The 57,671-nt window shown below is 61.6% G+C and carries 42 protein-coding genes and 1 pseudogene (2 of these 43 only partly in view); 19 read left to right on the top strand and 24 right to left on the bottom strand.

The window, feature by feature from the left end; translation table 11 throughout:
- Together ACQR1W_RS13005 and araD are read right to left on the bottom strand one after the other, a co-directional pair.
- Positions 1-525, bottom strand: partial view of a ribonuclease activity regulator RraA gene (locus ACQR1W_RS13005; protein WP_434851123.1) — the 5' portion only. It extends 195 nt beyond the left edge of the window; only the first 525 of its 720 coding nucleotides appear in the window; it begins with the start codon at positions 523-525; the stop codon falls past the left edge of the window.
- A gap of 199 nt (positions 526-724) precedes the next feature.
- A complete protein-coding gene (araD, locus tag ACQR1W_RS13000) occupies positions 725-2,464 on the bottom strand; it encodes an L-arabinonate dehydratase (protein WP_434851122.1) in 1,740 nt (579 codons plus the stop codon).
- 121 nt (positions 2,465-2,585) lie between these two features.
- Here araD and ACQR1W_RS12995 point away from each other — a divergent pair, with 121 nt between their 5' ends.
- The 3 genes from ACQR1W_RS12995 to ACQR1W_RS12985 all read left to right on the top strand — a co-directional run bounded on the left by ACQR1W_RS12995 (position 2,586) and on the right by ACQR1W_RS12985 (position 7,642).
- The gene (locus ACQR1W_RS12995) at positions 2,586-3,302 is read left to right on the top strand and encodes a GntR family transcriptional regulator (RefSeq protein WP_434851121.1); all 717 of its coding nucleotides are present in this window, start codon (positions 2,586-2,588) and stop codon (positions 3,300-3,302) included.
- 310 nt (positions 3,303-3,612) lie between these two features.
- Complete coding sequence (locus tag ACQR1W_RS12990; protein WP_434851161.1) at positions 3,613-4,047, top strand: response regulator; 435 nt, start codon at positions 3,613-3,615, stop codon at positions 4,045-4,047.
- 76 nt (positions 4,048-4,123) lie between these two features.
- Positions 4,124-7,642, top strand: coding sequence for a PAS domain S-box protein (locus tag ACQR1W_RS12985; RefSeq protein ID WP_434851120.1), 3,519 nt, complete (start codon positions 4,124-4,126; stop codon positions 7,640-7,642).
- Between the two features lie 46 nt (positions 7,643-7,688).
- Here ACQR1W_RS12985 and ACQR1W_RS12980 read toward each other — a convergent pair whose 3' ends face one another.
- Positions 7,689-8,324 (bottom strand): response regulator transcription factor, encoded by a 636-nt coding sequence (locus tag ACQR1W_RS12980; RefSeq protein WP_434851119.1) that lies wholly within the window; start codon positions 8,322-8,324, stop codon positions 7,689-7,691.
- A 189-nt stretch (positions 8,325-8,513) separates the two neighbouring features.
- On the opposite strand from ACQR1W_RS12980, the gene ACQR1W_RS12975 reads away from it, so the two are divergent.
- Positions 8,514-8,675: a hypothetical protein gene (locus tag ACQR1W_RS12975; RefSeq protein ID WP_434851118.1), complete on the top strand. Its 162-nt coding sequence runs from the start codon at positions 8,514-8,516 to the stop codon at positions 8,673-8,675.
- A 238-nt stretch (positions 8,676-8,913) separates the two neighbouring features.
- Here the strand turns inward: ACQR1W_RS12975 and ACQR1W_RS12970 are convergent, their stop codons facing one another.
- The gene (locus ACQR1W_RS12970; RefSeq protein WP_434851117.1) at positions 8,914-9,984 is read right to left on the bottom strand and encodes an FAD-binding oxidoreductase; all 1,071 of its coding nucleotides are present in this window, start codon (positions 9,982-9,984) and stop codon (positions 8,914-8,916) included.
- A 203-nt stretch (positions 9,985-10,187) separates the two neighbouring features.
- Positions 10,188-12,503 (bottom strand): Tex family protein, encoded by a 2,316-nt coding sequence (locus tag ACQR1W_RS12965; protein WP_434851116.1) that lies wholly within the window; start codon positions 12,501-12,503, stop codon positions 10,188-10,190.
- A 194-nt stretch (positions 12,504-12,697) separates the two neighbouring features.
- On the opposite strand from ACQR1W_RS12965, the gene ACQR1W_RS12960 reads away from it, so the two are divergent.
- A complete protein-coding gene (locus ACQR1W_RS12960; RefSeq protein ID WP_434851115.1) occupies positions 12,698-14,758 on the top strand; it encodes an ATP-dependent helicase in 2,061 nt (686 codons plus the stop codon).
- 215 nt (positions 14,759-14,973) lie between these two features.
- Positions 14,974-16,008, top strand: coding sequence for an LLM class flavin-dependent oxidoreductase (locus ACQR1W_RS12955; RefSeq protein ID WP_434851114.1), 1,035 nt, complete (start codon positions 14,974-14,976; stop codon positions 16,006-16,008).
- Here ACQR1W_RS12955 and ACQR1W_RS12950 read toward each other — a convergent pair.
- Positions 16,005-18,116, bottom strand: coding sequence for a tetratricopeptide repeat protein (locus ACQR1W_RS12950; RefSeq protein WP_434851113.1), 2,112 nt, complete (start codon positions 18,114-18,116; stop codon positions 16,005-16,007). The genes ACQR1W_RS12955 and ACQR1W_RS12950 overlap by 4 nt on opposite strands.
- 190 nt (positions 18,117-18,306) lie before the next feature.
- Here ACQR1W_RS12950 and ACQR1W_RS12945 point away from each other — a divergent pair, with 190 nt between their 5' ends.
- Positions 18,307-18,912: a TetR/AcrR family transcriptional regulator gene (locus tag ACQR1W_RS12945; RefSeq protein ID WP_434851112.1), complete on the top strand. Its 606-nt coding sequence runs from the start codon at positions 18,307-18,309 to the stop codon at positions 18,910-18,912.
- Positions 18,913-18,917: 5 nt separating this feature from the next.
- Here ACQR1W_RS12945 and ACQR1W_RS12940 read toward each other — a convergent pair whose 3' ends face one another.
- Both ACQR1W_RS12940 and ACQR1W_RS12935 read right to left on the bottom strand, forming a co-directional pair.
- Positions 18,918-19,865, bottom strand: coding sequence for a fatty acid desaturase (locus ACQR1W_RS12940; RefSeq protein ID WP_434851111.1), 948 nt, complete (start codon positions 19,863-19,865; stop codon positions 18,918-18,920).
- Between the two features lie 15 nt (positions 19,866-19,880).
- Complete coding sequence (locus tag ACQR1W_RS12935; protein ID WP_434851110.1) at positions 19,881-20,912, bottom strand: alpha/beta fold hydrolase; 1,032 nt, start codon at positions 20,910-20,912, stop codon at positions 19,881-19,883.
- 370 nt (positions 20,913-21,282) lie between these two features.
- Between ACQR1W_RS12935 and ACQR1W_RS12930 the strand changes: the two genes are divergently transcribed.
- A complete protein-coding gene (locus ACQR1W_RS12930; protein ID WP_434851109.1) occupies positions 21,283-22,998 on the top strand; it encodes a jacalin-like lectin in 1,716 nt (571 codons plus the stop codon).
- 518 nt (positions 22,999-23,516) lie between these two features.
- Here the strand turns inward: ACQR1W_RS12930 and ACQR1W_RS12925 are convergent.
- From ACQR1W_RS12925 to ACQR1W_RS12895, 7 genes are all read right to left on the bottom strand, one after another.
- A complete protein-coding gene (locus tag ACQR1W_RS12925) occupies positions 23,517-24,161 on the bottom strand; it encodes a glutathione S-transferase family protein (protein WP_434851108.1) in 645 nt (214 codons plus the stop codon).
- Positions 24,158-25,591 carry a di-heme oxidoredictase family protein gene (locus ACQR1W_RS12920; protein ID WP_434851107.1) on the bottom strand — a complete coding sequence of 478 codons (1,434 nt, stop codon included), beginning with the start codon at positions 25,589-25,591 and terminating at the stop codon, positions 24,158-24,160. The genes ACQR1W_RS12925 and ACQR1W_RS12920 overlap by 4 nt, the downstream gene beginning before the upstream one ends.
- Positions 25,588-27,399: a di-heme oxidoredictase family protein gene (locus ACQR1W_RS12915; protein WP_434851106.1), complete on the bottom strand. Its 1,812-nt coding sequence runs from the start codon at positions 27,397-27,399 to the stop codon at positions 25,588-25,590. Before ACQR1W_RS12915 ends, ACQR1W_RS12920 begins: the two co-directional genes overlap by 4 nt.
- On the bottom strand, positions 27,384-28,295 hold the full coding sequence (locus ACQR1W_RS12910; RefSeq protein ID WP_434851105.1) for an outer membrane lipoprotein-sorting protein: 912 nt from the start codon (positions 28,293-28,295) through the stop codon (positions 27,384-27,386). Before ACQR1W_RS12910 ends, ACQR1W_RS12915 begins: the two co-directional genes overlap by 16 nt.
- Entirely contained in the window at positions 28,292-30,412 is a 2,121-nt protein-coding gene (locus ACQR1W_RS12905; RefSeq protein ID WP_434851104.1) for an MMPL family transporter, read from the bottom strand. Before ACQR1W_RS12905 ends, ACQR1W_RS12910 begins: the two co-directional genes overlap by 4 nt.
- A gap of 231 nt (positions 30,413-30,643) precedes the next feature.
- Entirely contained in the window at positions 30,644-31,546 is a 903-nt protein-coding gene (locus ACQR1W_RS12900; RefSeq protein ID WP_434851103.1) for a DUF6073 family protein, read from the bottom strand.
- 128 nt (positions 31,547-31,674) lie between these two features.
- Positions 31,675-32,334, bottom strand: coding sequence for a YybH family protein (locus ACQR1W_RS12895; protein WP_434851102.1), 660 nt, complete (start codon positions 32,332-32,334; stop codon positions 31,675-31,677).
- 292 nt (positions 32,335-32,626) lie between these two features.
- On the opposite strand from ACQR1W_RS12895, the gene ACQR1W_RS12890 reads away from it, so the two are divergent.
- From ACQR1W_RS12890 to ACQR1W_RS12850, 9 genes are all read left to right on the top strand, one after another.
- On the top strand, positions 32,627-34,462 hold the full coding sequence (locus ACQR1W_RS12890) for a DUF885 domain-containing protein (protein ID WP_434851101.1): 1,836 nt from the start codon (positions 32,627-32,629) through the stop codon (positions 34,460-34,462).
- 847 nt (positions 34,463-35,309) lie between these two features.
- The gene (locus ACQR1W_RS12885) at positions 35,310-36,128 is read left to right on the top strand and encodes an AfsR/SARP family transcriptional regulator (protein WP_434851100.1); all 819 of its coding nucleotides are present in this window, start codon (positions 35,310-35,312) and stop codon (positions 36,126-36,128) included.
- Between the two features lie 428 nt (positions 36,129-36,556).
- Entirely contained in the window at positions 36,557-37,546 is a 990-nt protein-coding gene (locus ACQR1W_RS12880; protein ID WP_434851099.1) for a DUF1702 family protein, read from the top strand.
- The gene (locus ACQR1W_RS12875) at positions 37,543-39,531 is read left to right on the top strand and encodes a CRTAC1 family protein (protein WP_434851098.1); all 1,989 of its coding nucleotides are present in this window, start codon (positions 37,543-37,545) and stop codon (positions 39,529-39,531) included. Before ACQR1W_RS12880 ends, ACQR1W_RS12875 begins: the two co-directional genes overlap by 4 nt.
- A complete protein-coding gene (locus ACQR1W_RS12870) occupies positions 39,509-40,513 on the top strand; it encodes a hypothetical protein (protein WP_434851097.1) in 1,005 nt (334 codons plus the stop codon). Before ACQR1W_RS12875 ends, ACQR1W_RS12870 begins: the two co-directional genes overlap by 23 nt.
- Positions 40,514-40,522: 9 nt before the next feature.
- The gene (locus ACQR1W_RS12865) at positions 40,523-46,213 is read left to right on the top strand and encodes an SDR family NAD(P)-dependent oxidoreductase (protein ID WP_434851096.1); all 5,691 of its coding nucleotides are present in this window, start codon (positions 40,523-40,525) and stop codon (positions 46,211-46,213) included.
- Positions 46,210-46,719, top strand: a complete 510-nt coding sequence (locus tag ACQR1W_RS12860; protein ID WP_434851095.1) for an acyl-CoA thioesterase — start codon at positions 46,210-46,212, stop codon at positions 46,717-46,719. Before ACQR1W_RS12865 ends, ACQR1W_RS12860 begins: the two co-directional genes overlap by 4 nt.
- A 178-nt stretch (positions 46,720-46,897) precedes the next feature.
- Entirely contained in the window at positions 46,898-47,701 is an 804-nt protein-coding gene (locus ACQR1W_RS12855) for a hypothetical protein (protein WP_434851094.1), read from the top strand.
- A 13-nt stretch (positions 47,702-47,714) separates the two neighbouring features.
- Positions 47,715-49,052, top strand: coding sequence for an ABC1 kinase family protein (locus ACQR1W_RS12850; protein ID WP_434851093.1), 1,338 nt, complete (start codon positions 47,715-47,717; stop codon positions 49,050-49,052).
- Between the two features lie 75 nt (positions 49,053-49,127).
- On the opposite strand, the gene ACQR1W_RS12845 is transcribed toward ACQR1W_RS12850, so the two are convergent.
- The 3 genes from ACQR1W_RS12845 to ACQR1W_RS12835 form a co-directional block, all read right to left on the bottom strand.
- On the bottom strand, positions 49,128-49,793 hold the full coding sequence (locus tag ACQR1W_RS12845) for a DUF6073 family protein (protein ID WP_434851092.1): 666 nt from the start codon (positions 49,791-49,793) through the stop codon (positions 49,128-49,130).
- A gap of 169 nt (positions 49,794-49,962) precedes the next feature.
- Positions 49,963-50,871, bottom strand: coding sequence for a helix-turn-helix transcriptional regulator (locus tag ACQR1W_RS12840; RefSeq protein WP_434851091.1), 909 nt, complete (start codon positions 50,869-50,871; stop codon positions 49,963-49,965).
- A 258-nt stretch (positions 50,872-51,129) separates the two neighbouring features.
- Positions 51,130-51,774, bottom strand: a complete 645-nt coding sequence (locus ACQR1W_RS12835; protein ID WP_434851090.1) for a DUF6008 family protein — start codon at positions 51,772-51,774, stop codon at positions 51,130-51,132.
- 260 nt (positions 51,775-52,034) lie between these two features.
- Here ACQR1W_RS12835 and ACQR1W_RS12830 point away from each other — a divergent pair.
- A pseudogene (locus ACQR1W_RS12830) lies at positions 52,035-52,176 on the top strand (thioredoxin-disulfide reductase); the annotation flags it as partial.
- A gap of 137 nt (positions 52,177-52,313) precedes the next feature.
- On the opposite strand, the gene ACQR1W_RS12825 reads toward ACQR1W_RS12830, so the two are convergent.
- The 5 genes from ACQR1W_RS12825 to ACQR1W_RS12805 all read right to left on the bottom strand — a co-directional run bounded on the left by ACQR1W_RS12825 (position 52,314) and on the right by ACQR1W_RS12805 (position 56,714).
- Positions 52,314-54,317, bottom strand: a complete 2,004-nt coding sequence (locus ACQR1W_RS12825; RefSeq protein WP_434851089.1) for an AAA family ATPase — start codon at positions 54,315-54,317, stop codon at positions 52,314-52,316.
- A gap of 22 nt (positions 54,318-54,339) precedes the next feature.
- Positions 54,340-55,197 carry a metallophosphoesterase gene (locus ACQR1W_RS12820; RefSeq protein ID WP_434851088.1) on the bottom strand — a complete coding sequence of 286 codons (858 nt, stop codon included), beginning with the start codon at positions 55,195-55,197 and terminating at the stop codon, positions 54,340-54,342.
- On the bottom strand, positions 55,197-55,667 hold the full coding sequence (locus tag ACQR1W_RS12815; protein ID WP_434851087.1) for a hypothetical protein: 471 nt from the start codon (positions 55,665-55,667) through the stop codon (positions 55,197-55,199). The genes ACQR1W_RS12820 and ACQR1W_RS12815 overlap by 1 nt, the downstream gene beginning before the upstream one ends.
- Positions 55,668-55,812: 145 nt before the next feature.
- On the bottom strand, positions 55,813-56,325 hold the full coding sequence (locus ACQR1W_RS12810) for a hypothetical protein (protein WP_434851086.1): 513 nt from the start codon (positions 56,323-56,325) through the stop codon (positions 55,813-55,815).
- Between the two features lie 62 nt (positions 56,326-56,387).
- Entirely contained in the window at positions 56,388-56,714 is a 327-nt protein-coding gene (locus ACQR1W_RS12805; RefSeq protein ID WP_434851085.1) for an HNH endonuclease, read from the bottom strand.
- A 339-nt stretch (positions 56,715-57,053) separates the two neighbouring features.
- Here ACQR1W_RS12805 and ACQR1W_RS12800 point away from each other — a divergent pair, with 339 nt between their 5' ends.
- On the top strand, positions 57,054-57,455 hold the full coding sequence (locus ACQR1W_RS12800) for a hypothetical protein (RefSeq protein ID WP_434851084.1): 402 nt from the start codon (positions 57,054-57,056) through the stop codon (positions 57,453-57,455).
- Positions 57,456-57,601: 146 nt separating this feature from the next.
- On the opposite strand, the gene ACQR1W_RS12795 is transcribed toward ACQR1W_RS12800, so the two are convergent.
- Positions 57,602-57,671, bottom strand: partial view of a hypothetical protein gene (locus tag ACQR1W_RS12795; RefSeq protein ID WP_434851083.1) — the end only. The gene runs 1,019 nt beyond the window's last position; the window shows 70 of its 1,089 coding nt (coding positions 1,020-1,089); its start codon lies off the right edge, out of view — the gene reads right to left on this strand; the stop codon is at positions 57,602-57,604.

Raw genomic sequence — 57,671 nt, 5'->3', positions numbered from 1 at the left:
GCCGAGAATGACGTCGCCGGGAAACACCGGCGCGTCGCCACAGGCGATCGGGCCGTTGATCTCGATCGCATGGTGCAGCGTGAGGTTGGTCGGTGCGCTCGGCCGCTGATGGAAGGCGGGAATGCCGAGCCTGGCGATCTCGGCGGAGTCGCGGAAACCGCCGTCGGTGACGACACCGGCGACGCCGCGCTGCTGCAGGCGACTCACCAGGATAGCCCCTGCTGACGCTGCCCGCGCGTCCTTGCGACTGTCCATCACCAGCACCGCACCCGGCGGACAATCCTCGACGGCCTTGCGCTGCGGATGGCTGCGATCGCGAAACACGTCGATGGTGTTGAGATCCTCACGCGCCGGGATGTAGCGCAGCGTGAAGGCTTCGCCGACCATGGTCGACTGGTCGGGATTCAAGGGATGGACGTTCTGAATGCACTGGATGCGCAGGCCGCGCTTGAACAGCGCGGTCGCGACGGTCGCGGTGGAGACGGTCTTCAGTTTGTTGCGGGTGACGTCGCTGAGTTTGGTCATGCGGTGCTCGCAGTTCTCCCCTCCCCCTTGCGGGGAGGGGCAGGGGGTGGGGGTCCACATCAATGGTGTCGCTCGGGGTTACCCCCTCCCCGACCCACCCCCGCAAGGGGGAGGGAGCGCACCTTTGTTTCAGTGATCGATTGATTGCCAAATCTCGAGGTTCCGGGTTCAGGCTTCGCCTGCCCCGGAACGACCATCATTAGTAGATCGCCGGCTCGCCGATCGGGGCGCCGAAGCCGGATTCCAGAAAGTCGAAGTCGCAGCCGTCATTGGCCTGCTTGATATGGCGGGCGAACATCCAGCCATAGCCGCGCTCGAAACGCGGCGCCGGCGGCGTCCATGCAGCCCGCCGGCGTGCCAGCTCTTCCGCGGGCACATCCAGATTGATGCTGCGCGCGGCAACGTCGAGCGTGATGAGATCGCCATTCTTCACCAGCGCCAGCGGACCACCGATATGGGATTCCGGCGCCACATGCAGGATGCAGGCGCCGTAACTGGTGCCGCTCATGCGAGCGTCCGACAGCCGCACCATGTCGCGCACGCCCTGCTTCACGAGCTTGGTCGGGATCGGCAGCATGCCCCATTCCGGCATGCCCGGACCGCCTTGGGGCCCGGCATTGCGCAGGATCAGCACGTGATCCGCGGTCACGTCGAGATCGGGATCGTCGACCGCCGTCTTCATCGACGGATAGTCGTCGAACACCAGCGCCGGCCCGGTATGCTTGAGAAAGCGCGGATCGCAGGCGGACGGCTTGATGACGCAGCCGTCGGGCGCAAGATTGCCCTTCAGCACCGCAAGCGCGCCTTCCCGGTAGATCGGGTTCGACGCCGGACGGATGACGTCGTCATTGTAGACCTCGGCATCGGCAATATTCTCACCGACAGTGCGGCCGTTCACGGTGAGACAATCGAGATGGAGATGCTCAGCGATGCGGTTCATCAGGCCGCGCAGGCCGCCCGCGTAGTAGAAATCCTCCATCAGGTAGGTGTCGCCGCTCGGCCGCACATTGGCCAGCACCGGCACCTTGCGGCTGGCCGCTTCGAAATCGTCCAACCCGATATCGGCGCCGGCACGGCGGGCCTGGGCGATGACGTGAATGATGGCATTGGTGGAGCAGCCCATCGCCATCGCCACCGCAATCGCATTCTCGAATGCCGCCCGCGTCTGGATTTTCGCCGGCGTCAGATCGTCCCAGACCATCTCGACGATGCGGCGACCGCACGCCGAGCTCATGCGGATGTGCTCGGCGTCCGCGGCGGGGATCGAGGATGCGCCGGGCAGGGTCATGCCGATCGCCTCAGCAATCGCCGTCATCGTGGACGCCGTGCCCATGGTCATGCAGGTGCCGTGGCTGCGCGCGATGCCGGCCTCCATCGCGTTCCAGTCCGCCTCCGACAACCTGCCGGCGCGCCGCTCATCCCAATATTTCCAGGCGTCCGAGCCGGAGCCCAGCGTCTTGCCCTTCCAATTGCCGCGCAGCATCGGCCCGGCCGGCAGATAGATCGCCGGCAGGTTCATGCTGGTGGCGCCGAGCAGCAGCGCCGGCGTGGTCTTGTCGCAGCCGCCCATCAGCACGACGCCGTCGACCGGATGGCTGCGCAACAGCTCCTCGACATCCATCGCCAGCATGTTGCGATAGAGCATCGTGGTCGGCTTCAGCAGCGATTCCGACAGCGATAATGCCGGCAGCTCGATCGGCAGACCACCGGCCATCGCGACGCCGCGCTTGACGTCGTCGACCCGCGACTTGAAATGCATGTGACATGGCTGCGCGTCGGACCAGGTATTGACGATCGCGATGACAGGCCGGCCCTTCCACTCCTCCTGGGCGTAGCCCATCTGCATCACGCGCGAGCGATGGCCGAAGGAGCGGAGATCGTCGGGCGCGAACCAGCGCGCACTGCGCAGCTCCTCGGGGCGCTTTCGTTGACTGCTCATGCGTTGGACGTCCTTCCCTGCGCGCCGGGGGTTGCTTGACGCTCCCCTTGCAAATGCACTAATGCATTAGTGCGTTTCTGGCAAGCCTGCCTCCCCGGTGCTCTGCGACGGTAGCGAAACCATGGCCCCTCCGATCGCCGTATCACGTCCTGCCGCAGCGCCGAGCGAACGACTCGATCCGAGCCGTCGCGCAGCCCCGCAGGTGTTCGAACGGCTGCGCGGCCTGATCACGACCTTATCGCTGCCGCCGGGCACGCCCCTGTCGCGGGTCGCGCTGGCTGCGGAGTTCGGGCTGAGTTCGACACCGATCCGCGATGCCCTGATGCGGTTGGCCGAGGAAGGCCTGGTCGACGTATTCCCGCAGCACGCGACCCTGGTGAGCCGGATCGACCTCAGCTCGGCCCAGCAGGCGCATTTCCTGAGACAGGCGCTGGAGCTCGAGATCGTGCGGCTGCTCGCACAGTCGCCGAGCGCTGCACTCGCTGAGGCGCTGGACGCGCTGATCGGACGTCAGCGACAATTCGCCAAGGACGGCGACCTCGAAGCCTTCATGGCGTCCGACAACGACTTTCATGCGCGGCTCTACGCGGCCGCGGACAAGCAGGATCTCTGGCTGCTGGTGCGCAGCCGCAGCGGCCACATCGATCGCCTGCGCCGCCTGCACTTGCCTTCGGCAGGCAAGGTGCAGGACATCCTGCGCCACCATCGCCTGATCACCAGATCGATCGCCGACGGCAAGCCGGACGAAGCCCAGGCGCATTTGCGCAGCCATCTTTCGGGGACGCTCGGCGACCTCGGCGCGATCCGCAGGACCTATCCGACCTATCTGGCCGAATGACGGCCGGAGCGAGCGAAGCCATCGGCACACGCAAACGGGTTTCGTGGTGACTTTTCGCTTAATGGGCTTAGGCGAACATGACGCGTTCCGATCGGACAATTGGGCGTGTCCGGATCGGAACCGCTCGCTGCCCTCCGAGCGCGCGCGCCGGAACTCCGTCCGGCGTGAAACCGATGGTTTGCCGGTTTGGCCCCATTAGCCGGGGATCGCTTTGCGCGGCTCGGCTAAATGCTTGCAGCCGGCCGTGAATTGGGCAAAGCTTTGCAACTGCTCGTTGGTGTTGATGCCAGCCGAATCGGGGTTTGAGGCCATGGCAAAGATACTGGTCGTGGACGACGATCCGGTCATTCAACTGACGATCCGTCGCGTCCTGGAGCAGGCCGGACACGCGGTCGTGGTCGCGCAGGACGGCCAAAAAGCATTCTCGAAATTTCGTGCTGAGGATTTCGATCTCCTGGTGCTCGACATTTTCATGCCCGGCATGGACGGGCTGGAAACCATGCGGCTGATCCTGAAGCAGCGTCCGGATGTTCCGATCATCATGACCTCAGGCAGGCCGCAGACGCCAGGCTCGATTCCCGAACCCGATTATCTTACCATGGCCATGAAGCTCGGTGCGGTCTCGGCCCTGCCAAAGCCGTTTAAGCCGGCGACGCTGCTGGCCCTGGTTGCCGACGGTCTTGCCTCCGCCAGCCGTGCCGCTGGCCACTCAAAGCCGGGTCCCGATGCTATTTCGAACTCCTGAGGCCAGAATCAGCTCGCCGACTCTGTCAGCGCCTGAAGCGCCCTACCGCTTCGGCCTCCTTGCAGCTTGGCAGCGAATGACCCTGACCACCCGGCTTGCGGTCGCGATGATCCTGCTGGTGGCCATCGCCGTGTTTGCGGTCGGCTGGTTGGGTTATCGCAGTCTCGAGCAGGCATTGCTGCCGCGCGCGCTGGATCGGGTCGAGGCGCATGCCCGGCTGATGGCCACCGAACTGGAATCCTATGTGGGTGGCGCGCGCAACGATCTGGCGAGCTACCGCGCCGATCCCAGCATCGCGACGCTGATCCGCACCATGATGATTGGCGGGCTCGATCCGCGCGAGGGGCTCTCGGCCCAGTCCTGGCGCGAACGGGTGGCAATGCGCTTCTTTTCCGAGCTGGAAGCCGAGCCGAACTACGCCATGTTCCGCCTGATCGGCCTGGACAACAACCGGCGCGAACTGGTCCGCGTCGACCGGCTCGGGCCGAACAACAGCGTCCGCATCGTGCCCGAGAGCGAGCTGATCGAGCGCGGCGACCGCCCTTATATCGCCGAGACATTGCGCCTCGCGCCCGGGCAGATCCGCATCTCGCCGGTCATTCTGGACGGAAACACGACGGACCCGAAAACCGGCGTTCCCATGCTTTGCGTCGGAACGCCGGTGTTCGCACCGGACGGCAAGCCCTTCGCCATCCTCATGATCGACGTCGACATGCGTCCGATCTTTGCGCAGCTGCGGGCAGCTGCCCGCCCGGGAGCGCAGCTCTATGTGGTCAATGCGCGCGGCGACTATCTCTTCCATCCGGAATCGGAGCGCGAATTTGCCTCCAAACGTGGCGGGTCGACCAAATGGCAGGACGACTTTCCCGCGCTGGCCGCGGCCGTCGGCACGAACCAGGTTTCTGCGCAGATCGTCCGTGACGCTCAGGGCCGGCCGGGAGGCATCGCCTTCGCGCCGGCGATGTTGGCCGGCCAGGAATGGGTGGGCGTCATCGAAACCATCCCCAACACCACCTTCATGAGCCCAGCCGTCACGATCCGCAGGACGGCTCTCGAGGTCGGCCTGATCGCGATGCTGTGCGCGGCCGTGCTGGCCTTCCTGGTGGCGCGCTCCCTGACCCGGCCGATCCACCAGCTGACCGCGGCCGTCGAGGGCGTCGGCCGCGGCGAGCCTGTGAGCATTCCCGTCGCTGCCGGCGGAGAGACCGGCGTGCTGGCGCGCGCCTTCGCCCGCGTGCTCGAGGAGGTCAGGTCAAAGACCGCCGAGCTCGAGCGCGAGGTGCAGGAGCATTACCTGACCGAGGCGGCCCGCGACCACTTCGCCGCGCGCGAGCGCCTCTACAGCGCCGCCGTCGAATCCTCCAGCGATGCGATCATCACCAAATCGCTCGACGGCACCATCACCGGCTGGAATCCGGCGGCCCAGCGCGTGTTCGGCTATACGGCCGAGGAGGCCGTCGGGCGCAATACCGATCTGATCGTGCCGACCGACCGGACCGGTGAGCCCCAGGACATTCTGGCGCGGGTCGGCCGCGACGAGCGCATCCAGCAATACGAAACCATCCGTGTGCGCAAGGACGGCACGCCGATCCAGGTGTCGCTCAGCATCGCGCCGATCAAATCACCGACCGGGCAGACCACCGGCGCCGTCATGATCGCGCGCGACATCACCGAGAGCCGCAAGACCGAGCAGGCGCTGCGCCAGCAGACCGAAGAGCGGCGCCGCATCTTCGAAAGCTCACAGGACCTGATCCTGATTACCGATCGCAAAGGTACGCTGGTTCAGGTCAGCCCAAGCGCGGAAACCATCCTCGGCTACGCTCCGGCGGAGATGATCGGCCGCAGCGGCTCCGAGTTCATCCATCCCGACGACCTGCCGAAGGCCCGCGAGGGAATGCGTGCCTCCCGCCGCGGGCAGCGGCCACGAAGCTCGGACTCCCACTACGTCCACAAGGACGGCCGGATCGTCACCCTGTCATGGACCGCAAGCTGGTCCGAACCGGTGCAGCGCCACTTCTTCATCGGCCGCGACATGACCGAAAGCCGGCTCGCGCAGGAGACCCTGCGCGAGAGTGAGCAGCTGGCCCGCAATATCGTCGAGACCGCGCTCGACGCCTTCGTCCAGATCGATGATAGCGGCAGCATCCTCAACTGGAACTCACAGGCGGAGAAGATCTTCGGCTGGCCGCGCGAGGAAATTCTGGGCAAGGACGTCTTCGAGCTGATCTCCGTCGAGCAGGATCGCGACGAGCTCAAGGCCGCGCTCGGGCGCGTCCTGCTGACCGGTGCAAGCGACGGATTGGGAAGCGGCCAGCGTCATGAGATCATGGTCCGCCGCCGCGACGGCCGCGAATTCAAGGCGGAGCTGAGCGTCACGGCGCTGAAGACCCGTAACGGCTTCGTCTTCAACGGCTTCTTCCGCGACCTCACCGACAAGGTCGCCGCGGAGGAACGGATTCGCCAATCCGAGAAGATGGAGGCGATCGGTCAGCTCACCGGCGGTATTGCGCACGACTTCAACAATATCCTGACCGTCATTACCGGCACCATCGAGATCCTTGCCGGCGCCGTCGCCAAGGAGCCGCAGCTCGCTGCGATCACCAAAATGATCGACGAAGCGGCGGGACGGGGTGCAGCCCTCACCCAGCATCTGCTCGCCTTCGCGCGGCGGCAGCCGCTGCAACCGCGCGAGATCGACATCAATACGCTGATGATCGACACCGCCAAGCTGCTTCGGCCGACGCTGGGCGAGCAGATCGAAATCGAATCAGTGTTCAATGACGAGAGCTGCATCGCCCATGTCGATCCCAACCAGCTCGCCACGGCCGTCATCAATCTGGCGCTCAATGCGCGCGACGCGATGCCGGATGGCGGCAAGTTGATCCTTGAGACCGGCTGGGCCGATCTCGATGAAAACTACACCAGCCTCTACGACGACGTCGGGCCCGGGCGCTATGCGATGATCGCCGTCAGCGACAGCGGCACGGGCATCCCGACGGCCATTATGGACAAGGTCTTCAACCCCTTCTTCACGTCGAAGGGACCCGGAAAGGGGACCGGCCTCGGACTTTCGATGGTCTACGGTTTCGTCAAGCAATCGGCCGGGCATATCAGGATCTACAGCGAGGAAGGTCACGGCACCACGATCAGGATGTATCTGCCGCCAGGCCGCAGCGGCGCGGTGGCTTCCGCTGCGGCCTCGGCCGCCCCGATCGAAGGTGGCGATGAGACGATCCTCGTGGTCGAGGACGACCGTCTGGTGCGCGGCTACGTGCTCGCGCAACTGCATTCGCTGGGCTATGCCACGCTGGAGGCTGCGAATGCGAATGAAGCGCTGGCCATCGCGCGATCGGATGCGCCGTTCGAGCTGCTGTTCACCGACATCATCATGCCCGGGTTCATGAATGGGCGTCAGCTCGCGTCCGCAATCCAGCGCATCCGGCCAGGTCAGAAGGTGCTGTTTACCTCCGGCTACACCGAGAACGCGATTGTCCATCACGGCCGGCTGGAGTCCGGGATCCTGCTGCTCGCCAAACCCTATCGCAAGTCGGAGCTCGCCAGACTGATTCGCACGGCACTTGCCGCGGAGGCGTGAGGCGAGCTTGCTGCGGCGCCACGCAGCGCGGCCGCTCCGGCTGCGGTCAGGATGCGCGTGACGCCGTCATGACAATGCGGATCAAGTCCGCGGCATTTCGGGCGCCGAGCTTCTTCATGATGTTGGCGCGATGGTCCTCGATCGTGCGCGGGCTGATCCCAAGCGAGCGGCCGGCTTCCTTGTTCGAAGCGCCGGCGGTGAATTGCTCCAGCACTTCGCGCTCACGCCGCGTCAGCGGCTCCCGACCAGGAAAATGCAGCGAGCCGATCTTGGGCGTCGCATTCTCCTTTTGCCGGCGCGCAAAGGCGCCGATCGCCTCGTTCAGCCGCGCGACGATCTCGCTGCCGCGAAACGGCTTCTCGATGAAATCGAGCGCGCCGTACTTGATGGCGTTCACCGCCATAGGAATGTCACCTTGCCCGGAAATCATGAAGATCGGTGCCGGATAATCCTCGCCGTGGAGCTCTCTCAGGATGTCGAGCCCGGATTTGCCGGGGATATGCACATCCAGCAGAATGCAGGCCGGCGTCCTCGTTCGCGCCACAGCCAATAATGCGGCTCCGTCCGCAAAACAGATCACGTCATAGCCGCCGGCCGACAAGACCATCGAGAGGGTGTCACGCACGGCAGGGTCGTCATCGACGACGAAAATCTCACCCCGGGAAGTTGTTTGTTCGGCCATGTGCGATCACTCATGCGTCGAGAGCAAAAATAATGGAAGCACGCCTTAGGATACCATAGTCGCTGGACATTTTGAGCACCCCGTATTTGTACGGTTGATGACCTTAACCCACAAGTAGTAGCCGGCGCTCGACAAGCGCTGTGGGGGACCAGCAATGCTGGGAACCGTCGGAGCATCCAACACATTCGCATGAGCATGGTCGAGGCCAAACTCGACTGCGCATGCTCGGATGATCCCAACGAGAACGACACGTTCTTCATCCTTGATGATGTCACGCCGCGATATTTAAAATTGCGCCGCGTTCTCGATGCAGTCAACACCAGTCTCCAAGACGCGTTGCACGATCGCTGAGCAAGGCAGTCCGAAAGGACACCGGGCCTGACTATTCGATCGGATGGGCTGACGCGTCTTCGCAGCTCGAAGCCGCTCGCAGGCGGTTGCTCGCGCGCTGATCGGCTCAAGATGAATCGCCAGGCTCGATTGCGCCCGATGCGGTGCACAAACGACATTTCAACTCTCGCGGAATCCGACAGCGGCGCAAGCAGCATCGTGGGGTTCCAGATTGGATATGCCAAGCCGTCGCGGCCATTCAAACCTCGGCCGGGTTGACGATCGGTGCATGATCTGGATGATGGATATGATTGTCGGGGAGCGGCTTCTTGACAGCCTTGCCGAACAACGACGCGATGTGGCGAACGAGGTCCTGACAAGTTGCCTTGTCGGCGATCTCGTTGTTCACCCCGACCTCGAACGTCCCGCCGATCACGACATGATCATCGCGCGGAAACAGATAGCCACTCTGACCATAAAGATATGTCAGGCCCGGCTGGGGCGGCAGCATTGCAAGTTGTCCCTTGATCGGCGCCATCTTCGTGTCGCTCCAGAGCGTCATGGCCCCAAGTCCGGTGCAGTTGACGATGATGCCCTCGGCCAAGTCGAACACGGCCGACTTGTTGGCGAACGTCTTCTTCACGATATGCACGCCGCGCGCCTGCAAATCCGTTTGCAGCTTCGACAAGAAAGCCGGCGGCTCGATCAGGAGCGTCTGATACACAAAGCCGGAATGCGTGTGCCCCTCGAACGGCAAGCGCGGCAGCGCCGTCGGCGCTGGAATAAGGCCGGGCGCGAGCTTGAGCACGACATCCATATTGTGCGAGCGGGTCGCAGTGTAGTTCGGCCGTTCGTAGACGCCAAAGCCCTTGCCGATACTTTGCTTGAACGTGGTGTAGGCGATCCGGACGATATCGGCGAGCTCACGCTCCTTGCCCTGAAACTCCACCACCGAAACCGCCCATTGACCGCCCGCTTTATGGGACGTCGTTTCCGATGGTGCGCGATCGGCATAGATCGTCACAGGGGCGCCGAGTTCGCCCAGCATGGTTGCCGCGGTCAAGCCCATGACCCCCGCACCAAGCACGGCAATGTGGCTCTGGCCGGAGGCGGCAAGACGCGCCCTGACCAGGTCGCGCACCTTGGCCGCGCAGCCCCAGCTCAAGGTGATGCCGGCGCCGCCATGTCCATAATTGTGGACGATGAATTTGCTCCCGATCGTCTCGGCTTCGAGGCGGTAGCTGCCGTTGCGGTAGGGCCGGACGCCGGCAACGCAAGCGCCCGTCGCGCTGGGATCGAAACTGAAGTCAGGCGTGGGCAGATCGGCCATGGCAATGCATCCTTCCCGATCGCAATCGCGCGAGACGAACCCTCCGATTGAACGAGCTTCCGATTGAAGATGTGTCGCCGGACAGCCAATCCGGTTCACGGATTTCAGACCGCAGAGGTCAGCTTGTCCCCATCGCAGCAAAATGGCGCTGCCGGATCATCCGACAGCGCCATTGGCCTCGCCCGCAAATGCGATGTCTCGTCTTATGCGCCCTTGCGCCGCTCCACCGCCTTGGCCATCGCGGCGGCAAAGGCGCCGCCGCCGGATGGCTTCTCCTCGCGCGTGGTCATGCGCGCCGCCGCAGGCGGCCGCGCGCTGGTGCGCTTCTCGCCCTTGGCCGGCAGCGGATCGGACAGCCGGAGCGTCAACGAGATCCGGTTCCGCGGCACGTCGACGTCCAGCACCTTCACCTTCACGACCTGGCCGGGCTTCACCACCTCCCGCGGATCATTGATGCGCTTTTCGGACATTGCCGAGATGTGGATCAGACCGTCCTGATGCACGCCGATGTCGGCAAAGGCCCCGAACGCCGCGACGTTGGTCACGGTCGCTTCCAGGATCATGCCAGGCTTCAGATCACTGATCTTCTCGACGCCCTCCTGGAAGGTCGCAGTCTTGAATTCCGGACGCGGGTCGCGGCCCGGCTTGTCGAGCTCACGAATGATGTCGGTGACGGTCGGAACACCGAACCGCTCGTCGGCGAACTTGGCCGGATTGAGCGCTTTCAGCGCTTTGCTCTCGCCGATCAGCGCCTTGATGTCGCTCTTGGTCGCCTCCAGGATCTTCTTCACGATCGGATAGGATTCCGGATGCACGCCGGAGGCGTCGAGCGGATTGTCGCCGTCGCGGATGCGCAGGAAGCCCGCGCATTGCTCGAACGCCTTCGGCCCCAGCCGCGGCACTTCCTTCAGCTTGTCGCGGCTTGGGAACGGTCCATTGGCGTCCCGATGGGCGACGATGTTCTGCGCGAGGCTTTCGCCGATGCCGGAGACGCGCGCCAGCAGCGGCGCGGAAGCGGTGTTGAGATCGACGCCGACCGCGTTCACGCAGTCTTCCACCGTGGCATCGAGCGCGCGCGCCAGCTCATACTGGTTGAGGTCGTGCTGATACTGGCCGACACCGATCGAGGCCGGCGGCACCTTGACCAGTTCGCCCAGCGGATCCTGCAGGCGCCGGGCGATCGAGACCGCGCCGCGGATCGAGACGTCGAGATTGGGAAATTCCTTGGCCGCGAATTCGGAGGCCGAGTAGACCGAGGCGCCGGCCTCGGAGACGATCGCCTTGGTCAGCTTGAGGTCCGGCTTCAGCTTGATGAGGTCGGCGACCAGCTTCTCGGTCTCGCGCGAGGCGGTGCCGTTGCCGATGGCGACCAGCTCGATGCGGTGCTTCACGCAGAGCTGCGCCAGCGTGAGCATGCTCTCGTTCCACTGCCGCTGCGGCTCGTGCGGATAGATCGTGGTGTGGTCGACAAACTTGCCGGTGCGGTCAATGACCGCGACCTTGACGCCGGTGCGGAAGCCGGGATCGAGTCCGAGCGTGGCGCGGCCGCCGGCGGGCGCCGCCAGCAGGAGGTCGCGCAGATTGGCCGCGAACACGCGGACAGCTTCCTTCTCGGCCTCCTGCCACAGCCGCATCCTTATATCGAGCGCCAGCGAGGTCTTGATCCGGGTACGCCAGGCCCAGCGGACGGAGTCGGACAGGAACTGATCGGCCGGCCGGCCCTGCCGCGAGACGCCGAACGTGACCGCGATGCGGTTCTCATACAGCGTGGGATCGGTCGTGTCCTCCGGCTCGCCATCGCCGAAATCGAGCTGCAGCACCTCTTCCTTCTCGCCACGCAGCATCGCCAGGATGCGATGCGACGGCAGCTTGGTGTACGGCTCGGAGAATTCGAAATAGTCGGCGAATTTGGCGCCCGCGGTCTTCTTGCCGTGGCGCACCGTCGATTTCACCTGGCCGCGTCCCCACATCTCTTCGCGCAGCGAGCCGACAAGGTCGGCGTGCTCGGCGAAGCGCTCGACCAGGATGGCGCGTGCGCCTTCCAACGCCGCCTTGACGTCCTTGACCGGATTCTCGCCATCCTTGGTGAGGAAGGCCTTGGCCTCGACCTGCGGATCCTTCATCGGATCGCCGATCAACACATCGGCGAGCGGCTCGAGCCCGGCTTCCTTGGCGATCTGCGCCTTGGTGCGCCGCTTCTCCTTGAACGGCAGGTAGATGTCCTCGAGGCGGGCCTTGGTGTCGGCTGTTGCGAGCGCCAGCTCGATCTCCGGCGTCATCTTGCCCTGCGCCTTGATGCTTTCGATGATCGCAGTTCGCCGCGCGTCCATCTCGCGCAAGTAGCGCAGCCGTTCTTCGAGCGTGCGTAGCTGGGTGTCGTCCAGCATGCCGGTCGCTTCCTTGCGGTAGCGGGCGATGAACGGAACGGTCGCGCCTCCGTCAAGGAGGTCGATCGCGGCCTGGACCTGGGCGTCGCGGACGGCGAGCTCGGCGGCAATGATAGACGCAAAATTCGGCACGGTGTTCTTCCGAGATTCGTGACGGGCCTGATTGGATAGGAGTCGCCGCGCGCCAGCGCAAGCATCTCGCGCGCGCTCTGTGGGCAACCGTGACAAAAAAGCGCGATTGCGAATCAGGCAAAATACTGCAGCCGCCGCGCATCTCGTTGCGCGCGCGAAAGAAATCGCGGATTCTGCTGGATGGGGAGCGATTCGTGCTGGCGCAAGCGACGACATATCTCGACGATCTCAATCCGGAGCAGCGACGCGCCGTCGAGCATGGCGGCGTCGGTGCATTGCCGGGCCGTCCGCTCCTGATCATCGCCGGCGCCGGCTCCGGCAAGACCAACACGCTGGCGCATCGTGTCGCGCATCTGCTCGTCAACGGCGCCGATCCGCGACGCATCCTGCTGATGACGTTCTCGCGCCGCGCCGCAGCCGAGATGAGCCGTCGGGTCGAGCGCATCGCACGCAAGGTGCTGGGCGCCAATGCCGAGGCCATCACGGCAGGCCTGACCTGGGCCGGCACCTTCCATGGTCTCGGGGCGCGGCTGTTGCGCGAATACACCGAACGCGTCGGGCTCGATCCTGCCTTCACGATTCATGATCGCGAGGATTCCGCCGACCTGATGAACCTCGTTCGCCATGAGCGCGGGTTGTCGAACACGCAGCGCCGCTTCCCGACCAAGGGAACCTGCCTTGCGATCTACTCCCGCTGCGTCAACGCCGACATGGCGCTCGAACACGCCTTGGCGCGACATTTCCCCTGGTGTGCCGAATGGGCCAATGAGCTCAAGGGGCTGTTTGCCGGCTATGTCGAGACCAAGCAGGCGCAGAACGTGCTCGACTACGACGATCTGCTGCTCTACTGGGCGCAGATGATGGCGGATGCGGCCATTGCCGAAGAGATCGGCAGCCGCTTCGATCATGTGCTGGTCGACGAATATCAAGACACCAATCATCTGCAGTCGCGGATCCTGCTGGCGCTGAAGCCTGACGGCGCGGGGCTCACGGTGGTCGGCGACGACGCCCAGTCCATCTACGCGTTTCGCGCCGCCACCGTGCGCAACATCCTGGATTTTCCCGATCAGTTCAGCCCGCGCGCGGAGATCGTCACGCTGGACCGCAACTATCGTTCGACCCAACCGATCCTCTCCGCCGCCAATGGCGTCATCGGCCTTGCGCGCGAACGCTTCACCAAGAACCTGTGGACCGATCGCGCCGCTTCGCGCAAGCCGCTTCTCGTCACCGTCAGCGACGGGGCCAACCAGGCGCGCTATGTGGTCGAGCAGGTGCTGGCTAGGCGCGAGGAAGGCGTGACGTTGAAACAGCAAGCGGTGCTGTTTCGGACCTCCTCGCACAGCGGACCGCTGGAAGTGGAGCTGGTCAGGCGCAACATTCCATTCGTCAAATTCGGCGGACTGAAGTTCCTCGATGCCGCCCATGTCAAGGACGTGCTGGCGTTCCTGCGCTTCGTCGAAAATCCACGCGATCGCATCGCCGGCTTTCGCGTGCTTCACCTCATTCCGGGCGTAGGGCCGGCCTCGGCGCAGCGCCTGCTTGACGCGATCTCCGACGCGCCGGAGCCGGTTACGGCGCTTTGCCGACAGCCGACGCCGGCGCGCGCCGGCGACGACTGGGGCGCATTTGCGCGGACGATGGAGCAGTTGCTCATGTCGGAATGGCCTTCCGACATCGAGCGGGTCCGGCGATGGTATCAACCCCATCTCGAACGCGTGCACGATGATGCGGAAGTACGCACCGCCGACCTGCTGCAGCTCGAACAGATCGCGAGCGGCTATGCCTCGCGCGAACGCTTTCTGACCGAGCTGACGCTCGATCCTCCGGATGCGACATCGGACCAGTCTGGCGTGCCGCATCTCGACGAGGATTATCTGATCCTCTCGACCATCCACTCGGCCAAGGGCATGGAGTGGAATTCCGTTCATGTGCTGAACGTGGTGGACGGCTGCATGCCGTCCGATCTCGGCGCCGGCACGAGTGCGGAGTTGGAGGAAGAGCGCCGGCTGCTTTATGTCGCGATGACCCGCGCCAAGGACGATCTGCATCTCCTGGTGCCGCAGCGCTTCTTCGTCCACGGCCAGCCGGTGCGCGGGGATCGTCACGTCTACGCCTCGCGCACGCGCTTCATCCCCGAGGCGCTCGTGCCGCTGTTCGAGCGCACCAGCTGGCCGCGCGCACAGGCCGCGTCTCCCGTCGCAAGCCAGGGCCCGCGCATCGACATCGGCGCCCGCATGCGCGAGCGCTGGCGGTAAAGACAACGCGCTCGCTGCGCAATAACGATAAGTGCTGATTGGGCCATCCCGTCAAGCCCAGCCACGACGGTGTAGGAGCGGCGACACCAGCCGAAACGATGCGTTTCGCGGCGTGCCCTTTCCACGACGCCACCGAACGCCTACATCGCGCTGCAGCGGTGGGATCGGCCGTCTTGCGATGAGCGCGGGGCCGTCCCAAAAGTAGAAAGCGTCCGATGACCACACAGCTTGAATTTGGATTGGATACATTCGGCGACGTCACGCGCAAGGAGGACGGAGCCCAGCTGCCGCACGCCCAGGTGATCCGCGACGTCGTCGAGGAAGCCGTGCTCGCCGACGAGCTCGGCATCGACTTCATCGGGCTGGGGGAGCATCACCGTGGCGATTTCGCGATCTCCTCGCCGGAAGTGGCGCTGGCCGCGATTGCTGCGCGAACGCAGCACATCCGTCTCGGTTCTGCCGTGACCGTGTTGAGCTCGGACGATCCGATCCGGGTGTTCCAGCGCTTTGCGACGCTCGATGCGGTCTCCAATGGCCGCGCCGAGGTGATCCTGGGGCGCGGCTCCTTCACCGAATCCTTCCCGCTGTTCGGCTTCGATCTGAAGGACTACGACGAGCTGTTCGAGGAGAAGCTCGATCTGTTCGTGACGCTGCTCGCGCAGGAGCCCGTGACGTGGGAGGGCAAGCTGCGGCCGCCGCTGCGCAATCAGCTGGTTTATCCTCCGGTCGAGCATGGCCGGCTCAAGGCCTGGATCGGCGTCGGCGGCAGCCCTGAATCGGTGGTGCGCGCCGCCCATTATGAGCTGCCACTGATGCTCGCGATCATCGGCGGCGATCCTCAGCGCTTTGCGCCCTATGTCGAGCTCTATCATCGCGCGCTGAAGCAATTCGGTCGCGAGGCCGGGCCGATCGGCGTGCACTCGCCGGGTTACGTCGCCGAGACCGATGCGCAGGCACGCGAGGAGCTGTGGCCGGACTACAAGATCATGCGCGACCGGATCGGCAAGGAGCGCGGCTGGCCGCCGATGGGCCGAGACGAGTTCGTGCAGGAGGCCGACCACGGCTCGCTCTATGTCGGCTCGCCCGAGACCGTCGCGCGCAAGATCGCCACGACCGTAAAGGCGCTCGGGCTGTCGCGCTTCCAGCTGAAATATTCCGCAGGGCCCCTGCCGCATGCGAAGCTGATGCGCAGCATCGAGCTCTATGGCCGCAAGGTGGTGCCGCTGGTGAAGGAGCTGCTCGCCGGTTAGCTCCGCATCGCCCGTGGCCAGATCAGCTCGCGCTGGCCGGCCACGACGCGCCCCAGCTCGGCGGCGGCGCGCGTCAGCACGCCGTCCCAGGCCCGCGGCTTCTCCTGGCGGAACAGCCGCATGGTCGGATACCAGGGGCTGTCCTCGCGATCGCGCAGCCAGCGCCAGTCGAGCGCATAAGGCAGCAGCATCCACACCGGACGGCCCAGCGCGCCGGCGAGATGCGCCGTCGACGTATCGACCGAGATCACGAGATCGAGGGCCGCGACGGCGGCGGCGGTATCGGCGAAATCGCCGAGCGCCGGTGCCAGATCGATGACCGCGCTGCCGAGCTGCGCCAAGACCTGCGCATCCGCGGGTCGCGGCTCTTTCTGCAGGCTGAACAGCTGAATGCCGGGCGTGATCAGGCGCGGCAGCACCGCCTCGGCTGCCAGCGAACGCTGGCCGTCGCCCTTGTGCCGGGGATTGCCGGCCCAGACCACGCCCACCTTCAGCCGCGGCGTCTTGGCAAGCTCCGCCCGCCAGCGCGCGACTTTCACCGGATCAGCCTGCAGATAGGGAATATCGGCCGGAATGGTTTCGAGCGTGGTGGCGAAGATGCGCGGCAGATCCATCAGCGCAAGCTGCAGATCGAAATGCGGCAGCGGCTCGCCACGGGCAACGACGGCGACGCCCGGCATCGGCCGCAACAGCGATGCGATCGCAGGCTGCACCTGCAGCACGATCGAGCCGCCTTTGCCCGCGACCATCGGCAGATAGCGAACAAACTGCAAGGCATCGCCGATGCCATAGTCGGCGAACAGAAGCAGCGTGCGGCCCTCGAGCAGCTCGCCCTGCCACTCCGGCTCGGCGAAGCTCGGCATGCCGTCGGACAGGCTCCTGCACCTGCGGCCCCATTGATGCTCGACGAAGCCGTTCTTGAAGTCGCCGCACATCAGAAGGAAATGCGCGTGGTTGTAACGGGTCAACGCATTGTCCGGCGCAAGCGCAACCGCCTGATGCGACGCTGCGAGCGCCTCGTCGAGATCCCCGGTGTTGCGCAGCGCGACCGCCAGATTGGCGTGACCGCGTGCATAGGCCGCATCGGCGGCAATGGCACGCCGGTGTGCGGCGACGGCCGCCTCGGCATCACCCTGGTTCTCATAGATGATGCCGAGATTGGTGTGCGCCGGCGCGTGATCGGGCTTGAGTGCCAAAGCGCGCTCGCAGGCGACTACGGCCTCTTCGAGCCGCCCGAGACGGCAAAGACAGGCGCCGAGATTGCTCAGCACGACAACGTCGGCGGGATCGAGGATCGAAGCCCGGCGGTAGGTTTCGGCGGCCTCCTCCGCGTGGCCGGCCTCATGGAGGGCATGGGCCAGCAGCGCCACCGCAGCAATATCACCCGGCGCAAGCGCAATCGCGCGGCGGAAATGGACGATCGCATCCTCGAACTGGTCCTGCCTGAACAGTACCGAACCGAGTGCGCTGTGGATCGCGGCGTCATTCGGATCGAGGCCCAATCCGTTCAGATAGGCCGAAACAGCCTCGTCGAACTTGTCCTGCTCGGCCAGCACGCTCCCAAGCGCGACCCAGGCGCCGGGATAGGCCGGATCGCCAAAGAGAACCGCACGATAGGCCTGCTCGGCTTCGGAAAATTTGTGCTGGCGCGTCAGCGCGACCGCGAGGTTGAACCGCGTGCGCGTCAGATTCGGCGCAAGCGACAGGGCATGGCGATAGGCGGCCTCGGCCTCCTCGAACCGCGACAGCTCGACCAATGCGCTGCCGAGCTTGGCATGGCGCGTGGCATCATGCGGCCGCAGCGCAGCGGCGCGCGCGAACGCCTTGATCGCACCTTCATGCTCGCCCTTCACGGCCAGCGCATCACCCAGCGTATCCAAGGCCGGGACGTGGTTCGGATCGAGATCGAACACACGCCCGAGCAGCGCCGCCCCCTCCGTCATGCGTCCGGAGGCAAAGGCAATAACCGCGGAGAGATGCAGCGCCGGCAGATAGTCCGGCTGCGAGGTCAGGATGTCATTGCACAGCACCTCGGCCGGCTGCGGACGGCCTGCATTGTAATGCTCCGCCGCCTTCACCAGCATCCGATCGACCGCCACCACACCCATGTTCTCGCTCGTTCTTGCGTCCTTCGTCGGAAGCTTTAACGGTCGGTCGCAGCGTTTCAGGCAAGCGGAAATGGTGAAGCAGGAAGCGTGGCTGCAGCGATTCTGTTAAGGCTTTGTTGAGAGATGATGCTTGCGCAGCGCGTGCAGGGCCGCGGGCCTCACGCACGACAATGGGACTGGACGTTCGCCGATGCCGAAAAGCACGACCGCCGGGAAAGCCGCAGCCACCAGCCGGCGCGGCCGGCCGCGCTCGACGGAGGCCACTGCCGCCATCCTGGAGAGCGCCTATGCGCTGATGGCGGATGCGGGCCTTGCCGCCGCAAGCATCGACGCGATCGCGCGCCGCTCCGAGGTCTCGAAGATGACGATCTACAAATGGTGGCCGTCACGAGAGGCGCTATTGGTCGATGCCTTCCTGCATCGCGCGGCGCAGACGCTGCCGCTGACCGGCCCAGGCGATGCGGCAACGCGGCTTCGGCGGCATGCGGCCGCCTATGCGGAGGCGCTGCGTGGGGAATTCGGCCGCGTCCAGCTCGCCGTCGTGTCCGAATGCATCGCCAACACCGGATCGGCCGAGTTGTTTTTCGCCCGCTATCTGCAGCACCGCCGCAGCGCCATCGTCGACATCATCGCGGAAGGGCAGACAGACGGCAGCATCACCGCCGAGGGCCAGCCAGCGGATCTTTATGACGCGCTCTATGGCACCCTGTTCTACCGCTATGTGTTCGGCATCGCGCCGCTTTCGCCCGCGGCCGCCCGACGGCTGGTCGACACGCTGCTCAGGCCAAGGCCGTGAGCGCGCTAGGCCCGACCGAAACGCGCGCGAAACCAGGCCCGGGTTTCGCGGGTCACGGCGACATAGCCGGCGCCGCGATGGACGATGTCGCCGTCCACGATCCGGTTCAGCCGCGGCAGCGCATGAAACGGCACCGACGGATAGGCGTGGTGCTCGACATGGTAGGGCATGTTCCAGGCGAACCAGTGCATGAACGCGGTCGTGTAGGTGGTGCGCGTGTTCTCGAAGGCGCTGCGCGTCGAATCGCAGCCGGTATGCTCGGCATAGAGATAGGGCCGCAGGAACAACTGGCCGAGCAACAGCGGCAGCACCCAGATCCATAGCAGCAGCGCCGTGTGGAAGGCGGCGGATGCGATCAGCAACAGCGCATAGCCCGCGACATAGCAGCGCGCCTCGCGCACGACCGCTGCGCGCTTGTTCTCAGGCACCCAGGGCACGGTCACCTTTCCGGTCAGCGCGTGACCCAGCATCAGGACCACGCGGCCGGCAAGCTGCCGCAAGCCCGAATAGGCGATCGCAAGCTGGGTCTCGGTGCGCGGCTTCGGCCCGACGATCAGCTCCGGGTCCTTATCAGGGTCCTGGGTGTGGCGGTGATGCTCCCAGTGGAACAGGCAGTAGTAGTCGTAAGGCAGTGCGATGATGAAGCCGGAGACATAGCCGACCAGGATATTGAACGCTCGGCTTTTGAAGGCGGTCTTGTGAGCCGTCTCGTGGACCGCCATGAACAGGAAGGCGACGAGAAAGCCCTGGACCAGAATCAGCGGCAGCGCCCAGACAACGCCAACGCGCGAGGAGACCAGCCAGATCAGGGACCCGGTCACGGCGATCGCCGCATAATGGCTGAGCGTGCGCATTGCGCCCTGCCGATCGGACCGTGTTGAAAGGCCGCGGAGCATCGCCGCGGTCAGCGGCTTCTGCCGGACTGGCGTATCGACAGCGTGCACCAAACTCATGAACCCGCGCTCCTATCAGCTCTGCAAAAGGTTTGAGACCGCCGCGTTGATGAAGGCACGATCTGCGGGAATCCGGACCGGATTGCCGGCACGATGGCCGTGGATCGAAGGGATCGGGCGCAGTTCGGCAGAGCGGGCATTGACCAGCCTGCCGAGCTCGGCCTCGTTGTCCCTGGCATCGAAATAGCGGTCGGTCTGTCCTGGCATCAGCAAGATGCGAGCGCGAATCGCAACAAGCGCCCGGTCGAGGTCGCCGCCGAACGCTGCGCAGCGGCTGATGTCCCCATTCTGCCAGGTTGCGATCTGCGCCAGCAGATTATTGCCGTCCCGATGCGCAAAGGCCGTATCCCAGCTGGCGGCCAGATAATCCTCCAGCGAGCCGAAGCCGGATTCGCGCCATGTCTCATCGCGGTAGAACTCGTAGGACATCGCCCAGCCCGCATAGACGCGCCCCATCGCGCGCAGCCCTGCTGCGGGCTTGCGCGTGAAACGGCCATCCACGAACGCGGGATCGGCGGTGAGCGCTGCCTTCACCGCTTCGAGAAAGACGGCATTGTAAGGCGAGCAGCGCGCACTGCCGCAGACGACGGCGGCGCGCTTCACCATATCAGGGTAGCAGGCCGCCCAGTGATAGGCCTGCATGCCGCCCATCGACCAGCCGTACACCAATGCGATTTTGGCGATGCCGAATTGCTCGACCAGCAACCGGCGCTGCACCGCGACCGCATCGTGGTAGCTGATCAGCGGGAATGGTGCCTCGCCAAGCTGCTCTCGCGAATTGGAGGGCGACGACGATAATCCATTGCCGAACAGGTTCGGGGCGACGATGAAATAGCGGTCTGGATCAAGGGCGCCGCCACGCTCGATCAGCCAGTCGATATCCGAATGCTGCGCGCCGAAGGACGTCGGATAGACGATGACGTTGTCCTTGGCGGAGTTAAGCGCGCCATAAGTCTTGTAGGCCAGGCGCAACGATGGGAACACGCGGCCGGACTGCAGGGCCACGTCGCCCGCTTCGAAGATCTGATAGTCGCCGCTGTCAGCCATGCCTCGAATCCGCCCCTGAACGTCCAGCCCCCGCGGCGTCGCGTCCAGCATCACCATAACTGGACGTATCGTACATTATATCGAGAGGCTGTCACGCCCAAATTCAATTCAACGCTGACCAGGCGATGGGGCGCTCGGCGCGCGGCCGCGGCGCACCAAGACGGCCTGAACATCAGACTTGAAGGGCGGACCGGTCGCGCCGGAGGAACCAGCAGATCGGATCGGTGACATTTAAGAACACATCTTTTAATTGCATTGACATATTTTGACCACCTCGCAACCAAAACGTCTTCCAAGCTTCATCGCGATGATAAATCGCGCGAGCTATGTCGCGAGCTCTCTTCACCACGCCTTGAGGGGAGCTCGAACAATGAAGTTGCACCATCTCGCCTGCGCGATCGCCTTTGGCGGTGCGATGCTAATATCCAGCCAGTCCTACGCCGGCAGCGGCTCATTCAGTACGTTGAGCTACAACATCGCGGGGACGCCGACCGCCTATAACGGTTGGGACAACACGCATACCCAGATCATCAGTTGCTACGTCAAGCCGTTCGATATCGTCAACGTGCAGGAGGACTTCCTCTGGCACGCGACGCTGTACGATACCTGCGACAACCACCCTTATCGGACGCCGACCTCAGGCACGGCCGGGATCGGTGACGGGCTCAATACGATGAGCAGCTTCTGGTTCGATGATCTCGATCGCGTCACCTGGACCAACCGCGCCGATTCCGATGCGCTGACGCCAAAGGGATTTTCGCTGATTCGCGTCCGCCTCGCCGAGGGCACCTATCTCGACGTCTACAATCTGCACGCACAGTCCGGCACCTCCTCGACCGATCTCACCGACAGCGTTTCGGATGTGAATCAGATCGTCAGCTATATCGAGGCCAACTCTGCCGGCAATGCGGTCCTGGTCTATGGGGACACCAATACGCGCTATACTCGTGTCGGCCAGAACATCTGGGAGTTCCTGCACCGCGGCTTCAGCGATGCCTGGATCCAGACTATCCGCGGCGGCAGCGTGCCGGCTGTCGGTAGCGGCGATCTGGTGTGCGGCTCGTCGCAGACCGCGCGGCCGGATTGCGAGATCGTCGACAAGGTGCTGTGGCGCGGCAATGGTTTCCTGAACCTGCAGGCGAAGGCCTATGTCGACCACCAGGACGCCGTCGACAGCTTCGGCACGCAGCTGTCCGACCATCATCCGATCGAGGTGGACTGGAGCTATGCGACGGCAGCCAATCTCGCGCTGAGCGACCAGTTCGGCGGCCCGCATGGCACGAGCTACAATGACAGTTCGGCACTGCCCTCCACACCCGTGGTCAAGCAGCTGACGATCCAGACCGGCAACCGTGTCGATCATGTCGAGATCGCTCTCTCGAACGGCTATGTATTCTCGCATGGTGGCACCGGCGGCACCGCACAAACCCTGACGCTCGGCAGCGGCGAAGTGCTGAGCTCGGTCAATCTCTGCATCGACCAGTATCAGGGCCACACCCGCGTGTTCTCCATCAATTTCGCCACCAGTGCCGGACGCCACCTGTCGGGCGGCACCACGACCGCAAGCTGCACCACCTACACCGCGCCCGCCGGCTGGCAGATCGCAGGCTTCCACGGGCGGTCCGGCGACGAGGTGGACAAGCTCGGCGTGGTCTACGCACCGGTGAACACCGGCGCCGTGCCGGCGCGCCAGCCACAGCGCTTCATCAACCGCAGCTCATCGCTGTGCATGGACGTCAATGGCGGCACCATGGCCGACGGCACTGCGGTCATCCAGTGGTCGTGCAGCGGGGCCGTCAACCAGACCTGGAGCTATGACGACCTGACCGGCATGATTCGCAGCATGGCCGATCCGCATTATTGTCTCGACAACAACGGCACCTATGGCGACGGCGCCCAGCTCATCATCTGGACCTGCACCGGCAACAACAACCAGCGTTTCAAGTATGACGCGTCCACCAGCACCATCGCGGTGCGCAGCTATCCGGCCGAGGTGATCGGCATGAACGGCACCTCGCTCGGCAACCAGCTCCTGACCGCGACCGCTTCCGGCGCAGCCACCCAGACCTGGACGCTCGCGCAGTGATGCGAGCCCACACGGCGCCGCGATCGATTTCGGTTGCGGCGTCGATCTCCGATCAACGGATACAATAGGGGCGTGCCTTCTTAAACGAAGGCTGGCGATCCCGGCATGACTCGAACATGCGACCTACGGTTTAGGAAACCGTTCTGCTGCATTCCAAATCAATAACTTACCTACTTCGTGTTGCAGATCTGTTGCATTGCTTATCTTTGGCGGCTGGTCTCGGCCCGAGTTGTGGCTCTCACCGCTGCTCACCGGCCTCTCACCGCCCGAGCCATTCTCGGACACACCAAAACTGCTGGGGTCCGAACGTCGATTGGCGTCCTAAGTGATTGATCGATCTCAAAAGTGAAGGGTCAATGTTGGGCGCCGATTCACAGGATCTTCTTGAAACGTGAAGATCGACATGACCAATCGCGATGAACGCGGCCGCTTCGGCCCGGAACGACGCGGATACGTCGGCACCCGCAGATCTGCCGACAGGCTTCTTGTAGGGCTGTTTTCCCTCCTCCATGAGCCCCTCACGCGTCAATTCTCCAATCGACCTGGGGACAGACCGCAGTCACGGAAGGGCGCTTCTTAACGACGTCTAGCCAGCGCATCACGTTCGAGTTGGCTGCCAGCGCTTCCCGTCCTTCGGGCGTGTTCCCGAAATAGATCATCACGGGAATGAGGAAGAGATCCGCGATCGATATCGACGGACCGGCGATAAATGCCGACGAAAGGCCACGGTTCAGTTGCGTACAGAAATAATTCATCGCCGGGCGATGTTGCTCGACGATGGCCTCGTCCGCCGTTTGATTTCGCAGGGCCTTGAGGAAGCGTTCGCGGACGGAGAACTCCAGGATGCTGTTGACGCCATAGTCGAGGAATGCCGATATCCATTGGAACATTCTGGCGCGCCCCAACATTTCCGACGGTTGAAGGGCAGGACCTTCGAATCTGGAATCCGCGTAAACTGCAATCGCAAGCGTCTCGAAGATAGTGATCTCATCATGAACAAGGACGGGGACGCGCCGCCAAGGATGGATTTTGGCATAGTCCGGGTCGGCCAAAGCCGGCATGTTCGTTTCGAAGGCGACGCCCTTTTCGGTGAGGACGAGTGCAGCAGTTTGATAGAAGGTGCTGGGAGGAAAGCCGAGCAGTTGGACAGTCTGAGTGCTCATGGCCGCGTCCTTGCTTTGGAGGCATTGCTTCCGCATTTGAATTCAAGTGCATCGTTGATCGAGAACAGCACCAGACCTTCCAAAAATCGCAGAACCGCATCACGGTCGGCCTCGCTTGCGGCTTCGTAGGAACGGGCTGCCGCATCAGCCTCGCCGCCGTGCCGCCTGATCACGGCATCGAGAGTCGGGCTGAGGCCATCATGTCCGTAAGGGGCCGTACTCGATACACCCCACAATGGAGGCGTCTTGAATTTGGTTCGGACTGCGAGATGATCGTTGATCCAAGCATATTCACGGAAGCGATCTCCGAGATCGTGGTAGCGTAGATCGCTGAAGATACCGTCGAACACGTGATATTCGCCCACAGGTTTGTAAATGCTGACACGAGAGAGATTGTTGGACTGGTCCAGTTCGACCGACCATTCGGCGAAGCGTAAATCTAGTGCTGCGGGAACCCGCCAGGAAGGCGTATGACATGATGTACACCCCATTTCCCGCATGAGCATCTCGCCCCGTTGGATCTCCGGTGTGGCTGCGCGCCGTGCCGGACTGGGATGATTGAGCAGAAAATGCTCAATCGCGTCAACATCTGAAGAATTGGGCCCGGTGACGTTGCCTGCCTGCTCAACCGATTGAATCGTGAGCTGGCGACGCCCGCTGACGGAGCGTCCTGCCCATACCTCGCCGGAACTGATGGGTCTGGTCAGAGCATCGGTAAATGGAAGTCCGAAGATCGTTTTCCATACGCCGAGCACGAACATGCGGATGGTCGGGTATTGATGATCGGATGCGGCCCAACCGGGGAAACCATGAAAAAAATCGAATCCAGCGACATCAGGGCTGCCAATATCGCGATGCGCCCCTGTCTCATCCGTCGGCGGCAATGGCTTTCCATCTCTGTCGACAAACCAAACCACGAGGGAAGGATCGACGTCGAGAAGGCCATCGGACCGTTGTGACAGGCTTCCAAAATCGACGACGACGCCAGGCATGGCCTCGATCAGAATTCGTTCGCCGGTCAGGGCGGATTTCGTGATGAATCTGCCGTTCGAGCTGTACTTCGCTATTATCGACGCCCGTATGTATTCGGAGATCGCCTCAAGGTTCCCAACACCGAATAGGTCCGGCGTGTTTCGTCCCAAGCCGCCGTAACCCGGCGAATTTCCACCAGAGCCGGCCGTTCCTCTTGGATGGTTGTGACACGTCGAACAGGAATTTGTCACGTGATCGACGTGCGGATCGTACCGAATGGCGCCAAAGCCTTCACTGCGCGGCCATTCCTTCAGGAACAATTGCCGCCCGCGCTCAAATTTCGTCCACTCGGGAGAATCAAAGCGGCAGGACGGGTCTATGGCGACCGTCTCGGAGGCACCTGCCGCCGTGACGCCTATTGATAGCAACGCTGACATAGTAAGCGCGAGTATCTTCATTTGCGCTCTCCAGACGGGATGTTCGGCGTCCCCCACGCTGATGTGGACGACCGCGGCTTGAACAATGGTCGCATGCCCCCGTCGGACAGCGGTACGCAGCAGAACACATCGACATCAAGGCCACCCACGAACAGAAAGCGCGGTTGGAACACTTCTCGCCCAACACGAACGCTGCCGACCCTGAAATCCTCAGAGGCGACGCCGTCGCCATCGATGTCGGCAGGGGTCTGGAGGGTCGGATATAGCTGAAGCGAACGCAGGAACGCTATGACGGCGTTGCGCTGTTCCTCTGGGAGGCGTTCGAACGCGCGAGCAGCATGATCTGCAGCTCCCCCATGCGCGAGAATGACCTGTTCAAGGGTTTCGAAACGACCGTCGTGACCATAGGGAGCCGTCGTCGCAACGCCCCACAACGGTGCAGTGCGATGCACTGTTTGAATTGTTCCGTCGAACCTGGGCTCGTAGAACGCGGTCCCAATATCCCATTGACGAAAATCGGAAAAAACCCGAACATCCGTCGGCTTTTGCGCCTTGTGCCTGTTCAAAGACAATTCGATACGGGACGTTTTTCCGCTAACACGTGTCAGCGGCTCAACGACAAAGCGCCGACGATCATCCATGACGGTCCATCGATCGATATGACATTGCCCGCATCCAATGGATTTGAACACCTCCTCTCCGCGTGTGCTTTCGGGCGATTCAAGAATGGCCGGGGGCGGCAGATGCAACATATAGAACTCGATCGCATCAAGATCACCGGTAGTGAACATCAGGCGCGTCGTTGAGGGAGGTGCCGACAAGCCAGAGTCGAGGGATGACGGGTCTTCAGCATGGACGGCACCCAGATCGAACTGAAGCGCGCCGAACAGCGATATGTTTGCTCTTCCGCCAATCGAATCGGCAGAAAAGCGATGCCCAACCTGCGTGAGATCGTCCGAGCCGATTCCGATATGCGCGTCTGCGGCCAAGGTGGCAAACTCGCGCACGGTGGCAGCCTCCCCGCCCTCGCTCGTCACGCGGCCGTCAGGCCATGATCTGGTGCCGCGTCCCCATCCGAAGACGTCGACGGCAAAATCAAAGCCCGCGACCCTGCCGTCGTTCAATCCGGCGGCATCGATAGGAAGCCCAGCGGCATCGACGAACCACACTCGGATGCTCGAATTTAGCGCGGGGATCCCGTGCGTGTCAGGTCGGATGTTGCCGAAGTCGATAGGCAGAGAGGTGTCTGTAGGCCGAACCAGCGCCTGGCAGCCGGCGATGGCGTCAGTCTTAGAAATCCAGCCCTTTCTCAATCGGTCACAGGAAGCAAGTATCGTGTCTCGGATTTGCGCCCCGATCGCCTCGACGAGACCAGCGCCAAAAAAATGCGGCGTGTCGCGTCCTCTTGGTCCGGTGGAAGCGATCACAGGTCCGCTGCCTGGCTCAGCGAACGGAACAGCATGGCACATTCCACAAGATGCCGCATGGTCGCGATGCATGCGAGGAGGCTCGGGGCTTCGATCCGACGCGTGCCCGGCAACATAGAGCGGCCCGCCCATTTCCCCCGCCCTAGTCATTGCGCCATCGGCTTCCGTATACACTCGTTGCACGAGATCGCGGCCTCGCCAGTAGAGCGCAAAGGGATCGTTTTCAGCCAAGAATGCAGAAGTCCCTGGCGTCGTAGCCGAACCGTGTCTCAGATGGACGAAAGGATAAGGAATTCCATAGCCGTAAACATCGTTTTCGCCGGCGCTGATCTGTGCCTGGGCGAGGTTCGTCTGATTGGCGATCCCGAGCAGCAAGCCCAGTGCGATCAGGGATGCTCGCATAGCTCCACACTCCGCAGATTCGAAGAGTCCATCTCCGTAGCTTGCACGCTTGGCAATGACCTGACCCAGTCAGCGGCACCAGGAAGCGCGATCGTCGACAATCTTTCCCAGTCGACTGATTTCTGGTGGTAGACCGCAGTGCGCAGACGGAGTTCCGACACATCGCCATCTGCGGACGTCATGACCATGGTAACGGGCGTGTTGACGCCGTCGATGCATCGGCTTGCGGCTACTTCGAGAACCTTGTCTGGAACTCTATTGTCGCGATAATCCGCTAGATTTCGATAGTACGCTCGGCGCAGCAGAAAGCCGGTATCATCGTCGAGCCACAGCACCGTTGCAGGGAAGGCGATGTTCCCGTCGTCGCGGGATAGCGAACCGAGAATCTTATGTATCTTGCGGTTGCCGGAAGCTTGTCGCCCAAGGGACAGATACGTCCATCCATCCTCAGGCAAGCGCCAGCGGAGATCGTCGTATGAGAAATCAGCGCCCAAAAGCCCTTCGAAAAAGCGGGAGGGCTTCAATTGCATGACGGTGCGCGTCCCGGCAGGCAAATAGAGATGAACTTCACCCCGACGGACTTCATCGTTGTATTCCAAAATCCTGTAAGCAAGCCCGGCTAGAGAGGCCGGTTCGAGTAGGGTCACGACCGTCCTAATGGAGTCGACGCCTTGCGAGAATATGCGCACGATCTCGAACCGACGGGATACCAGGTCCCCACGCTTGAGGAGCATTGTCACCCGCTGGATTCCTGCTTCTCCAAGGCTGCGATGATTGAACTTGGATACAAGCTGGAACGCCTCCGTCTCGTCCGGTCCGGCTGCTGCCGCTCGCACGAAAAGGCTACCGACAGCTGCAGTCGCGAGACAAAGGCCGACTCGGGTCAGGCCCCTCATCGCAATCTTCCGTATAGCATGTGAAGGCATGCAGGCGCTGTGACGACTGCCGCAGCGGCCGACGTCAGCAGCCCGCCGATTATCAACACCGCCATCGCCTGGTTTGCAGGAATGCGAGACAATAGCAGAGCAGAGAAGCCAAGGATTGCGGCCATGCTTCCTGCCACTGATGCCGGCATCGCATGGGATTGGCTATAGGCCATCCTTTCACTGAAACCCACCGGGCATGCATCGAACTCCGCAATCAAGTGGGTCACGGAATTTGCTCCGAACCCCACGGCGAGCGGAGCGAAAAGAGCTGTTGCGATACCCAACGAGGCGCCGCAGATCCAGAGGCAGACGTAGATGACGGCAATCGCGATTGCGACGCTCAGGCCGGCAACGACTGCCAGTCGCCACGATCGCATAACGACGAGGACCACGGCTGTGACGAGCATGATTGCATCAATCACGGCGCTGGTACTCGTTCTCACGAGCGAGTCGACGATCTCCAGGCTGCGCCAGATCGGATCACTCAGGACGAGTTTCGTATCGACCCGATCTTCGGGGCGGGGTTGGAGAGAGGCGACGATGGTCCGCAATGCGACGGCATCCGCATCCTTGATTGCCACGACCAGCGGTGCCGCGTCCGCCCTGCGAACTTGGAGTGGACTCATAAACGGCAGCCTCGTGGACGACAAAAGCGACGCCAGTTGATCGGCCTGCGAATCGCCGAGCTTCTCTCTTCCTTCGACCCATGCACTGCGTTGAGAAGCGGCGTCGCGGCCCGCCAACGTCGCAAGCAGATTGACGAGCGCCTCAGCCGGAGACCATACCGACCGAACCTTTGGCAAGCCCCTTACGCGGTCCGCAAGACGTAGCAGCTCCAGGATGGCTGGTGGAGACCAGATTGAGATGCCCTTGAACGCAATCTGTATCTCGGCGATCGAGCCTCCGGCCAGTTGTTGATCAGCGATGTTCGACAGATCGCGGGTTTCACCAGTTGGCAGATTGTGAATCCAACTATCGTTGATTGGTATCGCACTGGCAGCGAGTCGGCCGGCGACGACGAGAATCATTGCGGAGCCAACGATACAAAGCGCTCTTTGCTTTCCGGGCCGGTGGACCAATCGGTCCCCAACGCGATCGCTCAACCTTCTGGCGGTCGCGCGCATGGTGCTGCGCGGAAGCAGCATTAGCATGGCCGGCATTAAGGAGAACGTGGCAACGAAGCTGACGAAGACGGCGACCGATCCGACGCGCGCGAGCGACTCAAGGGCGGGGACGCCGCACCATGAGAGTGAAAGCAGGGCGGCGACGGCAGTCGCCGAGCCGAGGAAGACCGGCTTGGCCGTGTACCGAGCCCCACGAAATATGGCGCTTTTGAAATCAACAGAATCGATCGTTGCCAGGCGCAAGACTCTGTCAATGAAGTACATGTCGTCGACAATGCCGGACGTGAGCAGAATGACAGGCAGCATGACCGACATGATCGTGATCGGCTCGCCGAGCAGTGCCATCACCCCGACGGTGACAATGCCGCTGGCCGTAGACTCTCCGAGGATAGTTCCCGCCAGCAAAGCAGAACCGTAATAGCTATAGAGCACGAGCCAAAGCAGAAGAGCCGTCAATGGTCCAAGCACCAGCAGATCAGTGATAACTGCCGTGCTCAGTTCGGCCCTCGCCGCAGCATCGCCTCCCACCAGAATGTCGTACTCGGCACCTCTGACTTCATTCAAAGAACTCCGAATATTCGCGAGTAGCTCTGGGCTCGGCTCTTGATCGAGCGTGGCGACAATGAGGGTCTCAGTCCGACTTTCATTCAGCAGAGCACGGCGTATGTCTTTCCCAATTCCGTCTAGATGGCGGAGTTGAAGTGGGGTCTCGGCGACAATCGAGTCACCTTGGACCGCGAGTTCGGGCAAGGAGAGGATGGATGTAATCGCGGTCGGCTGAATGCCAACCAGGCGCTCCAATGTCTTGATACTGCCCTCGACGGCTTCATATTTGATTTCGCTATCGTCCTTTGATCGCAGAAGCAGCACCAATTTTTCGGCGCGATCTGGCGCGCGCTGCGAATGGCGCCCTCCCGCAGTCAATACCTGCGATGAAGTATCAATCAGCACGCCGCGTGCCATGAAGCCGCTGCCAGCGAGTACAATCGAAAACACGATGAGCAGGGCCCACGGCCGAAGGCAGGAATGTCCGGCGAGAGCTGCGAGAAAATGAGATCCTTCGAAGGTATCGGAGCAGCCGTCTCTCGTGGGCATTGCCGCGCCTTGCATCTCAGCCAGAAGGAAGGTCTGTCGGTCTCGCGCCCCGCTTCGGCCACCCCCGAGAACGGGGATGGCCTGTCTTGCAACGCAGGGCTACTGCTTTGCTACTTCCTCGCTCAGCCGCTTTTCGGGATCAGCCGCGGGATCAAGCGACATGTGCTCCACCAATTCGCGGAACTTGACTGCGGCATGCTCGAGGGTGCCGACCCTCCGACCGTCCGCGACCAAATCCGTCGGCGTCAGCGTCACGGTTGCCGTGTAGCCGACCGGCGGTATCGTTTCGACGCTGGAGTACATGTAGACCGGTCCGTCCGTCGTGACGTTCAGTCCGAGATTGGACAGGCTTACCAAGATGTTCAGGTTGGCCGCACAGTTGCATGCTCGTGCTGCGAAGGCGAGCGAACAGGATGCCTTTGGGGTGATCGGCGCGAAAGCGGGCGCTTGTTCACCCGGCTTGAGAGGAACAGGCGCGCTTGGATCACGGCCATCAGGCAGTCGTGGCGTCAATTGAATGGCGCCGTCCTTCGGCTCAATCAGGACGTCGACCCCGCCAAAGCCCGGTGCGACGCGCTGCTGCGCGAGTTGGATCATCTGCTCGAGCCGCTGCGCCTGCTTTGGTATGTCGTCGGAGTTCCATGCGCCGACGACGCCGAGGGACGGTTCATTCGAGTTCAATGTGACAAAAACGTCGCCGAAGAGAGGGCTGCGACCCTTCAGAGAAAGTCCCACGAACTCTGTGTCGATTTGGGCCGAACCCCACTGGAGCTTCGTTGCTCCCTTAATGAGCCGCGGCGAGTCGTGTCTTACAGCGATCCAGCCCGTCAGCAGAACCGTGTCCCTGCCGACGCCAGCGATGGTATAGGTCTCCTCCACGATTGCCCGCATGATATCCACGCCCGCGGTCGGAAGGGCGAGCCGCTTGACTGGCAGCGACGCCAGACCAGCGAGATCCTTGTCGGACATCGACTGATATCGCTCGACCAGACTCGAGGTCATGGCCTTTTCGACCTCCTTTCCGACCTGTTCGGACCGGACCGGGAGCGACGTGGCAACGAGGGCGAAGAGGCCGAGAAGCGTCGTCAGATTCTGATTTGTTGACATGCTGCGCATTGCTTTTCTCCGCGTTACTGGCTTGGCGTGACGCTTGGGTCGCCAAAGGACGTGTGTTCGTGGATAATCATCCATTTGTTATCCGAGGTTTTTTCGAGCACCATGGTCCAGCGCCAAGGTCGCGTAACCTGACGGCCGTCTTTCCAAACGACCAAATTGTCACCGGTGGCCGTCCACAGCGAGATAGGGTCCCCAATTCGGAATATTTCATCGTCGTGGCGCCTGACGGAAACGCTCTTGAAGAACGAGAGACCCGTCGCGAGTCCTTTGAAATATTCGCTGCGTGCCTGCGCTCCTACCATGTGTCCCGTTTCATCGTAGAGCACCGGGCCGAAGAACGTTGATTGCGGATCGTTGGAGTAGTACTCGCTCATCTTCGCGACGTCGCGTTTGCTCAAGGCGTCGATCACGCCGTCCACGACGCTCCTAATCGCGACATAATCTGAATTCAGAGCTGCATTGGGTCTTGTCAGCGAAACCGCAAATTCCGAGAATCTGTTGCGCTGTGTCGCCGAAGGCAGTTGCGTGGATAGCTGCTCCAGGCGTGGTATTGGTGCCAGCTTGGAAGGTTGTCCCGAGGCTGGCGGATTCACGAATTCGTCCGCCGCGTAGGCAAGCGAGCCGAACGTGAGCCCGCACGTGAAAACGATTGCGGTGATTCTGGTGAGGACCATCTGTCTGTCTCCAGCTAGTGGAACTTGCAAGGGAGAACGCGGTGGGCGCTGTCAATGCGCAGGATCGAAGACACGTGTCACCAAAGACGTGATCAATTCCTACAATAATATCATCGGTGGCAATCTAAACAGCCTCTGCGAAACCTAGTTCTTCACTCTGGAGTGGCTCACGGCACACTCACGGCAAGTCCATGCGGCCGCCTCGCTCACGATTGAACCCCGTGCCATGGACGATTAAACTCAAGCGTGAGCCAGAGCAGCGCTCTTGGGTCAACAAGCAAAGGGATATCGAATGCCCGATGAGCGCTATGCCGGAGCGGGAACGTTCAAGGACGGCCAAGTTACGCGTCGAGGGGTCCTCAGAAACGTCTCTCTGCTGGCTGCGGCTTCTCCTGCATATGCTATGTTCGCTGCGGCGGCGCTGCCTTCTGAAGGTCAGAGGCTCCAGCACCTCCTGGATCTCATTGCAAACGAGCGATTGCGAAGGCTGCCCGAGCTCGTGACAACGCTCGGGCTCGATAGGACAGCACGTTGGACGAAGGCCAAGTTCGAGCTCAACGATCGATCGGTCGCTGCGAGCGAACAGGATCGACGACGCATTCAGAGTTGGCGAGCACAGATCGGCGAGATCGATCGGAATGCACTCACCGGACAGGACGCGATCAATCACGACGTCATCATGTCCTGGCTTGTGGCCGAAAACGAGGTCAATCGGCAATTCGGTGCCGTGACCGGTCGGCCTTATGCCATCACGCATATGGAAGGTTCTTATCTATCGGTTCCCGAATTACTCATAAGCAAGCATCACCTTGCAGATCAGGAAGACCTCGAGGCCTATTTGAGCCGTCTGGAGATCTTCGCTGTAGCACTTGATCAGGACTCCGAGCGCCTCCGTCACGACTCCGAGTGCGGCCTCTTGCCTCTTGACTTTGTCATCGAGGCCACAATCCGGCAACTGAGCGAGCTTGCAGTCACACCGGGTCCGATGTCGTTTCCTGTGAGATCGCTTGCCGGTCGTGCCGTGGCAGATTCGCATCTGCGCAAGATGACGATGATTTGGGACGATGCGATTGTCCCTGCGGTGAACCGCCAGATCGCGCTCTTATCGAGCTTGAGGCCGCGAGCCAGGCGCGATGCAGGGTTATGGAGCGTGAAGGGCGGGGAGGCACTCTATGCCGCCCTGCTGAGGCTGACGACATCAACGGAAAAAAATAGCGACGAACTTCACACGCTTGCTATTGAGACGTCGCGAAAGATCGAAGATCGTCTCATGCAGGCTTTCCGTAAACAGGGTTTGACGCACGGAACGGTGGGAGAACGTCTGTATCAGATCTTCGACGACCTATCATTCCGCTATCCGAATTCCGACGAAGGCAGGAAGGCTCTAATGACCGACTTGGAGGCGTTGCGCGACAAGATTCGAGAATGGCTTCCGAGTAGATTTAGAAAGCTGCCAAAAGCAGAGGCGCTGATCCGCGCCGCTTCGCAGACGGGGCCTGATGCTTACTACGAAGATGCCAGTCTCGATGGCTCACGCCCGGGTGTTTGCTATTTTGCACTCAATCCTGCGATCTGGCCAAAATGGCGCGTCGCCTCGGTCTTGATCCATGAATCTACGCCTGGCCATCACCTGCAAAGTGCACTCGCGCTGCAGAACCTCGATATTCCATTACTGACGAGGACGTTGTGGTTTGCTGGCTACGGCGAGGGATGGGCGCTCTACGCCGAGCAGTTGGTGGACGAGAGCGGATTCTACGGCGACGATCCGATGAGCGAGATCGGCTACCTCTTTGCCTCACTGCTGCGCGCCTGCCGCCTCGCGGCCGACACCGGCCTGCATTCCAGGCGGTGGACTCGTGATCAAGCCTTGCAATATTTCCGGACGCACCTCGGCATGCCGGATGCGATCGCCGAACAGGAAAGCGACCGCTGCTGCGTGACGCCTGGCCTTGGGTCCAGCTACACGACGGGGAAGGCCGTCATGCTTTCACTGCGAAGGCGGGTTCAAAAAGCGCTTGGTCCGGACTTCGATCTCAGGGCCTTCCATGATGCGGTTCTCTCGAGAGGTCCAATGCCTCTGACGGTGCTTGACCGGGTCATCGGTGAGTTCATTGTCAACAAGGCGTAGGCCCGTCGGGTTTGCCTTGATCTAGGAATGGACAATTGCTCACGACAGCGCGAATGGGTCGAGGATTATGGATCGTCTTGGGAAGTGCATCATGCGATTGCCAAGCGCTCGGGTAGTCACAAGTCACCCGCAAGGTCACTAATCGCTGGTCGCGCGACAGCTCATCCAGAAAGGTCGTTGCAGAGCTATCACTCACAAACAGACGCGAAATGAGCAGACGCATTCGAATTGCGAAATCGATCGATCAGACAGCACAATAGAGAGGGATGTCCTCATCGGCGCCGCTGAGTACGTCTGCAGCCGGTTAGCGCGGACGCGCGCGGTTGGCCGCTGGATACCGCACCGAAAGAGCACGGAAGGCTGGAGCCGAAATTCCTAGAAACTGAGCATCCGCCCCGCTGGACTCATCCTGTCCTGGCGCGAACTTCCTGATTTAGCAATGTGCGTCGCCATATCGGGCTTCCCTCCGCGGGTTCTCCGCGGCAAATTGACTTGCGCTTGGGATACACTAAGGGGGCAGCCGGCAAACTCGGATATGCAGAAAGTCCTTATTCGGCGGCCCCTTTTCGAGGATATTATGAAGATATTATAAAGTGGCAGAGAGGTAGGGATTCCAATAAATGTTCTAGACATCAATAACTTGCAGCCAGCCGTCTCTCCCCGCCAATAGCTGGGAAACTGCGTGGCGCGACTACCTTGCTCGGGATCGCCCTTCGAGATTCCCGTCTGCGTCTATTGTGTCGTGATCCCACCGTGACTGATTGGCCTTTTCTTGGGTATTGGTTGCAATCATACTTATTGATAGACTTCAGATTGTTTCAGGCATGCGCTGTTTTGTGGGGTTGCCATGCTCAATGTTACATTGCTGGGTGGAATTTCCTTTTCGGCCAACGGTACGATCGTAAAACCTGACCTCGGGCCGGCTGGGCGCCTCCTCGCCTGCTATCTGTTTGAGTTTTCCGGACGCGTGCACCGTCGGGAACGTCTTGCTGATCTCTTCTGGGGCGAAATCGACCCTGACAAGGCTCGCTCGGCTTTAAACACCGCAATTTGGCGGATTCGGAAGATGTTGGATCTCGGTGCAGTCGGCAATTCCCGCCGACTCGTCACCATCGGTGAAGACGTCATCCTCGAGAAATCGCAATCGCTCCACATCGACACCCACGCGCTGGAAGCTGCCTCTAGACGGGTTCTGAGGCAGCACCAATCGGGCGCGCTGGCCGAAACGGAAATACAGGAAATCAGCGCCGCCGTCGATGCATATGTAGGCCCCTTTCTCGACGGCTGCGACGACGAGTGGATTCTGCAAGAACGGGAAAGGTTGCATTGTCTTTTCGTCCGCAGCACATTCGAACTGATGCGTACCGCGGCGATCCAGGAGCGATACGAACGCGCCTTGGATTTCGGTCGTCGCATTTTGGCGACAGACCCGTTGCGCGAAAGCGTTCAGCGCGATGTCATGCTGCTGTTCGTCCTCAACGGTCAACGTGTTGAAGCCGTTCGCTCTTATAAGAGGCTCGTAGCCTTGCTGAGAGCCGAGCTCAATATCGCACCTATGCCCGAGACCGAGCGACTATACGGGCAGATTCTTTCGGGTGAATTATTCGCCAATATCCGAGAATACGCTCAAGCTCAGTTCGGCTCACCTAAATCGCTCTCTAACTGAAATACCGGTCTTCACAAAAGGAGACCGTGATTTCATCGAGATCGAAAACTTCATTCGTCGGTATCGGTAATAGACTCAGCGGCGATCTTCTCCCAACCCGAGAGGATTAGTCTGTCTTCGTAAGCACGAGCAGCGCTGATGCCCCGCAATCCTACCGATGTGATTCAATCATTTCGTCTTCGATTTTGGCGGGAGCCGCGCCAGGGAGCGTCGGGCGTATGGCGGGGTGATGTTTGGCATGAACAGCAGAGTCCGGGGGACGAGGCTTTCGCCGTTTCCGATCCTGACGAAGCTTTCGCCCTGGTAAGAAAAAGGCTGTACGGCGTTTTGGACGGTCACGACGCGGGAGAAGGCCAAAAAGAAAGTTCCGTGCCATCTCCTCAGCGCTGCTTGGCAGCGATTTGGCGCCGATTAATGAGCTCGCTGCCATGAGCGCCACTACAGACGACGAACGCATGTCTGCCGGCATGAATTTTCTGACCCATCCGGTGCGGCGAATTTTGAAGCTATCTTTAGCCGACGCGCTATTTGAAACGCGAGGCTTTATGTCGTCTAACGTTGCGTCGCAATCAAAGCTCGAAAGAATCGGCAGGGTATTTATTGGGGGCTTCAATGCGTCCCTGGCCGCCGGCGATTTGGTTGCCGTTTTGCGATACATTGATGGCATACCGTTAGCCGAGCGAGGGTTTGCCGTCGAAGGCGCAACGATGGCCGCTGCGGTCGTGGACGCCCTTCCCTTCAGTCGGTCGATGTTGCCGCAGTGCATCGCTGCGTTCAACTCCGATTTCACCTATCTTGCCCATGTCGGCGCGGGCTGGGCCCTCGCGCGCGTACCTTGGCAGCGCAAGCGGATACTCGCAGCTCTTGACCCAATCCACGGTTGGCTTGCTGTCGACGGATTGGGCTTTCACGATACCTACTTCTATCACCGCAATATCGTCGCCGGTTGGCGACGCAAGCAATCGGGCTATGCGATCCATGTCTATGACCAAGGCGTCGGTCGCGCGCTGTGGTTCGTCTCGGGCGGTTCGGTCGGCGGCGCAATTCGTCTGATTTCGACGTTCGCAGTCGAACGGCAACATGATTTGTGGTCGGGACTAGGTCTGGCGATGGCGTATGCAGGACCGGTTGCCGATGTCGACGCACTCGATGCCCTCAAGGCTGCTGGCAACGATGCAGGCCATTTCGCCCAAGGCGTGGCGTTCGCTTGCGAAGCTCGCGTTCTAGCACGCCATGTACCGGAGCACACCGACCAGGTTGCGAGGGAAGTCTGGAATGAAACGCCTTACGAACTCGCCACGCTCGTGCGCGACTCCAGACATGGCTTGCCGAATGTCGAGACCGATCCGCCCCGATATCAAAGTTGGCGGGACAGGGTCGCGCACGCCTTCGTCCACAGCGCACGGAGGATTCAATGATCGGAATGTTGCGGGACCATGCGGCCAAGGTAGCGACAACTTCCATCGCCTTGGTTCTCTACACTTTGGCAGCCCCTCGAGACATTTCCGCGCAGGACCGGAAGGCGCTGATGGGGGGACTTCACTTCAAGGCCGAATACCTGGTGCCCGCAGACAACGGACAGCCGATGCGCGACATCCGGGAGGTTCACCCGTCGCTTCGACAGATCGACGCTTGGATATCTTCGGTCGGTGCCGGTGTTGCGCTGGCCGACATCGCCGGCTTGGGCCGCCCGGCAGATATCTGCCTGGTCGACCCGCGTAACAATAGTGTTTCGGTGCTGCCGTCACCCGGCACCGGCCAGAGATTTCAGCCTTTCGCGTTGCCGACGCCCGTTCAGGGTTACGATCCGACGACCATCGCCCCGATGGGATGTCTGCCCGCGGACATTAACGAGGATGGTCGGATGGACCTCGTCGTCTATTATTGGGGACGCACCCCGGTCGTATTCTTACGAAACGATGCGCCGGAACTTTCCACCCGAGCTTTCACCGCTCACGAGATAGTCGCCGACCGAGAAGTCTGGAATACCAATGCCGCCATCCTGGCGGATATCGATGGAGACGGTCACCCCGATTTGCTGTTCGGCAACTACTTCCGAGAAGGCGATCGCGTGCTCGATGCTGCGGCGGCCGGCAAAATCGACATGCAGCACTCGATGTCCCGAGCCGACAACAGCGGCAGCAAGCGGCTGCTTCTCTGGCAAGGTGCCGGTCCCGAAACCGTTCGCTATCGGGACGCCAGCGACGCCTTCACGCCCGAGATGAAGCAGGGGTGGACCCTCGCGATGGCCGCGCGCGATCTCGACGGCGATCTGATTAAAGCTGACGAAGAAGAGCTCGGAAAATTTCGCCAATTGCCTGAAATCTATATCGCCAACGATTTCGGGCCCGATCGCCTGCTGCTCAATCGTTCGACGCCGGGCCACCCCAGCTTCATCCTTGTCGAAGGAAGGCGCGGCCTCCCCACGCCGCGCTCCAAAGTGCTCGGGCGGGACTCCTTCAAGGGGATGGGCGTGGATTTCGGAGACGTCGTAGAGGACGGTCGCCCCGCCATCGCCGTGAGCAACATTTCTTCTCCCTATGCGCTGCTCGAGAGTCACTTCCTGTTCGTCAATACCGGCGACACCACCGCGTGGCTTCGCGGCGAGGCGCCTTACAGCGACGAGAGCTACTCGCGAGGAACATGGACCAGCAATTGGGCCTGGGACATCAAGTTCGCCGACGTCTTGAATTCGGGTCATCCGGCGCTGCTGCAAGCGATCGGCTTCGTGCACGGCGATACCAACCGTTGGCCGCAGTTACAGGAACTGGCTATGGGGAACGACGAGTTACTGTCGAACTCCCGGGTTTGGCCTCGCTTCTCTCGCGGCGACGATCTCTCGGGCCAAGACCACGATCGCCTGTTCGTCCCCGACGGGCAGGGCAGATTCCATGATGTATGGCCCTTGCTCGGACTCGACGACGGCACCGTATCGCGCGGCATCGCTACGGGGGACGTGTTCGGCGATGGCCGCCTTGCGGTCGTCATCGCGCGTCAATGGAGTCCCTCCTTGTTTCTGCGCAACGAGACCACCGAAGCCGGGCGAGCGATCTCCATCGATCTACGGGTCCCGGGCGCGGTCGCAGGCACAAGAGCCGCAATCGGCGCGGAAGCCCGTCTGCGATTGCCCGATCGGCGTATTTTGACGTCGTCCGTTGACGGCGGTTCAGGGCACAGCGGGCGGCGCGCGCCCGACATTCACTTCGGACTCGGCCAGGTCCCGGACAACGAGCTTTTCGACCTCGAAATCGTATGGCGAGACGAAACCGGGGCGCGGAGCGAGGTCGTCAGCCTCACGCCGGGGCGCTTCCGGATCGTCCTCGGCTTGAACGATTGTCTGTCCCTTCCGATCGGAAACGAAGCACGGAAAGGAGCTTGCCGTGTCAATCACGTTGACCCGTGAACTGCCCGTCGAATCCCCCGCGGCCTCGACGACCGCGCCGGCTCTGGACCGCTGGTATTCCGAGAAGCGGCTGGGTGGCCTCTCGCGATTTGCGTTCGCAATCACGGTGCTCAACATCCTCGGACACGCATTTCTCGGCTTCGAGCAATCTTGGCTAACGCCTCTTGTCGCGCTGGCGGCGGCCTACGGCACGGAGCTAGTGGGCGAAACCGTCGACGCACGCCTTAATCGTCGCGCAGCGCGCTATGCCGGCTCTTTCACAAATCTGGTGAAGTTTCTGTTGCCGGCCCACATCAGCGGGCTCGCCGTCGGCATGCTTCTATACGCCGCGGAGAACGTCGCTGCCATCGCGTTTGCGGCGTCGACGGCGATGGCATCCAAATACGTGTTCCGCATAGCGGTCGGCATTGATCGCGACACACGCCCGATATTCCGCCACTTCCTAAATCCCTCCAATTTCGGAATCACCGTCACTCTGCTGCTCTTTCCTACGGTCGGTATCGCGCCACCTTATCAGTTTACAGAGAACACCTCCGGCATCGTCGACTGGATATTACCGCTCATTATCGTCTGCACTGGCAGCTACCTCAATATCAAGGCCACGGGACGCATCCCGCTGATCGCGACCTGGGTGCTGGCCTTCGCGGCGCAGGCGGCGGGGCGCTCGATCGTCCATGGCGTGCCAATCGTGGCTGCGTGTCTGCCGATGACCGGTTTCGCATTCATTCTGTTCACCTTCTACATGATCACCGATCCGGCGACGTCGCCATCCCGGACGTCGAGTCAGATCGCATTCGCGATGGCGGTCGCCGCATTCTATGGGCTTCTGATGGAGCTTCATGTCGTGTTCGGGCTCTTTTACGCGCTGACGATCGTAACTGCCGGACGAGGAAGTTGGCTCTTGCTGAATCGCTTGCGGCGAACAGCCGAATGGACAACGCCTCGAGCCGCCGACGGCGTCGCCTTTACCAACTCAAGGTAGACCCGACAGATGTCCCAACAGACTAGAGTCGCAGTTCTTTCGACGTCCTGTCGGTTTCCGGACGCGAACTCGAGCGCGGAACTCTGGACCAATGTGATTCATGGCCGCCGCTCCTTCCGAGCGATTCCGAAGAAGCGCCTTGATACTAGCCGCTACCTCGTCGACATCATCGGCGAAGCGGATTCGATCACGCCTATTCGCGCAGGTCTACTAACCGACTGGCAGGTCGATTGCGATCGCTTTCGAATTCCCAAAATGACGTTCGCGGCGACCGACCACACTCATTGGCTCGCGCTCGAGCTTGCGACCGAAGCGATCGCATCGATAGGTGGCGTCGATCGTCTCGACCGCTCAAAAACGGCGGTGATCGTGGCCAACACGCTGACCGGCGAGTTCAGTCGGACGTCTTTGTTGCGACTTCGCGCTCCCTTTCTCGACGAATTGCTGGCGGCGGCCGTAGATCGCGTGACCATGCCCGCCGAGCTCGGCGACAAACTCCGCGGCGCGTTCGTCGCAGAACTTCGTCGCCGGCTTCCCGACCCCAACGAGGAGAGCCTCGCCGGCGGTCTCGCGAACACCATAGCCGGTCGCATCGCCAACTATTTCGATATGCACGGCGGGGCCTATTCTGTTGACGGTGCTTGCGCGTCGTCGATGGTCGCGCTGGCTGACGCCGCTACGTTGCTCGTAAGCGGGCAAATCGACGCTGCCGTGGTAGCGGCGGTCGATCTCAGTCTCGACCCCTTCGAACTGGTGGGCTTCTCCAGAGCCGGCGCGCTGGCCGTCGATGAAATGCGCGTATTCGACGCGCGTGCGAACGGATTTTGGCCGGGGGAAGGCGGGGCCTGCGCGGTATTGATGCGGGAGCAGGATGCCGCACGGCGCGGATTCGACGTGTTGGCTAATATCCGCGGCTGGGGCCTGTCGACCGACGGTACCGGCGGTCTTACGCGTCCATCGGTCGACGGACAGCAGACGGCCTACCGCCGCGCCTATCAGATGGCGGACGTCGATCCTAACGACGTCGCTTTCGTAGAGGCTCACGGGACCGGCACCGCGGTCGGCGACCCCATCGAGGTGCGTGCCCTCGCCGCGCTTCGGGAAGGGGCGCATCGCTCGCTTCCGATCGGTTCGATCAAGGCCAATATCGGACACACCAAGGCGGCAGCCGGCTTTGCCGGTCTGATCAAAACCATCGAAGCGCTGCGCCATGGATTCGTGCCGCCGCACGTGAGCTGCGATACCGCTCATCCCGTATTCGCCCAAGTCGATCATCGCGTACATCCCAACACCGCATGCGAACCGATCGGAAACGGAAGGTATGCTTTCGCCGGCGTCTCAAGCTTCGGCTTCGGTGGAATCAACGCCCACCTCGTTCTTGAGCACAAGGGAACCGCCGCATCGCGGGGTGTGTCGCCGCGTCCTTCGGTCACCCAGGACGCCGAGCTATTCTTGTTTGCGGGAAATCACATCGACGAAGTCCTCGCCTCGATCGCAGCGATCGAGCTTCGCGCGCCGAGCCTGTCGATGGCGGAATTCGCCGACATGGCCGCCTACGTGGCGTCGAAGGCGAAACAGGGCGTCGTGCGGGCCGCGGTCGTCGCCTCGCAGGGCGAGGAACTGGCTCACCGGCTGGCCCGCATCAAGGCAGCAATCGCGTCGGGTGATAGCCTGAAAGATTATGACGATGGCATCTTTACAGGACAGTCGTCGCGCGCTCCCCGCGTAGGATTCCTATTCCCGGGTCAGGGCGCGCCAAGTCGGCCGGGCGGAGGCGCCTGGCGACGCCGCTTCGCAGAAGATCTGTCCGAATTAACCGGTCGGCTAACACTGATTCCCGGCGACGACCTTTCGGACACACGCGTCGCACAACCCTGCATCGTCGCTGCCTCGCTGGCATCACTTCGCCTGCTCGATCGCCTCGGGTTCTCCGCTTGCGTCAGTGCAGGCCACAGTCTCGGCGAAATCAGTGCGCTTGCCTGGGCAGGGGCGCTCACTCCCGACGCAGCGCTCGGGCTCGCGATCGAGCGCGGATCCATCATGTCAACTTTGGGGATCCCGGGAGGCTCGATGCTCCGCGTCGCGCTGTCATCGCACGACGCGTCGTTGCTTGCGCAAGATACCGGAGCAGTGGTGGCCTGCCGCAATGGCGCCGCCGAAGTCGTCCTGTCGGGGGACGCCGACGCCATCACCGCCGCTGCGGCCCGGTGCCGCGCCCGCGGCATCGACGCCACACGGCTTTCGGTTTCACATGCGTTCCATAGCCCGCATATGGCAACAGCATCGCCAGCCTTCGCTGTAGCGCTAGGTAACACGCAACTCAACGCCCTGACAGATCGCACCGTCGTCTCGACCGTCAGCGGCGCAGCGCTCACGCCGCAGTCTGATATTCGCCGGAGCCTGCTCGACCAGCTCACTCAGCCGGTTCTGTTCGATGCCGCGCTCGAACTTTTGACTGCCAAGACAGACATTCTTGTGGAGGTCGGTCCGGGACATAGTCTGACGCGTTTGGCTCGGACCGCAGGGGCTGAAGCGTATTCCGTCGATGCGTTCGCGGATTCGCTCAAGCCACTTCTCTCGACCGCGGCTGCGCTGTTCGCGGCCGGCGCAGCCATTCGAACCGATTGGTTGTTCGAAGGTCGTCATATCAGGGCGATCGAGCCCTCCGTTATCCCTCGCTTCATCGAAAGTCCATGCGGGTCGTGGAGTGTCGCCGAAACAGCGTCTAGCGCTGCCCCACTACCGGGGCCGAAACTCGCTAAAATCGAGCATCCTGCGGCGGAACTGCCGACGATAGAGCCGCCCCTCGACGATCTGACCGACCGCACGCCGTTGGCGGTCGTATTGTCCGTTCTTGCGCGAGAAACCGGGTTACGAGCGGAGCGGATCGGCGCCGACGATCGCTTTCTGGATACACTTCATCTCAATTCACTAGCAGTCACGCGGGTCGTGGTCGCCGCGTCCAGGATGATGAGGCTGCGCATACCCGCTACGCCTACCGAGTTCGCAAACGCCACGGCTCGGCAAGTCGCGGACGCGCTGGCCGAAATCCAGGCACTTGGCAACGATTCCAGGGAGCAGACGCAGCGTATCGCAGGCGTCCGTCCTTGGGTTCGGGCCTATGCAATGTCGTGGGCTCAAGCTGCCGCACGTTCGAGCGACGATCCAGATGCGTCGTGGTCACGATTGATTCTTAGCGAACCGCGTCAGGGATCGCTTGGCGGTGGGTATGGCAACGCGCTGTCCATCTGGATCGACGGCGAGTTTAGCCCAGAAGCTGCGTCCGACCTGATCGACATAGCGGCCGATGCGGCTCGGCTCCGAGTCCAACATCTTGCGCTGTGCCATCGAGGCGCCCCCATATCCGGCTTTGCACGATCGATCGCTCGTGAGAGACATTTCGAGTCAGTCAGAGTGATCGACTGCGCCAACTTTGGAATGGATGATCTGTGCGTCAACGCGGCGCTTTCTCGCCCGGTGAAAGGCTTCGACGAGGTCCGGCTGACAATTGACGGCCAATTGTTGGAGCCCATTTTCGCTCCGATCGAGCGGTGTCCGGCCCCGGATGCCTCGTGCGGGATCGGCACCGACGATGTCGTGGTCGTAGTGGGTGGAGGCAAAGGCATTGCCGCCGAATGTGCGTTGCAGATCGGGCGCCGTGGCGCCGCCATTATTCTCGTCGGCCGTAGCCCGGCCAGCGACATTCAAGTAGCCGCAACGCTGGAGCGAGCCCATCGGAGCGGACTACGCTGCCACTACGTTTGCGCCGACGTACTGGACTCGCATACGTTTTCTGCCGGTCTCAATCGTGTTCTGGCCGTCACTGGCCCGGCCACGACGCTGGTTTACGCACCGGCAATCAATGAGCCGCGCCGTCTGACCGATCTCGACCAGGAGACGGTGCTTCGTACGCTGGCGCCAAAGACCTCGGGTTTGCAATCGACGCTGCAAACGCTCGGCCCCTCACTTCGTCGCTTGATCACGTTTGGCTCAATTATCGGCCGTATCGGTCTGGAAGGTGAAAGCCACTACGCGCTGGCAAACGCCATGCAGACCGCAGCTTCGGAGGCGTGGGCTGCCGCAGCGCCGGCGCGCACCTCGCTGGCCATCGAATGGAGCGTGTGGGCGGGCGTCGGAATGGGCGAGCGGCTCGGCACCGTCGAACGGCTGTCGGCGCAAGGGGTCGACGCGCTATCCTTGGATGATGCGCTCGCCGCGCTGGACCGCATGATCGCGACGGACTTAAAGGGCACTCTTGCGGTCACCGGTCGGTTTGGTCCGCCGCCCGAACTTTCGCTCGGCTCGACCGAACTGCCGACTCTACGGTTCGTCGACAACCCGCTAGTCGCGTTTCCCGGCACCGAACTCGTGATAGAGACGACGCTGTCCGGCGGACGAGATTTGTATCTCGACGACCACGCTGTCGACGGTCACGCCGTATTGCCGGCGGTGATGGGACTGGAAGCTATGGCTCAGGTGGCCTCGGCACTTGCTCCGATCGGCCCGCGGATCATCGTCTGCGACACCGAGTTCTGCCGCGTATTGCAGGTTCCATCGAACGGCGCGACCCGTATTCGGATCGCGGCGCTGCGTCATGAAAACGCGAGCATCGATTGTATCCTATTCGCCGCAGACGACGACTTTTCTGCACCGTGCATGCGCGCGAGTTTCTCATCCGGCAAGCCCGGTGCAATCCTGGCCACCGATTGCCCAGCGGGCGAAGCCCCGTTTACCGCAGACCCGCTCTATGGACCTCTGTTCTTTCATGGCAGTCGATTTCAACGCCTGAAGCATTTCGAGATTGCGACATCGCGGCGCGTGATCGCCCAAGTGGCGCAGACGCCGACGAGCAGGTGGTTTGGCGCCTATGAGGCAACCACCCTAAAGTTAGGCGATCCGGCAGCTACCGATGCGGCGTTGCATGCACTGCAGGTAGCGGTGCCACACCGGCGGGTGCTGCCGGTCCGCGCCGCGCGAATAGAGATCGACACCGGCGCGTCGCAGATCTCTCGCGTCAGCGCCTTCGAGAAGAGAGCGATTGGACATGTCTACACCTTCGACATTCTGGCCAGCGACTCCGGCGGCCGAGTTGCGCAAAGATGGACCGACATCAGCTTCCGCGCTGTCGATCAGACTGACATCGGCAAGGTTTTAAGCGTCAGCCCCGATCTTATCGCGCCCTATCTGGAACGCGCGGCACGGGAAGCACTCGACGACGACACCATCGCCGTCGCCTTCGTTCTAGACCCGCAAGCCACCCGGGAACAGCGGCGCAACGCGGCTGTTGCACGACTCGGCCTCACCGGAAAGCTTGAACGGCGCAGCGACGGTCGTCCCATTCGTACCGAAGATGAAGGCACCGTCTCGATAGCTCACGTCGCCGATGCGACGCTTGCGATCGCCGCGCGAAGTCAGATTGGATGCGACATCGAAGCGTCTGGAACGGCCTCCGCAGATCTCGAAATGATCCGCCGACATGTCACCTACGAGGCCTGCCGAAAGGTTGGCCGCAAACCGATGCCGCGCGTATTCGGCCCCCAAATAGCTGGTGCTGCCAGCCGCATCGAAGACGTCCAAGTGATAACAATCGAGATCCCGCTTGCCTCGAAGCTTCTTGTCGTGGCGTTCGGTCGTCTAGACCCACTGTCTCGTCCTGCGGTGCAGCGGTTTAATCTGCAACCCAATGAGGTGACCTCGTGAACATCAACGTAACGTCGACCGCCGACGATATGGACGCTCAAGAGAGCCTGAAGCGAGACGTCCGGATTACCCGCAGCGCACCCCATTTCTCTTACCGCCACACCGTGTCGTTCGAGGAAACAAATCTGGTCGGGAATGTCTATTTTACTCGACATCTGTCTTGGCAGGGGCGTTGCCGTGAAATGTTTCTCAAATGCCACGCGCCCGCTGTCCTGGGCGAACTGGCGCAAGACCTGCGCCTCGTCACGCTACGGGTCTCCTGCGAATATTTTGAGGAAGTAACAGCGCTCGACGAGATCGACGTAGTCATGTCGCTGGCGCACATAAGGCAGCACCGCATCGGGCTCGACTTCAACATCTACAAGGCGCAACCAAGCGAACGAATTTGCGTCGCGCACGGTTTCCAAGAGATCGGCTGCATGCGGGCCACTGCCCAAGGGCTGGTACCGGACCGTCCGCCCGCACCGCTGGCCGAGGCGCTGACGTTGTACGGGAGGGTGAGCTGAAGATCGCCGAACGCCCAGACGATCCATGCCAATGAGTGCATTGATACTCGGAACAGTGTCTAAGCTGAATCGCTCTGGAACCGCCTTCCGATTAGCATCTGTTTCTTAAGTTCATGTATCTTAAGACTAGCTTCGAGCCGTCTAAGCTTGGCTTGTGTCTCCCAGCGGAGGGCAAACCGTGTGCGCCGCAACACCCGAAGGGCTTGATCTTTACAGATTCTCGGGCATCGCGCGATCGGCGATCTCACAGCACATCTCCAGGGATTTCGGAGATACCGGCTTTCATAAAGTAACGATCGCCGTATCAAACGCCGAACAGTTTGCTTTTTCCTATACGATCGGCAGGCTCTGGAAACGCCGGGGAAGCGGTTGCCGATCAGCCCTCTGGATCATCTCGCCAAAGGTCATGGCCGGAACTGTTGTAGTAATTGAGGAGCAAGCCGGCATAGAGACGACCAATATATGGTTGCGTCTCCGCACATCAACGAAGGCAATATTCGTAACTGCAGACAGGTTGTACGACTGCGTCCTTGGAACGGACTTTACCTACGCAGATTTCCGGTTTTGGGCAGCATTTGACATGTTTCTTTTGGAAAAGGCGGAGGAAAGTGCGCTCGATGGACATCCAGTAACTCTCGTCTCTGGTAGCGTTTGCACGATTTGCTGCGAAGAACGACCTGTAAAAATGACATTCTGCGCGGAGAGTGGGATTTTGCGTGAGCTTATATGGCCTCACCAGCGAGATCATAATCCGATTCGGGTTTTGCAGGCCGGCGGGCTTCTCAAGATCGACGGCATCTGGACGCCTCAAGTGATCGCGGTTAGCCGACCACGAGATGGCTATAGCTCTCGTATGACATTGCGCGGGACTGCTCATCACCTGGAAATTGACGACAAGCTATTTGATCCAGAAAGAGTCAACTCGGCGCTTTTGGCGGAGTTCACGGATGCGTTGAAGCTCGTGCCAAACATATCTAACTAGGATGTTTCGGAAGATGCGCTCAACTGGCGACGCCTCCAAATATCCGAATTGGTGCCATGCGACGATTCGCGCGACCTATGTCCTGTCCGTAATCGGCGCCGTGATACTGGTTGCGGTCGCGCGCTTGTCCCTAGCAGGATTCCGCACGAACGTGAGCTACTGGGAATGGCTTGGACGTCTCATCACTTATGTGTTCTGTCGTCTCGGTGGCGCATTCACGAAGGTCGGACAGGTTGCCTCCACGCGGTATGATGTCTTGCCGGCGCCTCTGCTCAAGCAAATGCAGATTATTCAGGACCACGTTCCACCATTTGGTAGTGGAATTGCACGTTCGATCATTGCGAACGCGTTCAACAGGCCGATCGAATCTGTCTTCCAATACTTCGACGACACTCCGATAGCGTCAGGAACGGTTGCTCAGATTCACTATGCCATCGGCCACGATGGGCAAGAGCTCGCCGTCAAGGTCCGGCGCCCCGGTATCGAGGAGCTGTTTCGGATAGATGCATACCTGCTACGGAAACTGGCGGCTATCGCCGCAGCAATGCCTTTTTACCGAAGCGCTCCGGTAATCGAGACCGCTTCAGAGATCGGGGACCTGCTTCACGGCCAAACCGACTTTACGACGGAGGCGCGTTGGCAGCGTCTGTTTCGCGATAGTCTGGCGCGAATCCCCGGGCTGATCGTTCCTCGAACCGTGGATGATTTGTGCAGCGGTGAAGTCCTGACGATGGAATTTTTGCCAGGCCTTCATCGATTAGACGACGTCTCGCTACCATCAACGGCGCGGCGACACGCGATGCTAACTACGCTGCGCGCGATTTACGTGCTGATTTTTCGAGAAGGCCTGATTCACTGCGATCTGCATCCGGGCAACATCTATCTAGTTATTTGTGGCGATCCCGTACTCTTGGACTTCGGTTTTTGCGGACAGATGAAAGAACGCGAACGACGTCTCTTTTCAGAGTTTTTCCTATGCATCGCAATGAATGACAGCGAGCGGGCGGCCAAGATCGTTTTAGAGATGGCAGTCGCTCCACCTTCACCTATCTTTGATGAGCAGGCCTTCCGCAGAGAGATCAAAGAGGTCGTGCATGAAGCATCAGGGAAACGAGCACGCAATTTCTTAATCGGAGATTTTGTTCTCAAGCTATTTGGCGTTCAGAGGCGCTGGAGCCTTCGCGCCTCGTCAGGTTTTTCGCAACCACTCCTGAGCCTGTTGGTGTTTGAGGGAATACTCCGAGGGCTATATCCTGACTTAGACTTTCAACGCGAGGCCCTCCCGTTCGTTCTAGCAGACGAATATGAACAGGAGACCGAACCTTTGGCGGCCCCCTGTTCAAATCTCTGACACGCGCTCGCGCCTCGCGTCCAATGTGGCTTACTGCGGATAGCCGCCAGGCGCTGCAATAAGAAAGGGCAGCTTTCAACGCCCGGCGCGCAAAATCGCTTCGGCCAGCAATGTCTTTAGGCGAGCGTTCTCGGCCTCAAGCGCTCGGACCCGCTCATCCTCCGCTCCAACTGCTCTTGCTGCCCGGACAGAAGCGGTTACCGGCGTTACCTGCTGTTGAACCAAATCGCGCCACATGACGCGAGCCTGAAGTATGGTACCTATTGGCTTGTCCGTCCTACTGTCCAACAGATCAACGGCTTTAACACTTTGCGTACTTTCATCTCCGATCGGAGGAACCGTTTGCACCGTCGATTGCAATTGAATCGGCTCGCTTGAGCGGAGAGTTAAACCATGCTGCGGCATCTCGACTTTGACACCTATGGCCGCTGCACATTTTGCATTCGAGACCACGCCATATGACGGCACGCTCTTGTCGAGCGACACGTTTACATCGCCAAAAAGCGGGCTCTTACCTGTCAGGTTCAACTCCGTGAATTGGGCAACAACAGTCGAAGTTTCCCAAGCTACCGCGGTCGCACCGTGACCTAGCAAGGGTACTGTCCGATTTGCAACGAGTTGGCCTTTGAGTTCGACAGTATCTCTCCCGACACCATCTATTTCGTAGGTTTCGTGAATGGTAATGTCGACCGTATCTACGCCTGCCGGAGGGACCGTGCGTGGTGTCACCGCTATAGCCATGAGTTTCTCCTGTCTTTGGCGGCGGTTCGCGGAACGACGGTCGTCCCGCTAAACCTAAGCTGAGGAATCTACCCTAGCTAGACTTGGCACACTTATCCTGGATTACCGTTTTTTGCGTCGTGCCTCAGCGAGCCAGGCTCGACTAATGCGGGATAACCAACCGCCCATCTCAGAGAAGCAACTTCGACCCCGAGTGTCGTTTGCTGAGCAGACTGGGCAAGGCGTAAACGATCGGTGGATCAAGACAACTCATGGGACGCAAATGAAGCACAATCGGTGCAAGCGTCTTGATATTTTGAGGGCTTAGCGCGGTTGAAGCGACGCGAATACGACCTGAATCCGGAAAGAGGGTGTCAAATGGCGTAGCATCGGCCTCAAAACTCGCAGCCAAGACAAACAGCGATTTGGCCTGGACTCCAACGTTCAAATTGAAGCGACCTTGGCCGACAATAACCGCTCCAGCTATTAGCTCGTTGACTGGGATCGCGGAACCGAACAACCCTATAAACGTAATTTCTCCTCTCGCATGAGTAATTGATAAGAAGCCCGGGATCTCTCGGATCGATCCCGTTCTCGGGATAACGCCTTGAAGTTCATTCAAGAACCAACCCATATCCCAGTTCTTTACCTGTGAAACGAGGCAGCGGAAAGAACTCGGGGTTAACCCGACGAGATCGGTGAAAGTGCGCGTAAAAGTGCCGACCGATTCATAGCCAAGCTCGTGGCATATGTTCGCGATAGTTATATCAGATCGGGCAAGAAGCCTTTTTGCTTGGTCTATTCGGTGAGATTGAAGGAACCGAACAGGAGTGGTGCCACTCAAACGCTTGAACGCTCTTAGAAAGTCACGATATCGGAGCGATCGATCGTCACAGAACCGATCTATTTGAACCGCGCTGCTGGGCTCAGATCGAATTGTATCCGCCAGCGACCGAGCGGCTTGATACAGCGGCGACCTGACACGATAGCGGATCCGGTGATCAGTCAAAGAGGACTTATCGAACAAACCGCTTGGACTGTCCTCCGCCTTGAAGGATCCCGAAGCCAGCGTTTGAGGCTTGAGAGCTGAGCGATGCATGGCCCCACCTCTGGAGTCTTGAACAAATAGATCGATATCGAGCCGAAAAAGAGATCGGCGCGGTGAGATCGTCTTCAACGAGAAACCGGTGATCCTGCATCTCAGCGTCGACAAGACGCAGCGCGCTTCCGATCGTCGGCATGGCATTGCGAATAATTTCTTTGTCAGGAGATGTTCCCATCGCAGGCTTCAGAAAGCGCTCGTGGATACAGTGACGCACCAGAAATCCTTCTCCATCTTTGAGATGCGTGCAGATCTCTACGTGGACTTTCCAACAAACGGTCTGGCAACCAGCCCCGCGGCAACATCGCGCTCGGATTTGCGCGCGACATGTTCCATTAGCCCAATCATGGCGAACGGCATCGGCAGCAGGTTCATAGCGAAGTGCCAAGTCACGCGATACCCGACGGCGAATTCCGGGCTGCCCATGACGCTGGAGCCGCCGAACAGCGTGCTGAGTCCAATTGGTTTACCGACAAAATACGCGGTAAGCGTCAGCATCAGATGCTCATAAAGATGGAAGGTCTCGATGTAGAGCGCCCAGCGGATCCATTTGGATCTCACGCAGTAGTATAGGCAACCAAGGCTGGTCAGGAAGATGCTGTTGCCGATAAGATGCAGGACCTCCATTCCCAGCATCATCTGCCGCGATGGGGCCGCGGTAGGAAACATGATAGTCCCCGCCCGACGAACCATTTCCGTCAACCAGGGCGACATCCAGGGTGTGTCGCGGCCACAGATGTTCGAGTAGTCTCCAAGGATCCACACCCCGAATTGCATGGCGTGCTCGGCGAAATGACCGACCTGAAATGCGAGTCCTACGCCAGCCACTGCTGCGAGGACCGTAGCCAAGCTCGGCAACTGTTCCGGTGCGGATGTGTGGGATACCTGTTCCAGAGCCATGTCCCGCCAGCCTCCCAGGATTCGGATTTCTTCGAACGACTTATGGGATGGCAGAGGACACCATCGATCTGACCTGAGGATCACGACCAAATCACGAAACGGCACGCGATCGGACGATCGCCAGCTTGACGACCAACTCGTCCGGAAGGCGACGACGCGGAACGAGGCCGGCAGGATAGAAAGCAAACTGTGGGGAGCGTCGGGCCGGTTCGATGACGACAGAGAACGCAGGATCGCGAGGGTGCAGCGCTCGCCTGGGAAACACTCTTACCGGTGTGCCGGGCGTTTTTTGCTGCCGGAGACGTGAGGGACAAGGTCTATCGCCAAGCCATAACCGAGGCTGGCATGGGCTGCATGGCAGCCTTGGATGCGGAACGCTTCCTAGGCGGTGAAGCGGCCTGACCGCCTGAAATAAAAAGGGGCCAGCGGATGGCCCCTTCCCTTCTTTAATCTCGGCCCTACAAGCTCTAACTGTGCCCGCCAAGATCCCACCCCGAGAGTGGCGCGCCCGTCGGTTCCGCCACCGATGCATGTCCCTTTCAGGCGAAAGGTGTTTTCGACGCATCATCGGGACGATTGTCCTCGTAGAGATTACGGACTTGATCACCCGAGAGGTGTCGGCGTTCACGCAGACGATTGGCGACGGCGAGGACGGCGTCGCGGTGCCGGACCATCAGTTCGGTGGCTCGGCGATGCAGGTCCGCTAGGTGCTGTTCAACCTTCCGACGCAGCACGCGGTCCTTCCTAAGTAGATCGGCGACCTCGTTCGGCCCTGCCAGGTAGGAGAGCGTGTCGCCGAGACCGACAGAGGCATGGAGGCAACCCACGAACCGGGTCGCGACCGCGAGATCGCTCTTCAAGTCGCCACCAGCGTTGGACGAGGCGCTCCTAAAGATGGTCTCCTCGGCGGCCCGACCGGACAGGATGGCGACGACCCGGTCCTCGACGTCGGTCTTGATCGGCAGCTCCGCGCCGGCGGCTTCCGCGAAAGTCTCGCCGAGGCTACCGTCGCCGTCGCGGATCACGCAACGCATCACCGTACCCTTCAACGCGAGGGTAGCGACCGCGTGACCGGCTTCGTGGACGCAGGCGCGCCATAGGACGTCCGGCGCGAGACGGCTCTTCGGCAACGCTACCGCGCGCAGATCGGCCGGCGAGAGCATGCCTCCGCGATGCCGGGCCAGGCGACGAGCCTCGCGAACGTGCAGCATGATCTCGGCGCCGGTTGCCCCTTCGATTAACCCGGCGATCTCACTGAGGTCGCGCTCGGCGACGTCGCCGGCGACATGATAACGCAGGATGTTCAGCGTTCCGGCGAAGTCGGGCCTCTTGATCTCGATCGCGCGTTCGAGGCGCCCGGGACGCATCAGCGCCACGTCGAGGTCGGCGATCCGGTTAGTGGCCCCGATGACGATGATGCCGGTCCTCTTGCTCCGATCGACGTCTTTGCCCGTTCCCGCGAGACCGTTGTCTAGGTTAGTCAAGATGTCCCCCAAAATGGGCGTCCAGTAGTCCCTGTTACGGCCCGACATGGTCGCGCGATTCGGAATCGCGTCACATTCATCTAGAAATAGAATAGCGCATTTTGCACTCGCATTAGATGCAAGTGCTCTGGCCTGCGCGAACACCTGACGTTCGGCGCGAATGACATCGTGAAGATACCCGGTCCCGCTAAACCAATCGGCCACCGACGACTCCAACAAGGGAATCCCGCACTCCTTCGCCACCATCCTCACCCAAAGCGACTTGCCGAGGCCGGGCTCCGAAAAGACCACCACGCCACGGTCCAGAGCAGACCACGGAATCCTGTGCGCACGATAATCCTCTACGTCCTTGGCGAGCGCCAATGCCCAGCGTCGCGCCTCTCCGAATTCGACGGCAAGACGCAGATCGGGCAGCATCTCGACTGCGATTTCCGCACCGATCTTGGCGGACGTCGTCGCCAGGCGATCGCGGATCTTTCGAGCGGACGAGCGGGGCCGAAAGGTCGAAAGGATGTCGGGAAAGTCCAGGCCTACGACACTGAGCCCCGAGAAGTCGACGCCGTGAGGCTTGCCGACGAACCGCGCGACGGCATCGCTCACGACCATGCCGGACGACTCGAGCTCGATCGTTAGATCGGCCGCGGCGACCAGCGTGGACGGCAGAATGCCGACATCGGCGGCGACACCGAGAACGGAGCGTTTGGTCAGCTGGACAGCTACCGCGTCCGATCCCTTGTCCGCGCGATGCTGCCGGTCGGAGCCGTCCCGGGAGACAAGCATCCAGGAACGGCCGAAAACCTTCTGGCAATATTCCGCGACCGGTGCGACCCATGCCGGCGTCGGGACCCGGATCACCACCGCGACCGGTTGCTTGCAGTCGCCGAGCTTCCGGCGGACGGACGGCGATGTCGCCGCTTCGAAGGCGGCGGCGGCGAGCGCCATCTGCGCGTTACGCTTGCCATCGCGATCGTCCGCGATCGGCTCGGGCCGGCTCTCGTCAGACTCTTCGAGGTCGTAGTCCGCCTCGGTGACGCGGCTCACATCGTTGGGTTTTTGCATCTTTCGTGGCTCTTAAGTCCCTTCACGAGCCGATTTCGATGATCAGGCCTGGATCGAAATCCGGGACCTCGTCGCCGTAACCATGCGGATTTGAGATCACGCGGGTCGTCCGATTGATCACGTAGTCGGAGCGGGCGTGAACGTGACCGTGAAACCAGAAGTCAACTCGTGGCGTGGGCCCGATTCCTTCCTGCGGGTGGAAGCGCGTATCGTCCGCTCCGTCGTGCCGACCGGAAAGCAGGTCGTCCGCAATCGTCGAGGCGAAGGCGGGCGTCAGGGGATCGTTCTTCCAGACTTCGGGAACGGAGCGGAAGCTAGGCGCGTGGTGCGTGACGATCACGACCGGCACGGTCGCGGCGTGCGGAGCGGCGAGTTCGGTCGCGATGTAGGTCCGCGACGCGGCATGCAGCGCCGCCGCTTCCTGGGGACGAAAGCGTCCCCACGGGCGCTTCCGCCACCCGATCCTCCGGTGGTCGTTCATGCCGTCGCGCGCGGCCGCCATGGCGGCGGCCATGCGGTGGTCGCCGAAGAGTCGGAAGTCGACCCAGCAGGTGGCGCCGATAAACCTCACGCCCCCGACGCCGTTCACGGCGCCGACGAGGGCGGTATCGTTCTCCAACAGGATCACGTTGTGATCCGGCGCGGCGCGACGGGCCTCGTCCAGCTCGTCGAACACGAACCTTCTGTAATACTCGTGATTTCCCATGACGAACACGATCGGGATGTCGATGGGAACGATGCGACGCAACGCCACGAAGGAGTTGCGTGCGCCTTCGCAGACGTCGCCGGGCACGACGACGACGTCGACGCCGGCACCGATCGCGATCGGTTTCGGTGCACGCCAGTCGGCATGCAGATCCGAGAAGAGTTGGGCAAGCATCAGACATCGGCTCCGTGGCCACCGCGCAGGCGGCGGCGCCGGCGCGCGTTGCGGATCCGGCTTTCGCACCAGATGTTATGCAGCATCCAGCTCGTCGACAGGCCGATGCGATCGATCGGATGGAGCGGCGCCTTGTTCAGGAGGTGCGCCATGACGGGCGCCGCGACGGCGTCCTTGAACGCGGCGGCCAGCAGGACCGTCATGGTCAGATCGAGCCTCGCGTTGACCTCCTCGGGCATCCGCATGCCCAAGGCGATCTTGATCGCCGCGGCGGCGTCGCCGCGGACCGCAGCGCGCCACTCTTCGATCGTCGAACTGGTGTGTGCGACGCAGTCCCGCACCTGCTCCTTCAACGCGTCGTTGAACATCTCGGCGGTGTACGACCGCCAAAAGGCAAGGGCGTCCTGCCAGGCCTCGGTCTCGTGGGGGCGATGCGCCTCGGCGCCGTCGTCATCCTTCTCTACGGTCATTTGGCTCCATCGCGCCGCGCTGCGCGGCTCCTTCTAAATTTTTAGGACTTGCTTGCGGTGGTGTCCCATCGGGACACCACCGCCCTTGCATCGCCACGCCGGGCCATGGCATGCCTCACCGGGCCACGCCCCGCCGGGGGACTCGTCAGTCGAGGGACACCTCCTCGATGGTGAACCGGCCGTGCTTCTTGCGCCAGTCGCCCACGCCGACCTGCGAGCCCGCCACGCGGAAGAGGTCCACGACCTGTTCGCGATTGATCACGGTGGCGAGGAACGTCACGCGGACGACGCAGCTCCAATTCGCGAAATAGGGGCGCGTCCGGGGCGTCAGCGAGCGCCGCACGCGCACGAGCTTCCTGAACCTGAAGTTCGGGTTCTTGGCGAGCTTGCCGATATCCTTGGGCCCGTCGTATTCGAGCGGTGCCGGCGCGTCGACGAGAACGGCACCGGCGAGCGTCGCGCCGAAATTCCGGGTCTTGGCCGCATCCTCGAAGCACTTCTCCAGCGCGTCCGCCGGCAGGCACGGTCGGCCTTCGTGCGTCCAAAGCTTGCCGAACCACTCGATGTCGGCGATCCGACGGTGGTCGGCCGTGGTCTTCTTGCGCTTGTTGGTGATCGCGAGGAGCTTCACCGCATCGGGGTCGAGGGGATCCGCCATCCTCGAGTTATTCATCAGAAGAGGGCCGGCGGATTCGAGTTTCAGGGTCAACCGCTCGATGCTCATGCCGCTTCTCCCGCGAACGAGGCGTCGAACAGCGGCGCACGGGCGTGGATGACGACGTCGACGACGGTCGGCGGCTCGAGCTTCGCGAAGAGACGGGCGCGGAGGAAGTTGTGCACATCGTGGTGGCAGTCGCGGCACAGCGCGGTGAGATCGTCCGGGCTCTCGGCGCCGAGGTTCTCATACGTACGGTGGTGGGCCTGCAGCGGGATCTCCGAAGAGGGCGCGTTGCAGAGGCGGCAGCGGAATCCGGCCGAGCGGAGAGCTTCGAATCTGGCGGGGCTCGTAAGCCAGGCGTCGCTCGCGATGTATTGGCGGTGTCTCATCGGGTCTCCTGTCGTCACACCCAAAATGTAACTGATGAAGATCGTCGGCGCAAGCCATCGGTTACTTTTTGTCACCCATAAGGTTAATAGAACGTGCGAGGCGATTCCGCCGACGGCGTCGGTGACGTGAAGTCTGAGCGCGCTCACTGACGACGCCGATGTCGACGGCGTCGGTGGACGGAAGGCGCGCTATCGTGCGCGGGCAGGCGCTGGCTTGGGCGAGAGCAGGTGGCCCCGCTCGTCCAGGTGTTCTGGTCTGACCGCCGACGGCCGGGTTAGTGTTCGTGCGCGAATCGTTTACGGAGTAACCGACCAACGATGACGACCGGCTGAGCGAGAATGGCCAAACAACTCGACATGGCGGAGATCTGGCCCACGCCCGCGCTTTTTCGCGCGGCGCGGGGTCTTCTCGGCATAGGGCAGGAAGATCTCGCCGAAAAGAGCGGCTTCGCCCGGAAGACGATCATACTTATCGAGAGCCACGTCGGCGTCACGATGGACGCCCGGCGCGAGGTGGTGGTGAGGGAATTGGCGGCTTTCCTGGAGAAGGAAGGCATCGAATTCGTACGGCCGCGAGGCAAAGAGGGCGCCGGCGTTCGCTTCGTCGATCAGGAGCGCGAAGAAAAAGTCGTCGCCAAACTGCGCGCCGACCTCGAGCGGCGGAAGGCTGAGCGGGAACGCAAGGCGGCGGAGCGCGGCCGCAAGTCCAGGGTGCGGAAGAAAAAACCGGCCAAACGCTAGTAGAGACAATCCGCCCCGCCCGGGACCGGCGGAGCTCCCTTTGCTGCGTGGATTTCCAAGTCTATGGGAACGCCTCGACGACGAGGTCGGGCAACGGCAGCTCGTCCGGACGAACGAATAGGGCAAGTGCGCGACGAGCGGCCTTGCTAGTCGTCCCGCCGCCCCTCGCTATCGCCGCTCGGGAGGTATCGCTTCAACACGGCGCAGACCTTTCCG

It is taken from the genome of Bradyrhizobium sp. HKCCYLS1011 (assembly GCF_051167795.1).
Classification (GTDB): domain Bacteria; phylum Pseudomonadota; class Alphaproteobacteria; order Rhizobiales; family Xanthobacteraceae; genus Bradyrhizobium.
Note: the sequence above shows the minus strand (reverse complement) of the source record. Positions and strands in the feature narration are given on the sequence as shown.

Excerpts from the sequence above, each read along its gene's own strand:
- ACQR1W_RS12955 (WP_434851114.1), top strand. The coding sequence starts at position 14,974 with ATGACCACACAGCTTGAATTTGGATTGGATACATTCGGCGACGTCACG.
- ACQR1W_RS12980 (WP_434851119.1), bottom strand. The coding sequence starts at position 8,324 with ATGGCCGAACAAACAACTTCCCGGGGTGAGATTTTCGTCGTCGATGAC.
- ACQR1W_RS12850 (WP_434851093.1), top strand. The coding sequence starts at position 47,715 with ATGCGCTCAACTGGCGACGCCTCCAAATATCCGAATTGGTGCCATGCG.
- ACQR1W_RS12800 (WP_434851084.1), top strand. The coding sequence starts at position 57,054 with ATGGCCAAACAACTCGACATGGCGGAGATCTGGCCCACGCCCGCGCTT.
- ACQR1W_RS12880 (WP_434851099.1), top strand. The coding sequence starts at position 36,557 with ATGAGCGCCACTACAGACGACGAACGCATGTCTGCCGGCATGAATTTT.
- ACQR1W_RS12920 (WP_434851107.1), bottom strand. The coding sequence starts at position 25,591 with ATGAAGATACTCGCGCTTACTATGTCAGCGTTGCTATCAATAGGCGTC.
- ACQR1W_RS12890 (WP_434851101.1), top strand. The coding sequence starts at position 32,627 with ATGCCCGATGAGCGCTATGCCGGAGCGGGAACGTTCAAGGACGGCCAA.
- ACQR1W_RS12975 (WP_434851118.1), top strand. The coding sequence starts at position 8,514 with ATGAGCATGGTCGAGGCCAAACTCGACTGCGCATGCTCGGATGATCCC.
- ACQR1W_RS12895 (WP_434851102.1), bottom strand. The coding sequence starts at position 32,334 with ATGGTCCTCACCAGAATCACCGCAATCGTTTTCACGTGCGGGCTCACG.
- ACQR1W_RS12845 (WP_434851092.1), bottom strand. The coding sequence starts at position 49,793 with ATGGCTATAGCGGTGACACCACGCACGGTCCCTCCGGCAGGCGTAGAT.
- ACQR1W_RS12915 (WP_434851106.1), bottom strand. The coding sequence starts at position 27,399 with ATGCGAGCATCCCTGATCGCACTGGGCTTGCTGCTCGGGATCGCCAAT.
- ACQR1W_RS12970 (WP_434851117.1), bottom strand. The coding sequence starts at position 9,984 with ATGGCCGATCTGCCCACGCCTGACTTCAGTTTCGATCCCAGCGCGACG.
- ACQR1W_RS12950 (WP_434851113.1), bottom strand. The coding sequence starts at position 18,116 with ATGGGTGTGGTGGCGGTCGATCGGATGCTGGTGAAGGCGGCGGAGCAT.
- ACQR1W_RS12945 (WP_434851112.1), top strand. The coding sequence starts at position 18,307 with ATGCCGAAAAGCACGACCGCCGGGAAAGCCGCAGCCACCAGCCGGCGC.
- ACQR1W_RS12995 (WP_434851121.1), top strand. The coding sequence starts at position 2,586 with ATGGCCCCTCCGATCGCCGTATCACGTCCTGCCGCAGCGCCGAGCGAA.
- ACQR1W_RS12985 (WP_434851120.1), top strand. The coding sequence starts at position 4,124 with ATGACCCTGACCACCCGGCTTGCGGTCGCGATGATCCTGCTGGTGGCC.
- ACQR1W_RS12810 (WP_434851086.1), bottom strand. The coding sequence starts at position 56,325 with ATGGCGGATCCCCTCGACCCCGATGCGGTGAAGCTCCTCGCGATCACC.
- ACQR1W_RS12905 (WP_434851104.1), bottom strand. The coding sequence starts at position 30,412 with ATGGCACGCGGCGTGCTGATTGATACTTCATCGCAGGTATTGACTGCG.
- ACQR1W_RS12825 (WP_434851089.1), bottom strand. The coding sequence starts at position 54,317 with ATGCAAAAACCCAACGATGTGAGCCGCGTCACCGAGGCGGACTACGAC.
- ACQR1W_RS12925 (WP_434851108.1), bottom strand. The coding sequence starts at position 24,161 with ATGAGCACTCAGACTGTCCAACTGCTCGGCTTTCCTCCCAGCACCTTC.
- ACQR1W_RS12940 (WP_434851111.1), bottom strand. The coding sequence starts at position 19,865 with ATGAGTTTGGTGCACGCTGTCGATACGCCAGTCCGGCAGAAGCCGCTG.
- ACQR1W_RS12935 (WP_434851110.1), bottom strand. The coding sequence starts at position 20,912 with ATGGCTGACAGCGGCGACTATCAGATCTTCGAAGCGGGCGACGTGGCC.
- ACQR1W_RS12840 (WP_434851091.1), bottom strand. The coding sequence starts at position 50,871 with ATGCATCGCTCAGCTCTCAAGCCTCAAACGCTGGCTTCGGGATCCTTC.
- ACQR1W_RS12875 (WP_434851098.1), top strand. The coding sequence starts at position 37,543 with ATGATCGGAATGTTGCGGGACCATGCGGCCAAGGTAGCGACAACTTCC.
- ACQR1W_RS12910 (WP_434851105.1), bottom strand. The coding sequence starts at position 28,295 with ATGAGGGGCCTGACCCGAGTCGGCCTTTGTCTCGCGACTGCAGCTGTC.
- ACQR1W_RS12900 (WP_434851103.1), bottom strand. The coding sequence starts at position 31,546 with ATGACCTCGAGTCTGGTCGAGCGATATCAGTCGATGTCCGACAAGGAT.
- ACQR1W_RS12805 (WP_434851085.1), bottom strand. The coding sequence starts at position 56,714 with ATGAGACACCGCCAATACATCGCGAGCGACGCCTGGCTTACGAGCCCC.
- ACQR1W_RS12865 (WP_434851096.1), top strand. The coding sequence starts at position 40,523 with ATGTCCCAACAGACTAGAGTCGCAGTTCTTTCGACGTCCTGTCGGTTT.
- ACQR1W_RS12835 (WP_434851090.1), bottom strand. The coding sequence starts at position 51,774 with ATGGCTCTGGAACAGGTATCCCACACATCCGCACCGGAACAGTTGCCG.
- ACQR1W_RS12820 (WP_434851088.1), bottom strand. The coding sequence starts at position 55,197 with ATGCTTGCCCAACTCTTCTCGGATCTGCATGCCGACTGGCGTGCACCG.
- ACQR1W_RS12815 (WP_434851087.1), bottom strand. The coding sequence starts at position 55,667 with ATGACCGTAGAGAAGGATGACGACGGCGCCGAGGCGCATCGCCCCCAC.
- ACQR1W_RS12930 (WP_434851109.1), top strand. The coding sequence starts at position 21,283 with ATGAAGTTGCACCATCTCGCCTGCGCGATCGCCTTTGGCGGTGCGATG.
- ACQR1W_RS12990 (WP_434851161.1), top strand. The coding sequence starts at position 3,613 with ATGGCAAAGATACTGGTCGTGGACGACGATCCGGTCATTCAACTGACG.
- ACQR1W_RS12885 (WP_434851100.1), top strand. The coding sequence starts at position 35,310 with ATGCTCAATGTTACATTGCTGGGTGGAATTTCCTTTTCGGCCAACGGT.
- araD (WP_434851122.1), bottom strand. The coding sequence starts at position 2,464 with ATGAGCAGTCAACGAAAGCGCCCCGAGGAGCTGCGCAGTGCGCGCTGG.